Source organism: Curtobacterium sp. UNCCL17 (genome assembly GCF_000686685.1).
In the GTDB taxonomy this organism is placed as follows: Bacteria; Actinomycetota; Actinomycetes; order Actinomycetales; family Microbacteriaceae; genus Curtobacterium; species Curtobacterium flaccumfaciens.
Window position 1 is genome coordinate 111,529 of the sequence record NZ_KK366001.1, and the last position, 57,392, is coordinate 168,920.

Annotated in this window: 49 protein-coding genes (2 of these 49 only partly in view); 16 read left to right on the forward strand and 33 right to left on the reverse strand. The window is 72.7% G+C overall.

The features are described 5' to 3' along the window. Positions 1-135 carry the 5' portion of an organic hydroperoxide resistance protein gene (locus BR70_RS0110395; RefSeq protein ID WP_027466009.1) on the reverse strand. 288 nt of this gene lie to the left of the window's left edge, so only the first 135 of its 423 coding nucleotides appear in the window; its start codon is at positions 133-135; the stop codon falls past the left edge of the window. Positions 136-236: 101 nt separating this feature from the next. Next, positions 237-689: a MarR family winged helix-turn-helix transcriptional regulator gene (locus BR70_RS0110400; RefSeq protein ID WP_181440215.1), complete on the reverse strand. Its 453-nt coding sequence runs from the start codon at positions 687-689 to the stop codon at positions 237-239. A 104-nt stretch (positions 690-793) separates the two neighbouring features. Here BR70_RS0110400 and mvk point away from each other — a divergent pair, with 104 nt between their 5' ends. Genes mvk through BR70_RS0110425 form a run of 5 tightly spaced genes read left to right on the forward strand, consistent with a single transcriptional unit; the run spans position 794 to position 6,056 of the window. Next, positions 794-1,777 carry a mevalonate kinase gene (mvk, locus tag BR70_RS0110405; RefSeq protein ID WP_027466011.1) on the forward strand — a complete coding sequence of 328 codons (984 nt, stop codon included), beginning with the start codon at positions 794-796 and terminating at the stop codon, positions 1,775-1,777. Further along, positions 1,771-2,772: a diphosphomevalonate decarboxylase gene (gene mvaD / locus BR70_RS20485; protein ID WP_035808751.1), complete on the forward strand. Its 1,002-nt coding sequence runs from the start codon at positions 1,771-1,773 to the stop codon at positions 2,770-2,772. Before mvk ends, mvaD begins: the two co-directional genes overlap by 7 nt. Then, positions 2,769-3,851 carry a phosphomevalonate kinase gene (locus tag BR70_RS0110415; RefSeq protein ID WP_027466012.1) on the forward strand — a complete coding sequence of 361 codons (1,083 nt, stop codon included), beginning with the start codon at positions 2,769-2,771 and terminating at the stop codon, positions 3,849-3,851. Before mvaD ends, BR70_RS0110415 begins: the two co-directional genes overlap by 4 nt. Continuing rightward, on the forward strand, positions 3,844-4,908 hold the full coding sequence (locus BR70_RS0110420) for a hydroxymethylglutaryl-CoA reductase (RefSeq protein WP_027466013.1): 1,065 nt from the start codon (positions 3,844-3,846) through the stop codon (positions 4,906-4,908). The genes BR70_RS0110415 and BR70_RS0110420 overlap by 8 nt, the downstream gene beginning before the upstream one ends. Next, a complete protein-coding gene (locus tag BR70_RS0110425) occupies positions 4,905-6,056 on the forward strand; it encodes a hydroxymethylglutaryl-CoA synthase (RefSeq protein WP_027466014.1) in 1,152 nt (383 codons plus the stop codon). Before BR70_RS0110420 ends, BR70_RS0110425 begins: the two co-directional genes overlap by 4 nt. Positions 6,057-6,121: 65 nt before the next feature. Here BR70_RS0110425 and BR70_RS0110430 read toward each other — a convergent pair whose 3' ends face one another. Beyond that, a complete protein-coding gene (locus BR70_RS0110430; protein ID WP_027466015.1) occupies positions 6,122-7,105 on the reverse strand; it encodes an SRPBCC family protein in 984 nt (327 codons plus the stop codon). Beyond that, entirely contained in the window at positions 7,105-7,488 is a 384-nt protein-coding gene (locus BR70_RS0110435; RefSeq protein WP_027466016.1) for an ArsR/SmtB family transcription factor, read from the reverse strand. Before BR70_RS0110435 ends, BR70_RS0110430 begins: the two co-directional genes overlap by 1 nt. Before the next feature lie 79 nt (positions 7,489-7,567). Here BR70_RS0110435 and BR70_RS0110440 point away from each other — a divergent pair, with 79 nt between their 5' ends. From BR70_RS0110440 to BR70_RS0110455, 4 genes are read left to right on the forward strand one after another with little or no spacing between them, the layout of a single operon-like run. Then, on the forward strand, positions 7,568-8,035 hold the full coding sequence (locus BR70_RS0110440; protein WP_027466017.1) for a hypothetical protein: 468 nt from the start codon (positions 7,568-7,570) through the stop codon (positions 8,033-8,035). Further along, positions 8,035-8,940 (forward strand): hypothetical protein, encoded by a 906-nt coding sequence (locus tag BR70_RS0110445; protein ID WP_027466018.1) that lies wholly within the window; start codon positions 8,035-8,037, stop codon positions 8,938-8,940. The genes BR70_RS0110440 and BR70_RS0110445 overlap by 1 nt, the downstream gene beginning before the upstream one ends. Positions 8,941-8,944: 4 nt before the next feature. After that, a complete protein-coding gene (locus BR70_RS20490) occupies positions 8,945-10,165 on the forward strand; it encodes an alpha/beta hydrolase family protein (RefSeq protein WP_051596823.1) in 1,221 nt (406 codons plus the stop codon). An 8-nt stretch (positions 10,166-10,173) separates the two neighbouring features. Then, positions 10,174-10,569: a DUF7882 family protein gene (locus BR70_RS0110455; RefSeq protein ID WP_027466019.1), complete on the forward strand. Its 396-nt coding sequence runs from the start codon at positions 10,174-10,176 to the stop codon at positions 10,567-10,569. 423 nt (positions 10,570-10,992) lie between these two features. Here BR70_RS0110455 and BR70_RS0110460 read toward each other — a convergent pair whose 3' ends face one another. The 3 genes from BR70_RS0110460 to BR70_RS0110470 all read right to left on the reverse strand — a co-directional run bounded on the left by BR70_RS0110460 (position 10,993) and on the right by BR70_RS0110470 (position 19,934). Next, positions 10,993-12,783 carry a sulfite reductase subunit alpha gene (locus BR70_RS0110460; RefSeq protein WP_027466020.1) on the reverse strand — a complete coding sequence of 597 codons (1,791 nt, stop codon included), beginning with the start codon at positions 12,781-12,783 and terminating at the stop codon, positions 10,993-10,995. Continuing rightward, the gene (locus BR70_RS0110465) at positions 12,780-18,350 is read right to left on the reverse strand and encodes a glutamate synthase-related protein (protein WP_027466021.1); all 5,571 of its coding nucleotides are present in this window, start codon (positions 18,348-18,350) and stop codon (positions 12,780-12,782) included. The genes BR70_RS0110460 and BR70_RS0110465 overlap by 4 nt, the downstream gene beginning before the upstream one ends. Before the next feature lie 291 nt (positions 18,351-18,641). Next, positions 18,642-19,934 carry a bifunctional glycosyltransferase family 2/GtrA family protein gene (locus BR70_RS0110470; RefSeq protein WP_027466022.1) on the reverse strand — a complete coding sequence of 431 codons (1,293 nt, stop codon included), beginning with the start codon at positions 19,932-19,934 and terminating at the stop codon, positions 18,642-18,644. A 113-nt stretch (positions 19,935-20,047) separates the two neighbouring features. Between BR70_RS0110470 and BR70_RS0110475 the strand changes: the two genes are divergently transcribed. Continuing rightward, positions 20,048-20,866 carry a helix-turn-helix transcriptional regulator gene (locus tag BR70_RS0110475; RefSeq protein ID WP_027466023.1) on the forward strand — a complete coding sequence of 273 codons (819 nt, stop codon included), beginning with the start codon at positions 20,048-20,050 and terminating at the stop codon, positions 20,864-20,866. A 68-nt stretch (positions 20,867-20,934) separates the two neighbouring features. Here BR70_RS0110475 and BR70_RS0110480 read toward each other — a convergent pair whose 3' ends face one another. The 9 genes from BR70_RS0110480 to BR70_RS0110520 form a co-directional block, all read right to left on the reverse strand. Then, the gene (locus tag BR70_RS0110480; RefSeq protein WP_231495687.1) at positions 20,935-21,441 is read right to left on the reverse strand and encodes a hypothetical protein; all 507 of its coding nucleotides are present in this window, start codon (positions 21,439-21,441) and stop codon (positions 20,935-20,937) included. Positions 21,442-21,665: 224 nt separating this feature from the next. Beyond that, positions 21,666-21,935 carry a hypothetical protein gene (locus BR70_RS0110485; protein WP_027466025.1) on the reverse strand — a complete coding sequence of 90 codons (270 nt, stop codon included), beginning with the start codon at positions 21,933-21,935 and terminating at the stop codon, positions 21,666-21,668. 109 nt (positions 21,936-22,044) lie between these two features. Beyond that, the gene (locus BR70_RS20495; RefSeq protein WP_155896855.1) at positions 22,045-23,751 is read right to left on the reverse strand and encodes a sensor histidine kinase; all 1,707 of its coding nucleotides are present in this window, start codon (positions 23,749-23,751) and stop codon (positions 22,045-22,047) included. Next, the gene (locus tag BR70_RS0110495) at positions 23,748-24,470 is read right to left on the reverse strand and encodes a response regulator transcription factor (RefSeq protein WP_051596825.1); all 723 of its coding nucleotides are present in this window, start codon (positions 24,468-24,470) and stop codon (positions 23,748-23,750) included. The genes BR70_RS20495 and BR70_RS0110495 overlap by 4 nt, the downstream gene beginning before the upstream one ends. A gap of 35 nt (positions 24,471-24,505) precedes the next feature. Further along, positions 24,506-26,668 carry an ArnT family glycosyltransferase gene (locus BR70_RS0110500; RefSeq protein WP_231495688.1) on the reverse strand — a complete coding sequence of 721 codons (2,163 nt, stop codon included), beginning with the start codon at positions 26,666-26,668 and terminating at the stop codon, positions 24,506-24,508. 204 nt (positions 26,669-26,872) lie between these two features. Continuing rightward, positions 26,873-27,685, reverse strand: a complete 813-nt coding sequence (locus BR70_RS0110505; protein WP_051596826.1) for a fructosamine kinase family protein — start codon at positions 27,683-27,685, stop codon at positions 26,873-26,875. A gap of 116 nt (positions 27,686-27,801) precedes the next feature. Continuing rightward, on the reverse strand, positions 27,802-28,488 hold the full coding sequence (locus tag BR70_RS0110510; protein WP_027466029.1) for a response regulator transcription factor: 687 nt from the start codon (positions 28,486-28,488) through the stop codon (positions 27,802-27,804). Further along, on the reverse strand, positions 28,476-29,690 hold the full coding sequence (locus tag BR70_RS0110515; protein ID WP_027466030.1) for a sensor histidine kinase: 1,215 nt from the start codon (positions 29,688-29,690) through the stop codon (positions 28,476-28,478). Before BR70_RS0110515 ends, BR70_RS0110510 begins: the two co-directional genes overlap by 13 nt. A 94-nt stretch (positions 29,691-29,784) precedes the next feature. Next, the gene (locus tag BR70_RS0110520; protein ID WP_027466031.1) at positions 29,785-30,633 is read right to left on the reverse strand and encodes a LysR family transcriptional regulator; all 849 of its coding nucleotides are present in this window, start codon (positions 30,631-30,633) and stop codon (positions 29,785-29,787) included. Between the two features lie 71 nt (positions 30,634-30,704). Here BR70_RS0110520 and BR70_RS0110525 point away from each other — a divergent pair, with 71 nt between their 5' ends. The 3 genes from BR70_RS0110525 (at position 30,705) to BR70_RS0110535 (ending at position 34,233) form a co-directional block, all read left to right on the forward strand. Beyond that, on the forward strand, positions 30,705-31,610 hold the full coding sequence (locus BR70_RS0110525) for a DMT family transporter (protein WP_027466032.1): 906 nt from the start codon (positions 30,705-30,707) through the stop codon (positions 31,608-31,610). 124 nt (positions 31,611-31,734) lie between these two features. Beyond that, a complete protein-coding gene (locus BR70_RS0110530; protein ID WP_027466033.1) occupies positions 31,735-33,321 on the forward strand; it encodes a long-chain-fatty-acid--CoA ligase in 1,587 nt (528 codons plus the stop codon). A gap of 42 nt (positions 33,322-33,363) precedes the next feature. After that, positions 33,364-34,233 (forward strand): UbiA family prenyltransferase, encoded by an 870-nt coding sequence (locus BR70_RS0110535; RefSeq protein ID WP_051596828.1) that lies wholly within the window; start codon positions 33,364-33,366, stop codon positions 34,231-34,233. A gap of 67 nt (positions 34,234-34,300) precedes the next feature. Here the strand turns inward: BR70_RS0110535 and BR70_RS0110540 are convergent, their stop codons facing one another. The 5 genes from BR70_RS0110540 to BR70_RS0110560 form a co-directional block, all read right to left on the reverse strand. Next, on the reverse strand, positions 34,301-35,494 hold the full coding sequence (locus tag BR70_RS0110540; RefSeq protein ID WP_231495689.1) for an FAD-dependent oxidoreductase: 1,194 nt from the start codon (positions 35,492-35,494) through the stop codon (positions 34,301-34,303). An 85-nt stretch (positions 35,495-35,579) separates the two neighbouring features. Then, entirely contained in the window at positions 35,580-36,815 is a 1,236-nt protein-coding gene (locus BR70_RS20500; RefSeq protein ID WP_051596829.1) for an acyltransferase family protein, read from the reverse strand. Positions 36,816-37,238: 423 nt separating this feature from the next. After that, positions 37,239-38,537, reverse strand: coding sequence for an NAD(P)/FAD-dependent oxidoreductase (locus BR70_RS0110550; RefSeq protein WP_027466036.1), 1,299 nt, complete (start codon positions 38,535-38,537; stop codon positions 37,239-37,241). Between the two features lie 102 nt (positions 38,538-38,639). Beyond that, the gene (locus tag BR70_RS0110555; protein WP_027466037.1) at positions 38,640-39,188 is read right to left on the reverse strand and encodes a dihydrofolate reductase family protein; all 549 of its coding nucleotides are present in this window, start codon (positions 39,186-39,188) and stop codon (positions 38,640-38,642) included. A gap of 21 nt (positions 39,189-39,209) precedes the next feature. Next, positions 39,210-39,692, reverse strand: coding sequence for a hypothetical protein (locus BR70_RS0110560; protein WP_027466038.1), 483 nt, complete (start codon positions 39,690-39,692; stop codon positions 39,210-39,212). 82 nt (positions 39,693-39,774) lie between these two features. On the opposite strand from BR70_RS0110560, the gene BR70_RS20505 reads away from it, so the two are divergent. Then, entirely contained in the window at positions 39,775-40,548 is a 774-nt protein-coding gene (locus BR70_RS20505) for an alpha/beta fold hydrolase (RefSeq protein WP_155896856.1), read from the forward strand. A gap of 71 nt (positions 40,549-40,619) precedes the next feature. Beyond that, positions 40,620-41,327 (forward strand): esterase/lipase family protein, encoded by a 708-nt coding sequence (locus BR70_RS0110570; protein WP_081827347.1) that lies wholly within the window; start codon positions 40,620-40,622, stop codon positions 41,325-41,327. A gap of 76 nt (positions 41,328-41,403) precedes the next feature. Here BR70_RS0110570 and BR70_RS0110575 read toward each other — a convergent pair whose 3' ends face one another. The 5 genes from BR70_RS0110575 to BR70_RS0110600 all read right to left on the reverse strand — a co-directional run bounded on the left by BR70_RS0110575 (position 41,404) and on the right by BR70_RS0110600 (position 47,696). Then, a complete protein-coding gene (locus BR70_RS0110575; RefSeq protein ID WP_027466040.1) occupies positions 41,404-42,417 on the reverse strand; it encodes a LacI family DNA-binding transcriptional regulator in 1,014 nt (337 codons plus the stop codon). Positions 42,418-42,553: 136 nt separating this feature from the next. Next, the gene (locus tag BR70_RS0110580) at positions 42,554-44,749 is read right to left on the reverse strand and encodes an acyltransferase family protein (protein ID WP_027466041.1); all 2,196 of its coding nucleotides are present in this window, start codon (positions 44,747-44,749) and stop codon (positions 42,554-42,556) included. A gap of 209 nt (positions 44,750-44,958) precedes the next feature. Continuing rightward, a complete protein-coding gene (locus BR70_RS0110590) occupies positions 44,959-45,984 on the reverse strand; it encodes a Gfo/Idh/MocA family protein (RefSeq protein WP_027466042.1) in 1,026 nt (341 codons plus the stop codon). Then, the gene (locus BR70_RS0110595) at positions 45,981-47,003 is read right to left on the reverse strand and encodes a Gfo/Idh/MocA family protein (RefSeq protein ID WP_027466043.1); all 1,023 of its coding nucleotides are present in this window, start codon (positions 47,001-47,003) and stop codon (positions 45,981-45,983) included. The genes BR70_RS0110590 and BR70_RS0110595 overlap by 4 nt, the downstream gene beginning before the upstream one ends. Positions 47,004-47,042: 39 nt before the next feature. After that, the gene (locus BR70_RS0110600) at positions 47,043-47,696 is read right to left on the reverse strand and encodes a CatA-like O-acetyltransferase (protein ID WP_027466044.1); all 654 of its coding nucleotides are present in this window, start codon (positions 47,694-47,696) and stop codon (positions 47,043-47,045) included. A gap of 41 nt (positions 47,697-47,737) precedes the next feature. Between BR70_RS0110600 and BR70_RS0110605 the strand changes: the two genes are divergently transcribed. Next, positions 47,738-48,295 (forward strand): YbaK/EbsC family protein, encoded by a 558-nt coding sequence (locus BR70_RS0110605; RefSeq protein ID WP_027466045.1) that lies wholly within the window; start codon positions 47,738-47,740, stop codon positions 48,293-48,295. Here the strand turns inward: BR70_RS0110605 and BR70_RS0110610 are convergent. The 7 genes from BR70_RS0110610 to BR70_RS0110640 all read right to left on the reverse strand — a co-directional run. Continuing rightward, a complete protein-coding gene (locus BR70_RS0110610) occupies positions 48,276-48,644 on the reverse strand; it encodes a VOC family protein (RefSeq protein WP_027466046.1) in 369 nt (122 codons plus the stop codon). The genes BR70_RS0110605 and BR70_RS0110610 overlap by 20 nt on opposite strands. A gap of 19 nt (positions 48,645-48,663) precedes the next feature. After that, positions 48,664-52,515: an ATP-dependent RNA helicase HrpA gene (gene hrpA, locus BR70_RS0110615; protein WP_027466047.1), complete on the reverse strand. Its 3,852-nt coding sequence runs from the start codon at positions 52,513-52,515 to the stop codon at positions 48,664-48,666. Between the two features lie 39 nt (positions 52,516-52,554). Continuing rightward, positions 52,555-54,387: a thioredoxin domain-containing protein gene (locus BR70_RS0110620; RefSeq protein ID WP_027466048.1), complete on the reverse strand. Its 1,833-nt coding sequence runs from the start codon at positions 54,385-54,387 to the stop codon at positions 52,555-52,557. A 91-nt stretch (positions 54,388-54,478) separates the two neighbouring features. Beyond that, on the reverse strand, positions 54,479-55,009 hold the full coding sequence (locus tag BR70_RS0110625; protein WP_027466049.1) for a P-loop NTPase family protein: 531 nt from the start codon (positions 55,007-55,009) through the stop codon (positions 54,479-54,481). Positions 55,010-55,013: 4 nt separating this feature from the next. After that, positions 55,014-56,081, reverse strand: a complete 1,068-nt coding sequence (locus BR70_RS0110630; RefSeq protein ID WP_027466050.1) for an NAD-dependent epimerase/dehydratase family protein — start codon at positions 56,079-56,081, stop codon at positions 55,014-55,016. 60 nt (positions 56,082-56,141) lie between these two features. After that, complete coding sequence (locus BR70_RS0110635; protein WP_035808754.1) at positions 56,142-57,002, reverse strand: sulfurtransferase; 861 nt, start codon at positions 57,000-57,002, stop codon at positions 56,142-56,144. Between the two features lie 320 nt (positions 57,003-57,322). Then, positions 57,323-57,392 carry the final stretch of an MFS transporter gene (locus tag BR70_RS0110640; RefSeq protein WP_027466052.1) on the reverse strand. Its footprint extends 1,472 nt past the window's final position, so only the last 70 of its 1,542 coding nucleotides appear in the window; its start codon lies beyond the right edge, outside the window; its stop codon occupies positions 57,323-57,325.

The window sequence follows — 57,392 nt, forward strand, 5'->3', positions numbered from 1 at the left end:
GTTGGCGCCGTTGCCGGAGCCACCCATCTCCTTGGGGATGGCGAGGTCGAACTCGACCGTGCCGTCGCTCGTGGCGACGTGGCCGTTGCGGCCTTCGCCGGTGGCCAGGGCCTCGGCGGTGTAGAGGGCTTCCATGGTGTTCCTTCCTTGTGGGGCGGATCGTGAAGTTCGGGGGTGTGCGGCGTGCTCTCGCGCTCAGCGACAGTTCACGGGCGCACGGGGGCGTGAGGTGTCGCTCAGCGCGAAACGGCGCCAGCGGGGTCGGCCGCCGCGTGCATCGTCTCGGTCAGCCGGTGCAGCGTCGCGATGAGCTCGGCGGCGGCACGTTCGTCGGCCAGGCCCATGCCTGCGGCGATCCGCGCGGGGATGCCGCTCAGCTCGGACCGCAGTTCGCGGCCGCGGTCACCGACGGTCACCGTGACGACGCGCTCGTCGGTGCTGCGGCGCTCGCGGCGGACCAGGTCGCTCTGCTCCATGCGGCGGAGCAGTGGCGAGAGGGTGCCGGAGTCGAGCTGCAGGTGTTCGCCGAGGCCGGAGACGGTCTGGTCGCCCTCGACCCACAGGGTCACGAGCACCAGGTACTGCGGGTACGTCAGGCCCCAGGGTTCGAGCATCGTGCGGTACGCCTGCGTGGTGGCGCGGGACGCCGCGTAGAGGGAGAAGCACACCATCTCGTCGGTCACGGGCATGCGTCAACACTGTCACGCAACCCAGTTGTGCACAACTCGATGCAGCGGATGCCCAGCTGACGAACACGCCGACGGCCCGGACGGTTAGGCTGACGTGACCCACGATGACCAGCAGCGACCTCGACAACACCACGACCCCCGGCAACGGATCGGCGTCGTCCCACGGCAAGACGATCCTGATCGGTGAGCACGCCGTGGTCTACGGCGCACCCGCTCTCGTCCTGCCGGTCCTCGACGCGCGGGTCGTGGCGACGGTCACCCCGGTCGCCGACGACGCCGAGCAGCCCGGTCACAGCCTGCAGTCGACCGTGCACACCGGCCCCCTCGACCTCGCACCCGCGGCCGTGATGCCGACCGTCACCGCCGTCACCGCGACCCTGCGCCACTTCGGGGTCACCGACCGCCACTTCCACGTCCGGGTCGACAGCGAGGTCCCGACCGCCCGCGGCATGGGCTCGAGCGCCGCGGTCGCCGCCGCCGTGACCGCCGCCGTCGCCGATGCCCTGGGCGAGACCCTCGACGCCGAGACCCACCACGAGCTCATCCAGGAGTGCGAGCGCGTCGCCCACGGCCGACCGTCCGGCCTCGACGCCCGGGGCGTCGTCGCGTCCGCGCCGGTCTGGTTCGAGGGCGGCCGGATCGAACCCGTCACGCTCGGCGCCCGGTTCACCTTCGTCGTCGCGGACACCGGCGTCCCCGGGCACACCCGCGAGGCTGTCTCGGCCGTCCGCGCCCGCCACGACCAGGATCCGGTCGGTGTCGGCGCCGTGATCGACCGGATCGGCGCGCTCGCCCGGCGGGCACGGGGGACACTCGAGGACGGCGATGCCCAGGCTCTGGGTGCCACCATGGACGCCGCGCACGACCTGCTCAGCACACTCGACGTGTCGAGTGACGACCTGGACCGGCTCGTCGACGCCGCACGCGCTGCGGACGCCCTCGGCGCGAAGCTCACCGGCGGCGGGCGGGGCGGGTGCGTCCTCGCGCTCGCCACGGACGACGACCACGCGGACCGCATCGCGGCCGCACTCCGCGGCGCAGGGGCCGCAGCCACCTGGACCACCACGATCGGAGCCCGCGCTTGCTGACAGCCACCGCCGTCGCGCACCCCAACATCGCCCTCGTCAAGTACTGGGGGAAGGCGGACGCGCAGCTCGCGCTGCCCGCCACGGGCAGCGTCTCGATGGGGCTCGACGTGTTCCCGACGACGACCACCGTCAAGGTGGACGGCGGACGGGAGGCGCGTGACGCGTTCACGCTGAACGGTCACGTCGTCGACGACGGTGCGCTGGTGCGCGTGCAGCAGTTCCTCGACCTGGTGCGCGAACTCGCGGGGTCGTCCGAGCGGGCGTCGGTGGTGTCCGAGAACACGGTCCCGACCGGTGCCGGGCTGGCCTCGAGCGCGTCCGGCTTCGCCGCACTGGCGACCGCGGCCGCCGCGGCCTACGGCCTCGACCTGTCGCCGCGCGACCTGTCGCGTCTGGCACGTCGCGGTTCCGGCTCGGCCACGCGTTCGATCCCCGGCGGTGTCGCCGTCTGGCACGCGGGTGACGACCAGGGCTCCTTCGCCGAGCCGATCCCGGCCCCGCCGATGGCGATGGTCGTGGTCACGATCGACGCCGGCCCGAAGCCGATCGGGTCGCGTGAGGCCATGCGCCGCACCATCGCGACGTCGCCGTTCTACCCGGCCTGGGTGACCTCGACGACCGAGACCGTCGGCGACATGCTCACGGCCTGCGCGGCTGGCGACTTCACCCGCATCGGCGAGATCACCGAGAGCAACGCGCTCCGCATGCACGCGACGATCGAGGGCGCGTTCCCGCCGATCCGCTACCTCAACGCCCGCAGCGTCGCCGTGTTCGACGCCGTCGCCGAGCTGCGCGCCGGCGGCACCGAGGCCTACGCCACGGCCGACGCGGGCCCGAACGTCGTCGTGCTCACGAAGCCGCAGGACCGGGCGGCGGTCGCCGGGGCGCTCGCGTCGCTGGGGGACGTCATCGAGTCCGGCACCGGACCTGCCGCGCGGGTGCTCCGCTCCGAAGAGATCGGGAGCAATCCCGACCAGAAGGAGTCCGCGCAGTGATCGAGTTCCGTGCACACGGCAAGCTGTTCGTCGCCGGCGAGTACGCCGTCGTCGAGCCGGGCCAGCCGTCCGTCCTGATCGCCCTCGACCGCGCCATCACGGCGAAGGTGCGCGAGGGCCACGGCGCGGGCAGCGTGCACTCCGAGGAGTACGGACACCTGCCGCTCACGTGGACCCGTGCCGAGGACGGCCTGGCGCTCGACCGTGAGCACCACCCGTACGACTACGTGATGGCCACGATCGACCTGGTCGAGAAGCTCCGCGCCGAGCACGGCATCGCCCCGCGGTTCCACGAACTGCGCATCGAGAGCCAACTGGACGACGCCAGCGGCCGGAAGTTCGGGCTCGGGTCCTCGGCCGCCGTCACCGTCGCCACGGTCGGCGCCCTCGACCGCTTCTACGGCATCGGCCTGACGCAGCGTCAGCGTTTCCAGGTCGCCCTGCTCGCCACCATCCGGGTGAACCCCCGGGCCTCCGGTGGCGACCTCGCCGCGAGCACGTTCGGCGGCTGGCTGCGCTACAGCGCCCCCGACCGCGAGCGCCTCGCCGCGATGCTCGGCGACCACGCCGTGTCCGCGATCCTGACGGACGCCGACGCCTGGGACGGCTTCGACGTCCAGCGGCTGCCCGCCCCCGAGAACCTGCGGCTGCTCGTCGGCTGGACCGGCTCGCCCGCGTCCACCACGAAGCTCGTCGACGTGGTGCGTCGGCACCGCAACGGCGGGTACCAGGCGTTCCTCGACGAGAGCCGCAGCGCCGTCGACGACCTGACCACGGGCCTCCAGACCGGCGACGCCGAGCGCACGCTCGGTGCCCTCCGACGCGCCCGCGGGCTGCTGCAGCGCCTCGGTGCATCCGTCGGGTCGCAGATCGAGACCGAGCGTCTCGCGACCCTGTGCGACGTCGTCGAGGCCGCGGGCGGGGCGGCGAAGCCGTCCGGGGCCGGCGGCGGCGACTGCGGCATCGCGCTCGTCCCGGCGGACACCGACCCCGCCGGCATCCACCGCGCCTGGGAGGCGCACGACATCAGACACCTCAGCGTCGCGGTGCGAGCACCAGAAGGAGCCCTCGATGAGTGACCTGCTCACACCGATCCCCACCAAGTGGGTCGGCCCGATCCGCGTCAGCGGCAACGCCGTGCAGGGGGAGCACGAGGTCCCCCTCGCCACCTACGAGTCGCCGCTCTGGCCGTCTGTCGGCCGCGGCGCCCGCATCTCGCGCATGGTCGAGGACGGCATCGTCGCGACCGTCGTCGACGAGCGCATGACCCGGTCCGTCGTGGTCCGTGCCGACAGCGCCGCAGCAGCCCACGTCGCCGCGGGCCAGATCCTCGCGCGCCAGGACGAGCTCGCCGCGATCGTGTCCGGACAGAGCCGGTTCGCCAAGCTCATCGAGGTGCACCCGGAGATCGTCGGGGACCTGCTGTTCCTGCGCTTCGCGTTCACCACCGGCGACGCCTCCGGCCACAACATGGTCACGCAGGCGGCGGACAAGCTGCTGCCGGCGATCCTGGACTGGCAGCCGGGCCTGCGGTACGTCTCGGTGTCGGGCAACTTCTGCACCGACAAGAAGGCCACCGCGGTGAACGGCATCCGTGGCCGCGGCCGCAACACCATCGCCGAGATCGTGATCCCGGGCGAGGTCGTCGAGAAGCGCCTGCGGTCGAGCACCGCGCGCATCGTCGAGCTCAACATCGCGAAGAACCTGATCGGGTCGACGATCGCCGGGGCCATCCGCTCGGCGAACGCGCACTACGCGAACATGCTGCTCGGCTTCTACCTGGCCACCGGGCAGGACGCCGCCAACATCGTCGAGGGTTCGCAGGGCATCACGAGCGCCGAGGACCGCGACGGCGACCTGTACTTCGCGACCTCGCTGCCGCACCTGATCGTCGGTACGGTCGGCAACGGCAAGGGCGGGGACCTGCCCGTCGTCGAGGACGCCCTGGTGCGCCTCGGCTGCCGCGAGGACCGCGAGCCGGGCGGGAACGCCCGCCGCCTCGCCGCCCTGTGCGCCGCGACCGTCCTGTGCGGGGAGCTCTCGCTCCTCGCCGCACAGACCAACCCGGGTGAGCTGATGGCCGCCCACGTCGCCATGGAACGCCGCGGCGCGAAGCCCGCAGGGGGTGCGGCATGACCGGCGTCGGCATCCACGACATCGCGATCGCGACCGGGCACCACGTGCTCGAGCTCGACGACCTGGCCGAGCGGCTCGGCGTCGACCCGGCGAAGTACCACGTCGGCATCGGGCAGGACGCCTTCAGCGTGCCCGCGCCCGACGAGGACATCGTCACGATGGGCGCCGCGGCGGCGAAGGAGCTCATCGACCGGCACGGCGTCGAGGGCATCCGCACGGTGCTGTTCGCCACCGAGTCCGGCGTCGACCAGTCGAAGGCCGCCGGCGTATACGTGCACGGCCTGCTCGGGCTGCCGAAGGCCGTCCGCGTGGTCGAGCTGAAGCAGGCCTGCTACGGCGGGATGGCCGCGGTGCAGCTCGCACTCGGCATCGTCGCCCGCGCCCCGCACGAGCGGGTGCTCGTCATCGCCGCCGACGTCGCCCGGTACGACGTCGACACCCCGGCCGAGCCGACCCAGGGTGCCGGTGCCGCCGCGATCCTGGTGTCCGCCGACCCCGACCTGATCGAGATCGAGCCGGCGGCGGGCGTCTACACCGCGGACGTCGACGACTTCTGGCGGCCGAACGACCGCTCCACCGCACTGGTCGACGGTCGGCTCTCGGTGAGCGCGTACGTCAACGCCTTCGTCGGCGCCTGGGACGACCTGGCGGAACAGGGCGGCCCGGCGTACGACGACATCGCCCGGTTCGTGCACCACCAGCCCTTCACCAAGATGGCGATCAAGGCGCACCGCAAGCTCACGCAGCATGTCGGCGCACCGTTCGACGAGGCCGACCTGGCGATCGGGTTCACCTACAACCGGCAGACCGGCAACACCTACACGGCGTCGCTCTGGATCGGGCTCGCAGCGCTGCTCGACCTGGACGACGACCTGGCGGGGGAGCGGCTCGGCCTGTTCAGCTACGGCTCGGGCAGCGTCGGTGAGCTCATCACCGGCATCGTCCGGCCCGACTACCGCGAGCACCGTCGTGCGGGTCGTGTGCGGTCGCTGCTCGAGGCCCGGGTCCCGCTGACGGTCGACGCGTACCGCGCGCTGCACGCAGCGGGTGCCGCCACCAGCGAGGACGTCGAGCGTCCGCGCGTCACGACCGCGCCGTTCCGCTTCGCGGGCGTGCGCGGTGGCGCGCGGCACTACGAGGAGTCCTAGACCGGACACCGGACGGACGGGAGGCCCGTGGCGGCGCCGCCACGGGCCTCCCGTCCGTCTGCTGGTCACGCTGCGGACAGGACCTCGCGCTCCAGCCGCCGGTAGCTGGCCTCCATGCCCTCCGTCATGCCGGTCGCGAGGATCATGTCCCGCTGTTCCCGGTCCGGGTAGGTGACGAGCAGCGTCATGAGCGTGACGCCGTCGTCCTCGTCGAACTGCAGGTCGTTCGTGTTCGGCGGGAAGGGCGCCCCGGTCATGCGCTCGGTCGACACCATCCGGCGTTCGGGTTCGACGACGAGGTTCTCGCCCTCGAACCCGAAGGGCTCGCCCTCGGTGTCACCCATCGGCGCCCAGGCCTGCCGGAACGCGCCGCCCGGGGTCAGGTCGTTCTCGTACACCGTCATCTCCCACCCGTCGGGGCCGAGCAGCCACCGGCGCACCAGGTCGGGCTCGGTGTGCGCCCGCCAGAGCAGGTGCCGCGGCGCCGCGAACGCCCGGGTGATCCGGACGTGGGTGTCGTCGAGGACCTCGGTCTCGGTGCCCGCACCCAGCGCCCACTCGCGCAGGTCGGCGAGCACCCGGTCGAGCTGGCCGAACGCCTGCTGGTAGCCCTCGAGCATGCCCATCTGGAGCATCGCGTCGAGGTCGGCGGCCGAGGCGAACGAGGACACCACGGTGACCCGCGAGCCGTCGTCGGCCGGGCCGAACGACAACACGGTCTCGCCCGCGGGGAGTGACTCGTCGACGGTGCCCTGGGGGTCGGTGAACAGGTCACGGAAGACGATGCGGCGGGGCTCGTCGACCTCGGTGACCTGCCAGACGGCGTGGAACCGCTCGCCCTGCGGGGACGTCATCCGGTAGTCGGCATGGCCGCCGGGGCGCAGGTCGAACGTCGTGAACGTCGCGGGGAACCCGGGCGGTCCCCAGAACCGCTCGAGCTGGCGTGGGTCGGCGAAGGCGGCCCAGAGGCGTTCGACGGGGACGGGGAACTCGGCGACGAGGGTCATCGAGAGGGTGTCGGGATCGGTGTGGACGGACGTGGTGGGCATCATCGCTCCTGGTGTCGTCGGGTGTCGTCTGGTGCTGGGTGTCCGGACGCGTCGCCGTCGAGCAGGTCGCCCAGGCGGTCCATCCGGCTCTGCCAGAGGCGGCCGTAGGCGTCGAGGAGATCACGGACCCGGTCGAGCTGCTCCGGTTCGGCGCGCACGATGCGGGTGCGGCCGCGGGCCTCCTTGCTCACGAGTCCGGCTCCTTCGAGGACGGCGACGTGCTTCTGGACGGCGGCGAACGACATCGAGTAGGCGTCCGCGAGCTCGCTCACGGACGACGACCCGACGAGCGTGCGCCGGACGATGTCACGACGGGTCGCGTCGGCCAGTGCGTGGAACACCCGGTCGACCTCGGCGTCGGACAGTTCGATTCGTACAACCATTTGGTTGTAGGTTACGTCCGGGCGGTCTCGTCCACAAGGGGGACCTGCCGGTAGTCTTGCCGCGGAGATCGGAGGGGCGATGGCGGAGCAGCTGGGTGCGTCCGGTGCCGTCCGTGCCCTCGTCGCCACCCTGCCCCGTGCGCCGCAGCTGTCCGACGTGGTGACCGGCGTCGGTCGGATGGTCGGCAAACCCACGCGCGTCGTCGACGTCGACGGCCCGAGCTGGGGTCCGCTCACCGCGCTCGTGTCGCAGTTCGAGCACGAGAACCTGGTACTCGTGCCGGCCGACGCACCGCCGCTCTACCGCATGCACTGCGTGCTGCACGAGCTCGGGCACCTGGTGCACGGCGACGTCGGCACCCCCACCCCGTCGTCCGTGGCCGAGTTCGCCGCCGGGGGCCACGTCTGCCGTCGAGCGCTCGACGCCGACTCCGGGCTCGTGAGCATCTCCGACGACGACGAGCACTTCGCCGAACGGTTCGCCTACGAGCTCGCGACGGTCCTGCTCGCCGGGGCCACGGGCGCGGACGAGCGGGCCTACGGCTGATGGCCGTCCTGCACGCCGCGGCCTTCTGGTTCGCGGCGCTGATCTTCCTCGCCCGCACGCCGTACGTGCTGCGGAACCCCCGTGGCCGGGCGGCCTGGGGTGCCACCGGCGTCGGGGCGCTCGGGCTCCTGACCCTCGGCAGCGTCGTGCCGCAGCCGGTGCTCGACGGTGCCCTGGGCGGCTCGAACCTCATCAACCTGGTGCAGAACGTCTGCGCGACCGTCGCCTTCTGGCTGATGCTCCGCGCGAGCACGGACGACCTGCCGGAGCGCCCGGTGCTCGCCAGGCCGGTGGCGCTGCTCGTCGTGGTCGTGGCCTTCACGGTGCCGTTCCTGCTGGTCGAGGAGCGTGGCGGGACCGACTTCCACTTCATCGTGCGCGAGATCGAGCAGACCCCGATGTGGCTCTACGCGACCGCGTACATGGTGGGCGTGGGACTGATCGCCGCGACGACACTGCGCCGCGGCGTGCTGCAGAACCCGGTGGCGCTCGTGGTGTTCCGCGTCGGGCTCGCGCTGGTCGTCGTAGCGAGTCTCGACGAGGTCGCCTCGCTCACCGCCGACCACTTCGGGCTCTTCCCGGCCGGGGTGCGGGACGGCCTGCGCCTGGCCTTCGACCCGCCGTTCTACCTCGGCATCGTGCTCATCGTCGTGGCGATGGCCTCGCTGACGTTCCGGCGGTGGGGCCGTGACCTGCGCCACCGCGGGCACCACCGACGCCTGCGCCGCATCGCCCGTCGGCACGCGGTGCGGGCGGTCGAGCGGCCGGGGGACCCGCAGGCCCGGACCTACGACCTGGTCATCGCGATCCGCGACGCCGAGGTGCAGGGACGGACCCTCGACGACGCCGAACTCGCGCAGGTGCGGTCGGCGGAACGGACCCTGACCCGGAGCCTCGGAGGATGACGGCGTGACGATCGTGTGGTGGGTGCTCGGAGCGCTCGTGGTGCTGGCGGCGGTGTCCCTGGCGGTCCTGGTCGTCCTGCGGAAGGTCGTCGGCAGGATCGTGCTGCCCGGTGGCGATCGGTGGACGCCCGTGATCGAGTCCGACGCGGACTCCGTCCTGATGCCGATCACCGACGACACCGTGCGGCCGGGGGAGTACGGGCTGTGGCACGACGGCCCGGGGCACACCACCGTCGGGCCGGTGCTCGAGGTCGACGAAGCCGCCGGGTTCGTGCGCCGCGCCGTGGTGCGGACGACCGGCGCGGTGTCGTCGCGGGTGCGGTGGAGCGGACACGTGCACCCGGACCCAGCGGCGATGGACGTCGACTGGTCGGAGGTGTCGCTGCCGACGCCGGTGGGGCCGGCACCCGCGTGGGTGGTGCGTCCGGGTCCGGACGGCGCTGCGCGCCCGGACCGCGCGGCCGAACGCGGCGCGGACCCCGACCGCGCAGCTGCCCGGGGCGCCGACCCCGTGGCCGCCCGGACCTGGGCCGTCCACGTGCACGGGATCCGGACGACCCGGGTCACCGCGCTCCGGACCGTCCCCGCCGCGCTCGAACTGGGCTGGACCTCGATCGTCCCGTCGTTCCGCGGCGACGGCGAAGCACCGTGGGAAGGCCGGGCCTCGCACCTCGGCGCGCGCGAGTGGGCCGACGTCGAAGTGGCGCTCGACCACGCCGTCGCGAACGGCGCCGAACGGCTCGTCATCGTGGGGTGGTCGATGGGCGCGACGATCACGCACGAGCTCCTCGCCCGCTCGGCGCACCGTGACCGCCTGGCCGGGATCGTGCTCGTCGCCCCGGCACTGGACTGGGCCGTCACCGTCCGGTCCCAGGCCCGTCGCGCGGGGCTGCCCGGCCCTGTGGTGGGCGCTGCCCTCGGGGCGATGGCGACCCCGGTCCTCTGCCGGATGGTTGGGCTGCGCTCGCCGGTCGACGTGCGCGCGCTGTCCTGGCTGCGCGCACCCCGGCAGCTGCCACCGACCCTGCTCATCCACTCCACCGGCGACACCACGGTGCCGTTCTCGGCCAGTCAGGAGTTCGCCGACGCCCACCCCGGCACGGTGACACTGGCGGTCAGCGAGCCGGCCGAGCACGCCTGGGAGCGCAACGTCGACGCCGTCTGGTTCGACCGCACCATCACCACCTGGGCGTCCGGTCTCGCGCACACCGGAGCGCAGGAGTAGAAGGAGCCATGGGGCAGCTCATCTACGACGGAAGACCGCTCGACCTGCGGATCGACGACCGCGCGCTCACGCACCTGCAGATCGTCATCGTCAACATGCTCCGGCGTGACCACCGCTTCGCGTTCTCGTGGAAGGACGACGTCGTCCACGGCAACGGTCGCAGCACGATCTGGCTGCACCCCAACGTGAGCCTGCACTTCAAGTTCACCGGCAGCCGGGTGCCGTCGATCAACCGCAGCTGGCTCGAGGACCTCTACGCCTCGGCCACCTCGGGGTCGGGCCTCGTGCTGACGCCGGAACCGGCGGACACCAGCACGGCGGCCGACTCGGCGTGGTCGCGGGCGGTGGCAGCCGGCGACGCGGACGACGCCTCGGGGACACCGAGCGGGAGCACCGCGAGATGATCCCGGGGTGTTAGCACAGTGCGCTGATCCCGGTCAACGGGTTCCGCTCGTAATGTCCGATGTCGTACGGTTTGCGTACCGCGGTCGGCTGTCGTCCCCCGCGCCGGTCTGCCAGGGCTCCGGTGCTGACAGAGTCCGCGGCAGGAGGGGGACCCGAACAGCACCGTGACGGACTGCGAGCCCGGCACCGGCGAACCACCGGTGGCCGAGACGAGCGGTCGAGTCGAATCCGGGATCAGGGGACTCGATGCTCGGACGACCGACGCTGTGCGTCGGGAGCCGCGCGTCACGCTGCAGGGCTCACCGGTCGGTCCCATCGACCGGCGCTCCTCCGGGACCGCCCCGGCCATCGGATTCGGGTTCCGTGGCCGGGGCGGACTCATCACGTCTGGATGCGGATCCGCCGTCACGTCCGTGTGCGGCTCAGTAGACGTCGCGCACGTACCGCTTCGCGCGACGCATGTCGGCCAGGTACGCCTGCGCGTCGTCCTCGCCGCGCCCGCGTCCGGTCCGGATGACCTGGAGCAGCGCGGCCTCGACGTCCTTGGCCATGCGTGAGGCGTCGCCGCAGACGTACACGTGGCCGCCGTCCTCGAGCCAGGCGAACAGTTCCGCCGAGCGCTCGAGCATCCGCGTCTGCACGTAGACCTTCTCGGCCTGGTCGCGCGAGAACGCCAGGTCGAGACGGTCGAGCACGCCCTGTTCCTGCAGCTCGGTGAGCTCGTCCCGGTACACGAAGTCGGTGTCCCGGTGCTGGTCGCCGAAGAACAGCCAATTGCGCCCCGTCGCTCCGGACACCGCGCGCTCGTGCAGGAACCCGCGGAACGGCGCGACACCCGTGCCCGGGCCGATCATGATCATCGGGGCCGACTCGTCCGCCGGCACCCCGAACGACGCGTTCGGCTGCAGGTAGACGTCGACGGTGCCGTCCGGGTCGACCCGGTCGGCCAGGAACGTCGACGCGACACCCGCGTACATCCGGTGCGGGTCGCCGTAGCGCACCGACGCGATGGTCAGGTGGATGCGGTCCGGGTGGGCCAGCGGGCTCGAGGAGATCGAGTACTGCCGCGCCTGCAGCGGCCGCAGGTTCGGCAGCAGCTCGTCGAGTCCCGGGGCGGCCGGGCCGGCGTCGCGGAGCAGGTCGAGGACGTCGCGTCCCCAGAGCCAACGGTCCAGCTCGTGCTTGTCGCCGTGCGCCACGACGGCCGCGAGCTCGCTCGACGGCGCGCGCTGCACCAGGTCGGCGATGAGGTCCTTCGAGGGCGTCCGGATCTCACGGTCGGTCCGCAGGACCTCGGTGATCGGCCGGCCGTCGAACGCCTCGCCGCCGTTCGCGCCGACCTGCTCGAGCAGGTCCGCCACGAAGACCTCGTCGTTGACCGGCACGACCGCCAGGGCGTCGCCGGCCGCGTACTCGATGCCCGAGTCGCCGAGGTCGAACTCGTAGTGCCGGATCTCCTTCGCGCTGCGCAGCGAGGAGAGCAGCCGGTTCTCGACCAGGCGCGACGGGTACGGGTTGCGCTTGTTCCACTGCGACCCCGGCCGGGAGGCACGGCTCGCGCCCGCCCCGCCGGTCGCGCCGGCACCGTCGCCGGCACCACCGCCCGTGGTCGCGCCGGGTGCGGCCGTCGCGCCGGCCTCGGCGGCGAGGCGGTCGAGGACCGCCGCGGTCCACAGCGCGGCCGGGTCCTCGAAGTCGACGTCGCAGTCGACGCGGTCGTGGATCCTGGTCGCGCCGAGCTGCTCGAACCGGGTGTCGAGGAGCTTGCCGGCCTGGCAGAACTCGTCGTAGCTCGTGTCGCCGAGACCTAGGACGGCGTACTGCAGCCCCTCGAGCCGCGGCACGGTGCTCGCCTGGATCGCGTCCCAGAACAGCCCGGCGTTGTCGGGCATCTCGCCCTCGCCGTAGGTCGAGGTGACGACGAGCACGTGCGACATCTCGGCGAGCTGCTCGGGGGTGACGGCGTCGAGCGCACTGGCACGACCGCCGAGTCCGCGGGCCTTCGCGCCGGCGACGAGCTCGTCGGCCAGGAACTCGGCGTTGCCGGTCTGGGTGCCGAAGAGCACGTCGATCGTCGTCGTGGGCGCGCTGGCCGCGACCTTCTTGCCGGCGGCGGCGATGCCCGCGATGAACCCGGCGAGCCAGGACTCCTGGGCGGCCGAGAACGGTGCGTCGACGGGGATCAGCGACCCGGTCGGGGGGAGCAGGCTCACGCGGTCACCGCCTCGGTCGGCGCCTGCGGTGCCCGGCGGGCGATGTCCTCGAGCGCCGCGGTGGCGAGCAGCTCGTCGAAGCGGGCCTCGCGGACGCGGCCGTCGTTCTTGGCGTTCTGGTGCATGATCCACCCCGTGGTGCCCGGCGCGTCCATGCTGCGGTTGTTCCGCTGCGTGAGCGCGCGCTTGTAGTCGTCGAGCCGCTTGATCGCGATGAGCGTGGCGAGCTGGTCGTCGGCGAACCGGTCGAGCGTGCCGCGCAGGTACTTCACGACGCGCTGCTTGACGGAGAAGTCCTCGGTGAGCACGAGGTTCTTGACGGCCTCGGCGACCCGCGGGTCGGCGGCGCCGAGCGCACCCGGGATGCGCTCGAGGGCGACGTCCTGGGCGACCCCGAGCACCGTGTACGACGACAGCAGCGAGAACATGTCCTCGCCCTGGTCGCCGAGCGCCGGGGCGCGGCCGTCGAGCACCGTGCGCTGGTCGCGGTAGTCGAGCTTGAACGCGCGGAGCTTGTCGGTGGCGATCGAGGTCGCGAGCTCGTCGAGGAGCTCGGGCCGGGTCGCCGCCGCGAGGATCTCGCCGGCGTCCTGCGTGAGCAGCAGGGCACGTGGCATGCCGACGTACACGTGCGCACGGGCGGTGTCCCACTCGGCGAGCAGCCGCTCGGCCAGGGCCGAACCCGTCGCCTCGAGGTGCCACTCGAGCAGCAGGCGGGCGGCGGCCTCGTGGAACGCACCGCGCTCGGTGTCGGTGACCGGGAACACCAGGAGCGAGTCCGTGCTGGCACGCTCGGCGACCTGGCCGGAGGGGTCGTACTGGTACAGGAACCCGCCGGACATGCCGTTGCCGAGGCCCTTGCCGAACGCGCGGAGGTTGAACACGGCGCCGCCGGTCATGTACTCGCAGCCGAAGTCGCCGAGGCCCTCGACGACGGCGGTCGCGCCGGAGTTGCGGACGGCGAACCGGTCGCCGGCCTCGCCCTCGACGAAGGTGCGGCCGCCGGTGGCCCCGAACAGCGCGAAGTTGCCGACCAGCACGTTGCCGCCCTGTGCGGCGCTGCCGCCACCGGGGGCGCGGACGATGATCCGTCCGCCGCTCTGGCTCTTGCCGACACCGTCGTTCGCGGTGCCGGTGTGCTCGAGCACGACGCCGTCGTTGTTGAAGACGCCGTAGGACTGCCCGGCCGAGCCCTGCGTGCGGATCGTGACCGCGCCGTCCACCAGCCGGCGGCGTCCGCGGTCGTCCGTCGTCACGGCGGGCAGGCCCCGCACGTCCTCTGCGCGGAGCTCGTGGTTGAGCAGACGCTCGAGGTCGATGCCGAGCTGGCCACCGATCGACTTGTCGGCGTTGCCGAGCAGCACGCCGTGCACGAGCACGTGCTCCTGCGCGTGGTCGACGAGGGCGGTGCGGACGCGCTCGAGCAGGGCGTCGTCGGTGTGGAAGTCCTTCTCCAGGTACTCCGGGTCCGCGACGACCTTCTCGGGCACCTGGGCGAGCAGGGCTCGGGCGTCGAGCCGGCCGACGCTCGCCGGGTGGTCCAGGAGCTGCAGCAGGTCGGTCCGGCCGCGGGCCTCGCGCAGGGAGCGCAGGCCGAGACGGGCCAGGATCTGCCGCACGTCGTGGGCGATGTTGAGCAGGTACTGGGCGAGCGCGCGGGGGTCGCCCTCGAACGCCTCGGCGTTCGTGGTCAGGCCCGCCGGGCACTTCACGTTGCAGTTCTTCGCCATCACGCAGCCGAGCATCATGAGCGCGGTCGTGCCGAACTCGAAGCTGTCGCCGCCGAGCAGGGCGCTCGTGACGACGTCGCTGCCGGTCTGGTGCGCACCCGAGCAGCGGAGCGTGACCTTCTGGCGCAGGCCGTTCGCGACCAGGGCCTGGTGCACCTCGGCGACGCCGATCTCCGCGGAGCGGCCGGCGTACTTCAGGCTGGTGACGGCCGCGGCGCCGGTGCCGCCGGTGTTGCCCGCGACGTTGATCACGTCGGCGCCGGCCTTCGCGACGCCGACCGCGATGGTGCCGATGCCCTCGGACGAGACGAGCTTCACGATCACCCGGACGCGGGCGGCCTTGCAGTCGTGGATGAGCTGCGCGAGGTCCTCGATCGAGTACGTGTCGTGGTGCGGCGGCGGCGAGATCAGCTCGACGCCGGGCGTGCCACCCCGGGCCGCAGCGATGTCCACCGTGACCTTGGGTGCGGGCAGCTGGCCACCCTCGCCGGGCTTCGCGCCCTGGCCGATCTTGATCTCGAGCTCCTCGAGCATGGGGTCGGCGAGGTAGCCGGCCCAGATGCCGAACCGGCCCGAGGCGAACTGCTTGATGCGCGAGCCGCGGATGGTGCCGTAGCGGGAGTGGTGCTCGCCGCCCTCACCGCTGTTCGACATGCCGCCGACCATGTTCGTGCCGTGCGCGACGGCCTCGTGGGCAGTGGCGACGAGCGCGCCGTGGCTCATCGCGCCGGACGCCAGGGTCCGGGTGATCTCGTGGGCCGGCTGCACCTCGTCGAGCTCGACGCTCGCCGGGGCGCTCTGCAGCAGTGCGAGCAGGGCGACGGCCGCACCGGTGGCGCGGAGCGTCACCCCGGTGTCGTCGACGGCGTCGACGTCGATCTGTCCGGGGTGGAGCAGCGCGAGGCCGTCCGCCAGGGCCGCGTGGCGCAGTGCACCCGTGGTCCCCGTCGACGTGAGCTCCAGGCGGAACCGCTCCGTGCCTCCCGGCAGGTCCTGGTCGTCCGACGGACGCGAGCCGGAGAGCCCGCGCACGGTGACGCTGGCGTTGCCGCTCGTCGAGAAGCGGCCGAGCTCGCGCGCGAAGTCCTCGGCCGTGTCGATCCCGGTGACGTCCGCGGGCAGCGCGAGCACGTCGCGGAGCGCGGCGGGGCGACGGGACCGCTCGTCGTGGGTCGTCTGCAGGAACGTGACGTAGCCCGGCGTGATGCGGTGCGCATCGATCTCGGCGTCGCTCAGCCGGTCGTACCCGGTGTTCCGGTACGCGGCGTGGGTGATGCCGAACGAGTCGTCGAGCTGGCCGAGCGTGAGCAGGCGCAGCGCGTCGGAGTCGCCGGAGCGTTCGAAGGCCGGGCGCTCCTCGGTCATGCCGCCGAACCCGCGGACGCTCGCGACGCCGAACGAGTGGCCGGCGCCGTCGGAGCGTTCCTTGAACAGCCCGAGCAGCGGGACCTGGCCCTCGGACGCCACCGAGCGGGCACGCTCGTGCCAGTCCGTCGCCGCCTGGGCGATGCGCGCGAAGCCGACGCCGCCGACCGGTGCCTGCATGTGCGGGAAGATCCGCGCGAGCACGTCGTCGCCGGTGTCGAGGTAGTTCGGCTCGAAGAACTCGCCACCGATGTAGCTCTCGGCGGTGCACAGGCCGACGCGGCCCATGGTCTTCGCCAGGGCCTTCTCGGCGGCCTTGCGGAACTGCTTGAGCGCCAGGTCGGTCGCGGTCAGCTCGCCGGCGGGTGCGGGTGCGGCGGGGTACTTCTCCTCCGCACGCAGCCGAGCGCTCAAGCTGTACACAGCGGCGGCACCGAAGCCCAGCGCGGTCGCGACGTGGTGTGACGATGGCAGCTGACCGCTCTCCGCGACGACGGACACCCGCAGGCGCAGACCGGTCTCGATGAGCCGCTGGTTGACGGCGGCCACGGCCAGGATCACGGGGAGCGGCGCATGGGTCGACGACACCTCGCGGTCGGTCACGACCGCGATCCCGCCACCGCGCGCCGCGAACGCCTCGATCGCGTCGCACAGCGCGTCCAGCGCGCCGCGCATCGCGTCGGCGTTGGCCTGCTCGTCGGCGGGCACCGGCACGTAGAGCATGTCGAAGCGCTCGAGCGGCACGATGTCCTGCTCGCGCAGCCGCACCATGTCGAGGTGCCCGAGGATCGGCGACTGCACGACCAGCTGACGCCCCGTGGTGCCCGTGCCGTCCGGCTTCGCGCCGAGTGCCACGCGCATCGACATCCCGTCGGCCTCGCGGATCGAGTCGAGCGGCGGGTTCGTCACCTGGGCGAAGCGCTGCGAGAAGTACTTCGCCATGCCGCCCTCGGTGTCGCTCAGGGCGTTGATCGCGTTGCCGTAGCCCATCGCCGAGATGCGCTCCGACCCGTTCTGCAGCATCGGGTCGAGCATGAACCGGAAGCTCTCCTGGTTCAGCGAGTACGCCACGTACCGGCCCGCGAGCGACAGGTCGCCGTCGTAGCCCAGGGTGGACGTCGTGCGCTCGTAGTCCGGAGCGGGCACGTCGTCCAGGTTCACGCGGGCGGCGTCGAGCAGGGTGCCGTAGTCACGGCGGGCTGCGAGCATGTGCAGCACCTCGCCCGTGCGCATGCGGGTGCCGGTGCGGTGGTCGACGACGAGCATGCCGCCGGCCTCGATGCGGCCGCGGTGCACGACCTCGTCGGCGTCGAACCCGACCTGGCCGGCCTCGGACGACACCATCAGGTACTCGGCCGTCTCGACGGTGCGCAGCGGGCGCAGGCCCAAGCGGTCCAGGCGGGCGCCGACGACGTCGCCGTCGCTGAAGATCACGGCGGCGGGACCGTCGTTCTTCTCCTCGTACAGCGAGAAGTACTCGAGCATGTCCCGGACGTCCGGGGTCAGGGTGCGGTCGTTCTCCCACGCCGGCGGCATGAGCGAGACCACGGCCTCGATGATCTCGAGCCCGTCGTCGAACACGCGGCTCTGCAGGGTCTGGTCGAGTCGGCTCGAGTCCGACTGCCCGGGCGGACGCACGATGCTCCGGGTGCGGGCCCGCGCGAGCGCCTCGTCCGACAGCCGGTTCTTGCGGTCGGTGTTCAGCTCGCCGTTGTGCGCCATCAGGCGGAACGGCTGCGCCATCGTCGGGTGCGGCTCGGTGTTCGTCGAGAACCGGGTGTGGAAGTACAGCGTCCGCACCGAGTGCCGGGGGTCGCGCAGGTCGGTGAAGTAGCCGATCACCTCGCCGGAGTTCAGCCGGCCCTTCAGGATCTGGGTCCGGGCGCTGAGCGACAGCGGGTACAGGGCGGCGTGCTCGGCGCGCTCGGCGGCTGCCTGGGCGTAGGAGACCGCCTCGATGGCGAGCAGGGCGCGGTTCGCGGCGGCGTCGACCTCGGTGCGGTCCCAGTCGGACGGAGCGCGGAAGACCCACTGCACGATCGGCAGCTGGTACTGCTCGGCCTCGGGGCGCGCGACGGAGTGGTCCACCGGGACGTCACGGACCAGCAGCAGTTCGAAGCCCTCGGCCGTGATGGCGTCCGTGACGGTCTGCTCGGCGCGGGCGCGCTCGTCGGTGCCGTCGGCTCCGTCGCTGCTCGGCACGAAGCAGTTCGCGACGCCGAAGTGCCCGGCGCGCAGCTGCTCGCCGGTGATGGCGCTGAAGAACTCCACCGACAGGTCGATGCTGACGCCGGCGCCGTCACCGACACCCTCGGCGGACTTGCCGCCGCGGTGCGGGATGGAGCACAGCGCTTCGTCGCCCTTGCGGATGACGTCGTGGCTCGGCGTCCCGTCGAGACGGGTGATGAAACCGACGCCGCAATCGCTCGATTCGCGGGCAGGGTCGTAGAGACCGAAAGAGGTGGGGTTCACGTGCGGGTCCAGTGGGGCGTTGCCGGCAGCGGACGGCGCGGGCTGCATCGATGGAGCGCTCGCCGCGGGCAGACCGATGGTGGCAGTCGGGCCCTGTGGGGTGGTGGTGCGGTAGGGCGATGCTACGGCTTGGTATACCGACCGTGCAACACGGGTGGTGTGGGGCGCGGCGCGGGGGTCTCCGGCTGGTGCGAGGTCGATCACTCGGTGCGAGGTCGCAGCGCCGCACGGAGCGGACGACCTCGCACCGGATGGGCGGTGCGGCGGGCAGGTGCCGTGCTGCTCGCGGTGTCAGGCAGCGCGGTCGCCGGTGCGCTCGGGGGTCGCGATCGGTTCGGTGACCGCCGTGCTGGCGTCGGCAGCCGGGGTGGTGCCGGGGCGGATGAGCTCAGGGCGTCGGCGACCACGGAACACCCACGCCTTGAACAACACGAACCGCACGCCCGTCGCCACCAGGTTGGCCGCCGTGAGCACCGCGATCTCCGCACCGTGCGAAGCGCCCGGTACCGACGCGTGCAGCACCACCAGCGATCCCGACGTGATCGCCCAGGCGATGCCGAACACGACCAGGCCCTGCACGTGGTGCCGACCCGCTCCCGCACGGCCCCGCACCCCGAACGTGAACCGCCGGTTCAGTGCGGTGTTGCCGATCGCCGTGACCAGCAGCGCGAGGAAGTCCGCGGTCTGGGCGCCGATCGCAGGCCGGAACAGGGCGTACAGGGCAGCGAACGCCAGGGTCGAGAGCACCCCGATCGCCCCGAACCGCAGGACCTGCCCCAGGAACCCCACGCTCGGTGGGGTGAACGGCCGCCGACCGATCGCCGCGTAGACCGTGCTGATCGGCACCCGCCCGGTGGCGACGTTCCTCGACACCCGCCACATGCCCTTCAGGTCCTCGGTCGCGGTCGACGCGATGTGCACCGAGGAGTTGACGTCGTCGACCCAGTCGACGGGGATCTCGTGGATGCGGAGTCCCGCGTGCTCGGCCAGCACGAGCAGCTCGGTGTCGAAGAACCAGGCGTCGTCCTCGCACAACGGCAGCAGGTGGTCGGCGGCGGCCTTCGTGACCGCCTTGAACCCGCACTGCGCATCCGAGAACGACACCCCCATCGTCGTCCGGAGCAGCAGGTTGTACGAGCGCGAGATGAACTCCCGCTTGCTGCCGCGCACCACGCGGGACGAGCCTGCCAGCCGGGTGCCGATCGCCAGGTCCGAGTGCCCCGACAGCAGGGGCGCCACGAGGGGTTCGAGCGCGGCGAGGTCGGTGGACAGGTCCTCGTCCACGTAGACGAGCACGGTCGCCGGCGATGCCGCCCAGACCTCCTTGAGCGCGCGGCCCCGGCCCTTCTCGGGCAGGTGCACCGCGTGCACGCCGGGGAGCATCGCGGCGAGGTCGTCAGCGATCCGGGCGGTGTCGTCGGTCGAGGCGTTGTCCGCGATCGTGATCCGCCACGAGTGGTGCAACGACGTCCGGCAGAAGGTGTGGAGCCGTCGGACGTGGGCGGCGAGTGTGTCCTGCTCGTTGTAGCAGGGGACGACGATGTCGATGTCGAGGGGCTGGTTCGTCTCCGTCATGCCGCTCATGCTCGGCAGCGGGGCTACGGGGGCCGAGGCAGGGCGCTGTGGCCCGGGTAAGAACGAACACCACGTGAACGCAGCGGACACGACACCTGTTGTCCGGATACGTTCGACGCACGATGACGACCGAGCGCGACGACGCACGACGGACGGCCGTGCTGCTCCCCGGGGAGCGGCTGGGGCTGGCGCTCGACGAGCGGTGTCCGGAGTTCACGGAGCTGCTGCTCGCGCCACCGTTGCACGGCATCCGACCCGACGGGCACGACTGGCTCCGGCGTCGGTACGAGCAGATCGTCCCGCTCGTGCTCCCCGCGGCACTGCGCGCGGTCGAACGTGGGGAACCACTCGACCCGGAGTGCCTGGTCCGGCTCCGCGAGGTCGCAGCCGCCAGCGCCGACGACCCGCAGGTCGACGTCTCGGTCGTGCTCCGCGGCGCCCTGCCCGCGATCCGTGTCTTCGCCCTCGTCATGCACACGGCCACCCGCGAGCACGCGACGACGATCGACCACGCCGGCCGGACGATGCTCGCGATGAGCCGGGCATCACTCGTGGCGCACGAACTCGGCTCGTGCTGGGCGGAAGCCTGGGCACAGCACCGCGGAGGGGCGTCGGCGGACCCGACGACCGCACTCGGCACCGACGACATCGACCTGGTGGCATCGGCGCCCGGCCTGGACGAGACCGAGGAACGGATGCTGGCGCTCGCCGCCCGCGGGCTCTCGAACGACGCCATCGCCAAGGAGACCGCCTACAGCCGACAGGCCGTCGCCTGGCACCTCGGCCGGCTGATGAAGTCGTGGAACGCGCCGAACCGGACGGCGCTGGTGTCGGTCGCCTTCGTCCGGGGCTGGATCCGGTCTCGGAGGGACTTCAGGCTGGCTGCACGCAACCGGCCGTCGGCGATCGAAGCGGCGCGCGCGGACGACGACGCTCCCTGAGTCTGACAGCACACGGCGACGCCCCCGGAGACCGAGGTCCCAGGGGGCGCCGCCGACGAACGGGGGAGTCAGCCGCCGTTGACGTGGATGACGTTGTCGATGCGCTCGATGTTGCCGAACACACCCCAGTTCAGCCAGCCGCCGTCACCGTTGTTGGTGACCTTGCCGGGGCCCTTGAACCAGTAGATGACGTAGTTGCCACCCTTGATGTCGATCGACTGGGCGTCCGCGACGTCGCCCTCGACGGTGATGTCCTGGTTCTTGTTGACCACCGCGACGGTGAGGCGGTCGGGGTTGCCGGCGTTCCAGTAGCCGACGTCGAGCGCCGCCTGCACGGCACCGCCACGATCGCTCTGGTCGTTGACGGCGTCCTTGATCGCGTTGACGATCGCCACCGGGTCGAGGTTGACGTTGACGTTGCCGCCGACGGACGACGAGGTGCTGGGCGGCGCGGGCTCGGCGGCCTGCGCGGGGGCTGCGACGAACGCCCCGGCGATGACGGCGCCACCGAGGGCGGTGCCGGCGAGGAGCTTCACGGACTTGCGCTTGAACGAGTTCATGATCGTGTTTCCCATCTCTGCAGTGGTGACCCGTTCGGGTCGTCTTGCTCGGACAGGACCCAGCCTGCGTGCGCTGCGATGCGGATGCACGCGAAGCGGCTCGACGTTGGTCGATCGTCTGACGATCCGGACGATGCCCGGGTTTCGTGCTCAGCGACACCTCACGCGGTCGGCTGTGCGTGAGGTGTCGCACAGCGCGTGGGAACGCGTCCGAGCGCCCCGCCCAGTGGCGCTCCCGGTCAGCGGGGCAGCAGGATCTGCACGATCGCGACGACCACGAGCGCCGCGATCGGGACGCCCGCGATCCAGGCTCCCGCCCGCATCTGCGTCCGGCGGATCGTGGGCGGTGCGTGCGAGGACCGCGCGAACTCGGTCGCGGCCACGAGCTCCGGCGCCGCGGCGGGCGGAGCGGGTTCCGGCTGGGGGCGGTCGTCCTCGAACGCCGGGACCTCGACCACCAGGTCGGTGGGGTCCGGGCGGCCCGGGAGCTTGTCGTACGCGTTCGTCACGGGGCCTCCTCGTCCGGCGTTCTCCGACCAGTATGCGACCCGGGCGGCCCGGGCGGCACTCGGTGAGCAGGAGAAGTCGAGTGCGGTCGCGGCACCCGACGTCTTCTGCTCACGAAGCTTCCCCAGCGCCCGCAGTGACCTCCGTCGACCCGCCGTCGGCCGAGGCCGGCAGGTCCACGGTGAACGCGGTCCGCCCGGGCTCGGACGCGACCCGCACCCCGCCGCCGTGCGCCACGACCACGGCCCGCACGATCGCCAGCCCGAGTCCGCTCGTGCCGTGCTCCCGTGAGCGCGAGGCCTCGCCCCGGGTGAACCGGTCGAACAGCGTCGGCAGGGACTCGGCGGGGATCGGCGGCCCGTCGTTCGCCACGACGAAGCGGACGACGGCACCATCAGACGCAGACGCAGACGCAGACGCAGACGCAGACGCAGACGCAGACCCCGACGCAGGCGCGGACGCGGACGCCGACCCCGACCCGGGCACCGACTGCAACGACACCACGACGGCAGTCCCGGGCGGCGTGTGCGTCCGGGCGTTGGTCAACAGGTTCGTGACCACCCGTCGGAGCTGCACCTCGTCACCGGCCACGAGCACCGGCTGGTCGTCCACGATCTGCAGCGTCCACCGGTGGTACGGCGCCGTCGCGCGGGCGTCCATGGTGGCCTCGACCACGAGCGACGTCAGGTCGACCGGCTCGCGGACGACCTGCGACGCAGGCGCCCCCGACGCCAGGGCCGAGGCGTCGAGCCGTGCGAGCAGCAGCAGCTCGTCGACGAGGTCGCCCATCCGGACGGCCTCGCGTCCGATCCGGTCGACGTTGCGGTGCACGGCGTCCAGGTCGGAGGTCCGCTCCGACAGCTCGGCGTACGCCCGGACGGTGGCGATCGGGGTCCGCAGCTCGTGCGAGGCGTCGGCGACGAACGTCCGCATGCCGGCCTCGGCGTCGCGACGGACGGTGAGCGCCCGGGCGACGTGACCGAGCAGCCGGTTCAGCGCATTGCCGACCTGCGCGACCTCGCGGTTCGCGCGCAGGTCGGAGTCGGCGACGCGGACGGGGATGTCCGGGTCGCCGCGTTCCAGGTCGAGTGCGGTCACACCGGACGCGACCGCGGCGACCCGTTCGAGCGGCCGGAGCGACCGGCGGACGAGCACCGTGAGGGCCCACGCGGCGACGGCGAGCCCGAGCACCGTGACGACCCCGATGACGAGCAGCAGTCGGGCGATCGCGGCGTCGAGGTCACCGAGGGGGAGCGCGGTGACGAACACGTCGCCGTCGTCGCCGACCGACTGCACACGGTAGTCGCCGAGTGCGCCGAGTTCGACCGTCACGGGGTCACGGCCGGTCTGGACCGCTGCGAGCGTCCGCTGCTGCGCCGCGGTCAGGCGGCGCTGGTCACCGTCCCCGTCGGTGTAGCCACCGAGCACCACGTCGCCGTCACGGACGATGGCGATGACGGTGCCCGCAGACTGCCCCGGCGCACCGATGAAGGCGTTGTCGGGATCCGGTAGATCGTCCGACGAAGACGAAGACGAAGACGAAGACGAAGACGAGGACGAAGACGAGGACGAGGACGAGGACGACCCCGGCGGCGGCCCGGAAGCCCCCGGCGGCGGTTCCGCCCCGTCCCGTCCGCCGACGGTCCGCATCGCCGCCGTCGACAGCTCCGCGTCGAGCCGGTCGACCAGGTACCCCCGGAACGCGACGACGGTCACCGCCCCCACGACGACGTTCGTCGCCACGAGCAGCAGGGCCACGGCCGCCACGATCCGCCAGCGCAACGACGGCACACGCCCGGTGCGCCCGGGGCGGCTCACGTCGCCGGCCGGAGCACGTACCCCGCCCCCCGGACGGTCTGCAGCATCGGCTCACGTCCGGCGTCGAGCTTCTTCCGCAGGTACGACACGTACATGTCCACCAGGTTCGACGAGGTGCCGAAGTCCATGCCCCAGACGCTCGCCAGCAGCTGCTCGCGGGACAGCACCCGGTTGGCGTTCCGGGCCAGGTGCCGCAGCAGCTCGTACTCGGTCGGCGTGAGCTCGATCGGGTCCCCGGCACGGCTGACCGAGCGGGCGTCCTCGTCGAGCCGGAGGTCCCCGACCACGACGTCGGCGCTCGCCCCGGCCGCGGCGACCCGGGTCGAGGTGCGCGCCAGGATCCGGGCACGGACGAGCAGCTCCTCGATGCCGAAGGGCTTGGTCAGGTAGTCGTCGCCGCCGCCGGTCAGCCCGGCGAGCCGGTCCTCGGGGGCGTCGCGTGCGGTGAGGAACAGCACCCGCACGCCGTCGCGGGCGTCGCGGAGCCGTTCGAGCACCTCGAACCCGTCGATGTCCGGCAGCATCACGTCGAGCACGATCACGTCGGGCTGGAACTCCCGGGCCGCGAACAGCACGTCGCGCCCGCGGTGCACGGACCGCACGGCCCAGCCGTCGCCCTCGAACGCCAGGGCGACGGCCTCGGCCAGGGCGTGCTCGTCGTCGACGACGAGGGCGCGGACGGGGGAGCCGTCGGTGCGCTGCAGCGGGGGGCCGGGCATGTCCCGGAGCCTATCCACCGCGCCCCCGTCGCCGGTCACTTCGTACTGCTCAGGTCGTAGACGGTCTGGCCGCCGACGGTCGTCGACTCGTAGTTCGCCGCGACCCACTCCTGGATCGCCGACGCGGTCGACGAGCCGCCGCCCATGCCACCGCCGGAGCCGGACGACACGTAGTACCCGATGTCGCCGTCGGCGACGTACGCCTTGAACTGCGCGAGCGTCGGTGCCGGGTCGCTCGACCATCCCCCGATCGCCATCACGGCGGTGTCGGTGTCGAGTTCGAGCTGGGCGGCCGACTGCGATCCGTTCACCGCGGCCGCCCACTTCGCGTCGGATGCCTCGAGCAGCTCTTGCAGGGCGGACGAGGTCGACGCGCCCTCGCCACCACCCCCGGCCTGGAGGCCCGTCCCCGACCCGTCCTCGGAGGTCGCGTCGTCCGTGCCGTCCTGGCCACTGCCCGGTGCCGTGCCGGGCATCTCCGGCGCCTCGCCGGACGCGCCCTCCGGCGGGGTCCCGCCGGGACCCTGCTGGGTGTCCGACGTGCTGTCGGAGCCGCCGTCGTCGGAGCCGGAGGCCGACCCACCCGGTCCGCCCGTGCCTCCCGGGAAGCCACCGGTGCCGCCGCCGCCCGTCCCGCCGGAGCTGCTGCCCGCCGGACCGACGCTCGGGATCGAACCGGAGTGCGCGACGGTCGTCGTGGCGAGGGCGTAGGCGGTGGTGCCGGACAGCCCGAACAGGGTGCCGGCGAGGACACCGACCGTGACGAGCCTGCGCAGCGACGGCACGCTGCCGATGACGATCAGAGCCGCGGACAGCAGCCCCCCGGCGAGCATCACCCAGCGCAGCCACGGCAGCCAGGTCGGGTTCTCGTTGAGGAGGCACCAGCCCCAGAACGCCGTCACGCCGATCATCGCAGCGAGGCCGAGGCGGCCGACGAAGCGGGCTCGTGCGTGCCAGAGCAGGGCGCCACCGGTGCCGACGAGTCCGGCGATGGCCGGGGCGAGGGCGACCGTGTAGTACGGGTGGATCGTGCCGGACATGTACGAGAACACGAGGCCGGTGACCAGGAGCCAGCCGCCCCACAGGACCAGCCCGGCGCGTGCGGGATCGGCCAGGTGCCGACGCCCGACGACGAACAGCCCGACGACCAGGGCGATGAGCGCCGCGGGCAGGAGCCACGAGATCTCGAGACCCATCTCGGACGAGAACAGGCGGTTCAGGCCCGTCGAGCCGCCGAACGAGCCTCCGGCGGTGCCGCCGGTCGTGCCGCCGCCTCCGCCGCCGTTGCCCGAACCCCCGAAGATCCGGCCGAGGCCGTTGTAGCCGAACACCAGGTCGAGGACGGTGTTGTTCGTCGAGCCGCCGATGTACGGACGGGACTCGGCGGGCCAGAGCCACACGGCGACGACCCACCAGCCGGCGGCCACCACGAGGGAGCCGGCGGCGACGAGCAGACCGACCACACGCCGGCCCCATCCGGTGCGGGCGGCGAACAGGTAGACGAGGCCGAAGGCGGGCAGGACGAGCAGCCCCTGGAGCATCTTCGTCAGGAACGCGAAGCCGAGGGCGACCCCGGCGAGCGCGATCCACTTCCAGCTGCCCCTCGGCAGTGCCCGCACCGTGCAGTACGCCCCGGCGGTCATCAGCAGGACGAGCAGGGCGTCCGGGTTGTCGAAGCGGAACATCAGCGCCGCCGCCGGGGTCGCTGCGACGACGAAGCCCGCGAGCAGGGCGCCGACGTTCGCGGTGGTGGCGCCGAGTCGGGCCAGGGTGCGGCGGACCGTGCCCCAGACCAGGGCGACGGAACCGACGGCCATCAGTGCCTGGGGGAGCAGCAGGCTGAAGCTCGAGAAGCCGAACAGTCGGGCCGACAGCACCATCACCCACAGCGAGGCGGGCGGTTTGTCGACCGTGATGAAGTTCGACGAGTCGAGGGAGCCGAAGAAGAACGCCTCCCACGACTTCGTGCCGGCCTGCACGGCGGCGGCGTAGAAGCTGTTGGCGTACCCGGAGACGCTGAGGTCCCACAGGTACACCACGGCGGTCACGGCCAGGAGCGCCCAGAACGCCGGTCGGAGCCAGCGGGCGTCCTCGCGCTCGCCGAGGAACAGCCGGGCGAGGGGCGGGCGGCGCCGATCCCGCGCGGCACTGCGCGCGGGGTCGCGTCGGTCGGTCACGGGCATCGGGTACGTGGTCATGTCGATGAGCATCCGGGGCGTTCCCCGACTGCTGCACTGCGCCGGCTGTGTGCGGGCTAAGGACGCTCGGTGCGCCCCCTCGCACGGTGCGAGGGTGCGGTCTGCCGTGGTGCGAGGTTCCGCACTCGGTGCGAGGCACGCGGGGTCGCACGGAGTGTGGAACCTCGCACCGTTCGTGCGGCGCCCCTCGCACGGTGCGAGGGGTCAGGCGTACCGCTGGGCTGCTCGGAGTGCGGCCCCGGTGTACGAGCCGCCGAACAGGAACACGTGCAGCAGCAGCGGCGCGAGCTGGTGGAGCTCGACGCGCTCCTGCCAGCCGTCGGCCAGCCGTGACTCCCGGTCGTAGGCGGCGAGCACCGTCTCGAGCCGGGGCAGCCCGAACAGCCCGAGCAGTGCCAGGTCGGTCTCCGCGTGCCCGCCGTGGGCGATCGGGTCGATGAGCACGGCGCCGGTCGGTTCGGACGAGTCCGTCGGCCAGAGGACGTTGCCGGCCCACAGGTCGCCGTGCAGGCGCGCGGGTCCGTCCCCGACGAGCGCGGGCTGCGGCGACCCGAGCGTGCCGTCCTGCACGCGCGAGGCGACCCGTTCGAACACGGCGGCCTCGGCGTGGTCGAACCCGCCGGCGTCGACGATGCGGCGGACGAAGTCACGGATGCGGTACTCGGCGAAGAACTCGCCCCAGGTCGTCGGTGCCCGATCGGCCGCGACGAACGGCGTGCGCGAGCGGCCCATCCGCAGCGCCGCACCGCGGGTCCACCCGGTGGGCGGCGCGCCCCAGTGGTCGGCGCCGGCGGCGTGCGTGTGCGCGAGGGAGCGGCCGAACCGCTCGGCCTGGGCGGCGGTGGGGGAGCCGTCGGAGATCAGCTCGAGGTCGAGCACGGTCGGGCCCGGACGCCCAAGCACGCGAGCGATGCGGGTGCCTCCGGTGTCCTCGGCCTCGGCGAGCCAGGAGAGTCCGGCGGCTTCGGCTGCCGCTTCGTCCGCGGTGGTGAACGTCTTCACGTGCGTCTCGGCCATCGGTCCATCCTGCCGAGGGGGCACCGTCGACCGTTCAGCCGACGGTCACCCGGCGCCCCGGCGATCCGGCGACCCGGCGCCCCGGTCACCCGGCGCCCCGGTCACCCGGCGCCCGGTCACGCGCTCGGCTCTCCCCGCCGGGCCGCGTGCACGACGAGAGCCAGCTGCACCCGGTTCTCGACGCCGAACTTCTCGTACACGTGCCCGACGTGCGTCTTCACGGTGGCCAGGCCCACGTACAGGTCGGCGGCGATCTGCGCGTTGGACGCCCCGTTCGCCACGGCGAGCGCGACCTCCCGCTCCCGCTCGGTCAGCAGGGCGAGCAGCCGGCGCTCCTCGGCTCCGTCCGGAGCGGCGCCGGCCCGAGGCCCGGCCGCGAACGCGATGACCCGGTCGAGCACGGACGGGGACAGGATCGAGCGCCCGGCCGCGACGGTCCGCACGGCCTGCACGAGTTCGTGCGGCGGGGTGTCCTTCAGCAGGAACCCACGGGCGCCGGCCTGCAGTGCTCCGAGCACGAGGTCGTCCCCCTCGAAGGTGGTCAGCACCAGGACGGCCAGGTCGGGTCGTCGGCGCAGTTCGCGTTCGGTGGCGACGAGCCCGTCGCACCGGGGCATCCGGATGTCCATGAGCACGACGTCGGGCGCGGTCGACGCGATGACGCCCTCGGCCTCGAGCCCGTCGCCCGCTTCGCCCACCACCACCAGCCCGTCGTCGCCGCTGAGCAGCATGCGGAGCCCGACGCGCACGAGCTGGTCGTCGTCGACCAGGACGACGCGGACGGGAGCGGTCACGCGGTCCACGGCAGCACCGCCTCGACCACGTGCACGCGTCCGTCGTCGCTGCCGGCGCGGAAGCTCCCGCCGACGAGACGGGCGCGTTCGGCGAGCCCGCGCAGGCCGTGCCCGGCGGTGTGCCCGGAGGCGTCCGCGGGCGCGGGTCCGTCGGCCATCGTGTTCGACACCACCACCCGGATCGCCGGGCCGGGGACGGTCTCGACGACGACGTCGACGAGCTCTCCGGGGGCGTGCCTGCGGGCGTTCGTCAGCGACTCCTGCACGATCCGGTAGGCGTGTCGCCCCACGGCCGTCGGTACCGCCGTGCCGTCGGTGTCGACGCGCGCCCGGACGGTCGCACCGCCGGAACGCGCTTGGTCGAGCAGGCCGGGCAGGTCGACGAGCGTCGGCTGCGGAGGCGCGGTGCCGGTCACCTCGTCGCCGCCGTTCGCCGCGGGGTCGCGCAACACCCCGAGGACGTCGCGCAGGTCGGTGAGCGCGGAGTGCGCCTCGGCCCGCACGACCCCGGCCGCTGCGGCGGTCTCGTCGGGGGTGAGCCCCGGGCCGCGGTACTCGAGCGCACCGGCGTGCAGCGCGACCAGGGACAGCCGGTGGCCCAGGACGTCGTGCATCTCGCGGGCGATGTGGGCGCGCTCCTGCTCGCGGGCACGGTCCTCGCGCAGCTGCTGGTCGCGTTCGAGCAGGGCCGCGCGCTCGCGCAGGGACAGCAGGAGCGCCCGGCGCTGCCCGATCCCGATGCCGATCGCGACGAGCAGGGCGATGCCGACGAGGCCCACGAGCATGATCTGCCAGAGCGGCATGTCGTCGGCGGGCGGTGCCAGGACGACGTCGTAGAGCAGTGTGGCGCCGAGCAGCACCGCGCCGGCGACGGCGAGTTCCACGGCTCGACGCCGGGTGGCGAGTGACACGAGGGAGAGTCCGGCTGCACCGACGGCCAGCGTCGACACCGAGCTGAGAGCACCGATGACGACGGTGATCACCAGCGGTGCCCGGTGCCGGAACGGCAGGAGGACGAGGGCGACCAGACCGGCTGCCGCGTCGCCGAGGATCAGTGCGCCGACGTGCAGGTCGCTCCACCCGCGGGTGTCCATCGACGGCCACACGAGCCCCGCGGTGAGCAGCCCGGTCAGGGCCGCGACGGCGACCCGCCAGGTCTGGGACCACACACGCTGCCCGAGCGGCACGGCGGGGAGCGCGGTCGAGGTCATGCCCCGAGCCTAGGGAGCCGTCGGGACGAGCGGATCCGCCGAAGGTCGGAGCTGCCCGAGCTGCCGGAGCTGCCTGACCAGGGGACCGTCCGTCTCAGACCGCGTCCACCAGGGCCCGCGCCAACGGGTGCCACGCACGGGACGACGGCCCGCTCAGCACCAGGGTCCGTTCGAGTCGCCGGGCCATCGGGATCATCACGAGGTCGGGCGGCAGCATCCCGCGGCCCAGGGTCGGCACGATCGAGACGCCCTCGCCCCGCTGGATCATCCCGAACATCGTGCTCATCTCCCGCACCCGGTGGGCGTACCGGAACGGGCGGCCGTCGAGCTCGTGCAGCTTCTGGATCTGGTACTCGCAGCCGCCGCCGCCCGCCACCAGGCCGTCCTCGTGCAGGTCGTCGAGGGTGAGCGCGGGCAGTTCGGCGAGGGGATGGTCGCGGCGGATCACGGCGGCCATCTCGTCCCGCGCCACGACCACGCCACCCGCGGGTGCCGGCGACGGGTCGACGAGCACGGCGGCGTCGACGGTGCCGGCCTCGAGCCACTCCGGCATCTCGTCGTCGTCGCCCTCGTAGACCTGCACGTCGACGTCCGGCAGGGTCACGGCCCACAGCTCGCGGAGCCGCGGCAGCAGGCCCTGGCAGACGGTGGGGACGGCGGCGAGGCGCACGGTGCCGCGCGCCGTGGCGGGCCGGACCACCGCCTCCAGGGCTTCGACCGAGGCGAGCACGCTGCGGGCGTGGGCCAGCAGACGGTCGCCCAGCGGTGTGGCGGCGGCGACCGTGCCGCGGCGCACCACGAGGCCGCCGACCTCGCGTTCGAGCCCGGCGACGGCGTGGGACACCGCGGACTGCCCGACGCCCAGGACGGTGGCCGCCGCGGTGAAGGACCCGGCGTCGAGCGTGGCGACGAACGCGCGCAGTTGCTGGACCGAGACGGTCATGCGCCCTCCTCATGTCGGCATGAGCCCCATGCGTTTGCCGCATGTCACTCGCTGGTCCGACACTAGGCCACGTGAACGCCCTCCTCTACGCCCTCGTCGCACTGACCTGGGGCTCGAGCTTCCTCTTCGCGAAGATCGGCCTCGACGGACTCGCCCCGCAGCAGGTCGCCACCGTGCGGACCGTGCTCGGCGGGGTGACGCTCGTCGTGGTGCTCCTGGCCTCCCGCCGCCGGTGGCCCCGGGAGCCGCGGACCTGGGCGCACCTGGCGGTCGTCGCGGTGTTCCTCAACGCGGTGCCGTCGTCACTGATGGCGTGGGCCGAGCAGACGGTGCCGTCCGGGCTCGCGAGCATCTACAACGCGACGACGCCGATCATGACGCTGGCCGCGCTCGCGGTGCTCGTGCCGTCCGAACGGCTGCGCGGACGGCAGGTGCTCGGGATCGTGCTCGGCATCGTCGGGGTGCTCGTGCTGGTCGGCCCGTGGGACGTCCTGACCGACCCGGAGGTCCTGGCGAGCGTGCCGGGGCAGGTCGCGCTGCTCGGCATGACGGCGTCCTACGGCATCGGGCTCGCCTACCTGCGCCGGGTGGCCGTGGCGAGCGCGTACGACCCCGTCACGCTGGCGACGGTCCAGCTGACGCTGGCCTCCGGGATGCTCCTGCTGGTCGCGCCCGTCATCGCGACCGGTCCGGTACAGCTGGACGGGAGGATCGTGGCCGCGATGATCGCGCTCGGTTGCGTCGGCACGGGGCTGGCCTACGCCTGGAACACCCGGCTCGTGCAGGCGTGGGGCGCCGGCCGCGCCTCCACCGTCACGTACCTGACGCCGGTGGTCGGGGTGGCGCTCGGTGTGCTCGTGCTGGGGGAGCGGGTGCGGTGGAACGAGCCCGTCGGCGGACTCGTCGTCCTGCTCGGGATCGCCCTGGCGTCCGGGGTGCTCCTCCGTCGGCGGGAACCTGCGGCGTCCGCCGCCTGACCGGTCCCCGGGTCGAGCCTGCCTGACCGGTCCGCCGGGTCGAGCCTGCCTGACCGGTCCACCGGGTCGAGCCGTAGGATCGGCGGTGACGACGACGAGGTCGTCGACGAAGACGGAGACCGGCATGCACGACACCCACACCACCCGCGCGACCGCGTCCGTCGCAGCCATCCTCGCCGAGTCGGCGGCACGCTACCCGGACGACGTCGCCGTCATCGTGGGCGACGTCCGCACGACCTACGCCGAGCTGTGGGCGCAGACCCTGGCCTACGCCGGGGCGCTCCGCGCGCGGGGCGTGACCGAGGGGTCGAAGGTGGCGATGCTCGTGCCGAACGTCGCGGACTTCCCCCGCGTCTACTACGCCACCCTGGCCCTCGGCGCGGTGGCCGTGCCCGTGCACGCGCTGCTGAAGCGCCGCGAGATCGAGTACGTCCTGCGCGACAGCGGCGCGACGCTGCTCGTCTGTGCCGCCCCGCTGCTCGGCGAGGGCGCCGCCGGAGCCGAGCTCGCCGGGGTCGACGTCGTGACCGTGCTCGCACCGGCGACGACCGACGACGGGTCCGCGGCCGGCCCGGACCGGCTCGAGGCCCTGGCCGCGCAGAGCGAACCGCTCGACACCTACGTGCCGCGGCACCCGTTCGACACCGCCACGATCCTGTACACGAGCGGCACCACCGGCCAGCCCAAGGGTGCCGAAGGGTCGCACTTCTCGCTGCTCGAACAGGTCAACACCAACCTGATGACCACGTTCGACATGCACCGCGGGGACGTCCTGCTCGGCGCCCTGCCGCTGTTCCACACGTTCGGGCAGACCTGCACGATGAACACCGGGTTCCGGACCGGCGCGACGCTCGTCATGCTGCCGAAGTTCGACGGTGACACGGCGCTCGCCGCGATGGTCGAGCACGGCTGCGGCATCTTCATGGGCGTCCCGACGATGTACATGGCGCTGCTCGACGCCGCGACCCGGTCCGAGGCCCGTCCGACGCTCCGGTACGCGATCTCCGGCGGGGCCTCGCTGCCGCTCGCGGTGCTCGAGCGGTTCCAGCAGGTCTTCGACGCGCCGATCCACGAGGGGTACGGGCTGACCGAGACCTCGCCGGTCGCCACCTTCAACCACGTCGGGCAACCGCCGCGACCCGGCACCATCGGCACCGCGGTGTGGGGCATCGACGTCGAGATCGCCGACCCCGAGGTCCGCGACGCGATCGTCATGCTGCCGCACGGCGAGATCGGGGAGCTCGTGATCCGCGGCCACAACCTGATGAACGGGTACCTCGACCGGCCGGAGGACACCGCCGAGGCCATCGTCGACGGGTGGTTCCGCACCGGTGACCTCGGCACGAAGGACGAGGACGGGTACCTGACGATCGTCGACCGGACCAAGGACATGATCATCCGCAACGGCTACAACGTGTACCCGCGGCAGGTCGAGGAAGTGCTCGCCACCCACCCCGACGTCGCGATGGCCGCGGTGTTCGGCGTGCCGCACGCCGTGCACGGTCAGGAGGTCGAGGCCGCGGTGGTCCTGCACGCCGGCGCGTCCGTCGAGCCGCAGGTCCTGGTCGACTTCGTCGCCGCCGAGATCGCCGCGTACAAGTACCCGCGCGTGGTGCACGTCCTCGAGGCGTTGCCGCTCGGTCCGAGCGGCAAGGTGCTCAAGCGCGAGCTCGTCGACCGGTTCGGCGTCGAGGTGACGGCCGTCCCGTGACCCCTGCCACGACCGCGCAGGCGCGATCCGTACGCTGACCGGGTGACCGCCAGCCGTACCCCGTCGACCGCGCGTCTGCTGTTCGCGTCGTCGCACCCCGGCCCCACGGTCACCGTGACCGTCCTCGCCGCGGTGATCGCCGCAGCCGTCGGGCACCCCGTGTGGCTCGTGGTGCTGGTGGCGCTGACGGTCGTCGCCGGGCAGCTGTCCATCGGGCTCGCGAACGACTGGATCGACGCGGACCGCGACCGAGCCGTCGGGCGGAGCGACAAGCCCGTGGCCCGCGGACTCATCGCCGTCGGCACCGTCCGTGCCGCCGCGTACGCCACCGCCGGGATCGCCGTGGTGCTCTCGCTGTTCCTCGGGCCGGTCGCCGCCCTCGCGCACCTCGTGCTGGTCGCCGCCGGGTGGGCCTACGACGCCGGGCTGAAGCGTTCGGTGTGGTCGGTGGCGCCGTTCGTCGTCGCCTTCGGGCTGCTGCCCGTCGTGTCCGTCGCGGCCGGGCCCGAGGGGCAGTGGCCGGCGTGGTGGGCGATCGCCACGGGGGCCGTCTTCGGCATCGCGATCCACTGCACCAACGTGCTGCCCGACCTGGTCGACGACGCCGCCACCGGGGTACGGGGCTTCCCGCACCGGCTCGGGCTCCGTGGCGCGGGGATCGTCGCGTTCGCCTCGCTCGTCGTCGCGGCCGCGCTGGTGCTCGGCGGACAGGTGCTCGGCGACGACCCCGTCCGGGGTCTCGGCGTCGTGCTCGCGGTCCTCGGTGCCGTCGTGGTGGCCGTGCTCGCCGTCGTCGGCGTCCGGTTGGTGCTCGCGGGACGGGCATCACGCACCCTGTTCCGGCTGGTCATCGCGTCGTCCCTCGTGCTCGTGATCGAGCTCGGCTTCGCGGGCGCGCGACTCGTCGCCTGACGACGCGGAACACGCTGCGCCTCCGCGCAGACACGCGTCTGCGCGTCTGCGCGCCGGACGCAAGCCGTCAGGCCCAGCGCATCGCGTAGAGCCGGGCCAGGCCGTGCGCGGTCGGCAGGGACAGGGCGGTCCGGAGCAGCGCCTCCCGGCCGGTCGCCGTGACGGGGCCGAGCGGACGGCCCAGTGCCATGTTCACCTCGGCCTGCCGTGCCGCGCGTCGGGCGGCCGCCTGGCGGCGGGCGGCGTAGCCCGGCCACGGACCGGGGACGCCGGTGCGGACGGCACCCACCAGCAGGGGCGCCAGTTCGGCGACGTCGAGCCACCCGAGGTTCATGCCCTGCCCGCCGATCGGACTGATCTCGTGGGCGGCATCGCCCACGAGCACGACCCGGCCGACGCCCACCCGGTCGGCGGCGCGGCGGCGCACCCGGAAGCCGCTGGTCATCGAGCAGGTCGCGGGGTCCGGCACGACGCCGGTGCGCGCCGCGACGAGTGCGGCCAGGCGTGTGACGACCGCGGGGTCCGGCGTGCCCGTCCAGCTGCCCTCGGCCGAGGCGAACGCTTCGTCGTCCGGCACCAGGGCGACGTACCGGCGCCGCGCACCCGGCAGCGGGAAGGACTCGACGACGCCGTCCGGGCCGACGTCGACCAGCGCGGAGGACCGAGCCGACGGGGCCTCGGGATCGGCGAAGTCACCCATCACGTAGCGGTCCGGGTACTCGCGCCCGGTCGTGCCGATGCCGAGCAGGTCGCGGACGGCGCTCCGGGCACCGTCGGCTCCGACGACGAAGGCCGCACGGACCGTCACGGTGTCGCCGTCCGGTCCGGTCCCGGTGGCGTCGACGTGGTCGGTGTGCCGGGACAGTGCGGTCAGGGTGGTGCCGGTCCGCAGGGTGCTCGGTGCGCTGGCCCGGAGCCGGTCCCGGAGCAGGGACTCGGTGCGGTGCTGGTCGAGGGTGGCCACGTACGGGTGCGTCGGCGACGCGCGGTCGAAGCGCAGGGTGCCGAGGGTCCGGCCTCGGCTGCGGGCCACGCCGGCGTGCACCAGCGACGCCTCGGCGAGCACCGCGGTGTCCAGGCCGATCGCGGCGAACGCGTCGAGGGACGGCGGGTGGATGCCGATGGCCCGCGAACCGGTCGGCGGCTCGGCCCGGCGTTCCCACACCCGGACGTCGACGCCCCGCACCGCGAGGAGTGCCGCCAGGAACAGTCCGACGGGGCCGCCGCCGACGACGAGGACGTCGACGCGTTCGATGGGCACGTCCGCGAGCCTACGGTGACCGTTCGCCGCCGCGTTCAGTGAGCAGAAGGCGTCGGGTCAGGGGGCCGTACTCGACGTCTTCTGCTCACTCGATGCGCTGCGCGGGCGCGGGCGCGTGCGCGTGCGGCGGCGCTGCGGGCGCTGCGGCACTGCGACCCGCTCGGACCCGCGCGCGGAACCGCTCGACGGGGACCTCGACGGCGTAGGCGGCGCCGATCGACACGATCACCACCGCGCCGACCAGGCCGACCGTGCCCCAGGGGCCGATCGCGAAGGTGCCGAGCAGCGCGATCACCAGCGGGTGCCAGAGGTACGCCGAGTACGAGACCCGGCGGCCGAACCACGACACCGGCGTCCAGGCCAGGGCGGCGGACACGGGGGAGCGGACCGAGACCAGCCCGCCGATCGTCACCGCCGCGATCAGCCCGGTCAGCGGCAGCACGATGCCGAACGTCGACGCGTGCTGCGTCCAGTCGTCGTCGATCCGGAGCAGCACCCCGAGCAGCAGCACGAGACCGAGCCAGGTCGCCACGTGCCCGAGGACCCCGGCGGCCCGCACGCGCACCCGTTCGTCGTCGAGCAGCAGGGCGAGTGCGCAGCCGATCGCGAGCGGCACGACCCCGAGCACGGGCGAGAAGTAGACGTCGGGCGTGGCACCGCCGCTCGGGCTGCGGTAGCTCGCCCACGACGCCGCCGACGCTCCGACGACCAGGACCCCGAGCCCCGCCAGGAGCCAGCGACGGCGGACCCGGAGCGCGGCGAGCAGGACCAGCACCGGCGGCCAGACCAGGTAGAACTGCTCCTCCATCGACAGGCTCCACGTGTGCGCGAAGACGCCCTGCGAGGTGTCCCAGAAGGCGCGGAACAGGTTGCCCGTGTAGGTCAGCGCGATGAACGCCGCTTCGCCGGACGACAGCGAGGCGCCCTTGTAGTCACCGACCCAGTTCCAGAGCAGCAGCCCGACGACGATGAGCGCGAGCAGTGCCGGGTAGAGGCGGAGCAGCCGCTTCACCCAGAACGAGCCGAGGCGCACCCGTCCGGTGCGACGCCGTTCGCCGAGCAGCAGCGTCGTGATGAGGAAGCCCGACAGCACGAAGAACACCGTCACGCCGATGAAGCCGCCCTCGAACTGCGGCACGTGCAGGTGGTACAGGACGACGACCAGGATGGCGAGGGTCCGGAGCCCGTCGAGCGCGGGTGCGCGGTGCGTCAGCGGAGGTGGTGGAGCCTGCGGCGACCCGGCCTCGGAGTGCGCCGGGGTGGCCGTGCGGTGCTGTGGCTGCGCCTGCGTCGGCGCGTGGGTCAGCGTGGTCGTTGCCATGGTCCCTCCCCGCGCTGCTCGGTTGCGTGTCGCCGACCAGGGTCCTCCTCGCGGGTAAGAGGAGTCTCAACGAGCGGGGTGCACCAGGCTCGTCAGCGCCGACGTCGAACGACAGTGTCGACGTCGCACGACATCGACATCGTCGTTCGTTGCACGCGCGCAATGTTGCGAAGCGCGCGCAGCGACCATGTCGACGTCGTGCGACAGCGACATCGTCGTTCCGCGTCGGCCGGCCCCACGGTCCTGGCCGCGCGTCGGCGCCAGCCCCGCGTACCACGCACCGGCCGGGAGGCCCGTGTCGGCCCGCACCGCGCCTCCAGGCCGTCGCGCCCCGCGTCCACCGCACGCACACCGTGAGCAGGAACGGTCGGGTCCGACGTGCGGACCCGACCGTTCCTGCTCACCAAGTGGAAACGCGCACGGCTACTCGGCCTTCTGCAGCTGCCAGGGGTCCGGCTCGCGGTCGCCGTTCGGGCGCACCGGGCGCACGTCGCCGACGATCGGGATCGAGCGCTTCCGCATGAACCACACGTAGCGGACGAAGAAGTGCGTCAGGGTCGACATCCGGTTGCCGGCGCCGAGCAGGCTCGTGATGTGCACGAACACCCAGGCCAGCCAGGCGATCGGGCCGACCATCGTGATCCCGCCGCGCAGCTGGGCGACCGCGGCGTTCGTGCCGATCGTCGCCATGGTGCCCTTGTCGAAGTACTTGAAGCGCTCGGTGGCCTTGCCCTCGAGCAGGCGCACGATCTGCCGCGCCGAGTGTCGTCCGCCCTGCAGCGCGGGCTGGGCGAGCTGGGCGAGGGCGTCGTCCTGCGCCGCGATGTCGCCGGCGGAGAAGATCCGCTCGGCGCCCTTCACGCTCAGGTCGTCGTTCACCTGGATGCGGCCACCGTGGGTCTGCGGCAGGCCCCAGCCGGAGACCTCCTTGTGGGCGGCGACACCGGTCGCCCAGATCACCTGCGAGGCGGGGATGAACTCGCCGTCCGCGGTCATCACGCCGTCGCGCTTGACCTCGGAGACGCCGGTGTTCAGCCGCAGCACGACACCGCGCTTGCGCAGCACCTTGGCGGCGTAGCGGCGCAGGCGCGGGGCGAACGGCTTGAGCAGCTCGCCGCTGCGGTGCACGAGCGTGATCGAGATGTTGCCGCGTTCGATCTCCGGGTACGCGCCGACGAGCGCCTGGTCGCGGAGCTCGGCGAGCGCGCCGGCCATCTCGACGCCGGTCGCACCGCCACCGACGATCACGATGCGGATCTCGTCGGGGCCCTGGTTCGCCGCCGCTTCTTCCAGCCGGGTGAACAGCTCGTCGCGGATGCGGAGTGCCTGCGAGCGGGAGTACATCGAGTACGCGTACTCGTACGCACCGGGAGTGCCGAAGTAGCTCGTGTTCACGCCGTTGGCGAGGATCAGGTAGTCGTAGTGCAGGTGCTCGCCGTCGGACATCTCGGCGATGCTCTCGTCGGTGCGGATGCCGGTGAGCAGGCCGTGTCGGAACTCGGCGTTCGACTGGCGGGCCCGGAGCGAGCGCAGGAAGTACGTCACGTCGCCGGCGTTCAGGCCGCCCGTCGCCACCTGGTACATCAGGGGCTGGAACATGTTGTAGACGTGGCGGTCGACCAGGGTCACCCGGACCGGCGCATCGGCGAGCTCGCGCATGGCGGCCACACCGGCGAATCCACCGCCGACGATGACGACGTGCGGGCGGGTGTCCTGGGTCATGCTTGCTCCGGTGTTCCTCGGGTGCGGATGGTCACCATCGAGGGTACGCGCGGTTTGCCGGGGCGCATGACGGGTGGGGCCGGGAGGCCCGTGGTGCGTCCGTCAGGCGTCGAACCGACCGTAGGTGTTCAGCACGTTCCCCTTGCTCGTCACGGTGCTGTCGACCAGACGCAGGCGCGTGGGCGGATCGGTCGGTTCGAACAGTCGCCGGCCACGGCCGGCGATCGCCGGGTGGATCATGAGCTGCAGTTCGTCGAGGACCCCGGCGAACAGCAGGCTGCGGACGAGCGTGACACTGCCGCACACGGCGATGTCCGCACCATCGCGCTGCTGCAGGTCGCGCACGAACGCGGGGACGTCGCCGGGGATCCGCGTGCTGTTCTGCCAGGTCAGGTCGTCGCCGAGCGTGGTGGAGGCCACGTGCTTCTCGATCGGGTTGATCCACTGCCCGAAGGGGTCCTCCGGGTGGGCTGGCCACCACTCGGACCACTCCAGGTAGCTGTTCCGGCCGAGCAGCACGGTGTCGGTCCGGGCCATGAAGGCACCCATCGCTGCACCGAGCTCGTCGTCGAAGCTGTCGTACTGGAACTCGTAGGGGTCCTGCACGACGCCGTCGACCGACGTGAACAGACCGGCAGTGGTCTTCCGCATGGGACGGATCGTACCCGCCGGTCAGCTCCCGGTGCCGTACCCGGGGGCCTGGCCGGTGCCGTTGCCCGGGAACCGGTTCGTGCCGGGCACCTGCGTCGTCGACTGTGTCCGGTCCGCACCGATCGCGTGGCCGATGGCGAACCCGACGCCTCCGCCGACGAGCAGCGCGGCAAGCCCGACGATCGCGGCGAGGAGCGGCCAGAACCACGGGGGCTTCGGGCCTGCGCTGCGGCGGTCGGTCGGGCTCGCGGCGCCGGCTGCGGCTCCGTACCAGGGGGTGGTGCCGTTCGGGGCGGTGGAGTCCCAGGCGCCCGGGGTCGTGGCGCCGGCGTCCGCGCGGTACGGCTGCTGCTGCTGCTGCTGCTGCTGCTGCTGTTGCGGCGCGGGTGCGTCGAGCGTGGAGGTCGGGGTCGGGGCGGCGCCCCAGCCGGTCGGCGTCGTCGCCCGGTTCGCCGGGTCGGAGCCGTCCGGTTCGTGGCCGTTGGTGGGAGTGGTGTCGCTCATGCCAGGAGTGCACACGGCGCGGCTGTGTGCAGCCGATGACGAGGCTGACCCGGTGCTGCGAACCGCCGCGTAGCCTCGGCTCGTGCGCGCTGCTGTGGAGACCGTCCGGATCGACGGGTTGCCCGTGCGCCTGCACGCGATGGCGTCGCGGCAACCGGTCCGCGACGACACCGACCCCACCGTCGTGTTCGTCCACGGCATCGGGATGTCGCACCGGTCCTTCGCCCGGTCGCAGCGCGCCGTCGCCGCCGAGCACCGCACGATCAGCGTCGACCTGCCGGGGTTCGGCTGGCTGCCCGCGGCCGGTCGGCGGCTGTCGATCGAGGAGCTCGGCGACGTCGTCGTGCGGGCCGTCCGCCACCTGGTCGACGGCGACCTGGTGCTCGTCGGGCAGTCGATGGGTGCCCAGGTCGTGGTCGAGTCCGCCCGGCGCCACCCGGAGACCGTCGCGGCGATCGTGCTCGTCGGTCCGGTCATCGACTCCGGGCGGCGATCGCTCCCGCTGCAGGCGCTCGACCTGGGCCGCGACGGGTTCGTCGAGGGGGTCCGGATGAACGGCGTCCTGGTCACCGACTACCTGCGGAGCATGCGGCAGTACACGCGAGAGCTCGGACCGATGCTCCGCTACCCGACCGAGCAGAGGATCGCCGAGGTGACGCAGCCCGTCCTCGTCGTCCGCGGCACCCAGGACCCGATCGCGCGGCACGACTGGTCGGTTCGGGTCGCGGCCGCTGCGCCGAACGGCACCTTCGTGGAACTGGCCGGCCCGCACCACGTGCAGGAACGGCAGCCGGACGCCTTCGCGCGCCTCCTCGAGACGTTCCGCAACGCCGAGCGCCTGGAGGGGCTGCGATGACCCGGCCGGCCACGTCGGGGACGGAGGCGGCGCGGACGGCGCGATCCGGGCCTCCAGGCCGTGTCCCGCTGGTGCGACGCGCGTGGTGGGCCGCACTCGACTGGGGGTACGCCGCCAGGTGGCAGGTCCGGAGCCTCGGCCCGACCACCGCGGACGATTACCGGACCGGCGCCGGGCAGCCCGTCGTCGTGGTGCCCGGCGTCTACGAGACCTGGCACTTCATGCGGCCGCTGATGGACGCGCTCCACGACCGGGGGCACCCGGTGCACGTGCTGCCCGTCCTGCGGCACAACCTGCGGCCCGTGCCCGACTCCGCGCGCGAGGTGATCGCGACCCTGGAGGAACAGGACCTGCGGAACGTGCTCGTGCTCGCACACAGCAAGGGCGGGCTGATCGGCAAGTACGCGATGACGCAGCTCGACCAGCACGAGCGGATCGACCGGATGGTCGCGGTGTCGACGCCCTTCGCGGGCTCGGTCTACGCGCGGCTCGCGCCGGTGCCGCACCTGCGGGCGTTCCGGGCGGCCGACCCGGTGCTGGCGGGGCTGGCACGGGAACTCGACGCGAACGCGCGGATCACCTCGGTGTACGGGGTGTTCGACACGCTCATCCCCGAGGGCAGCGAGCTCCAGGGCGCGACGAACGTGCGGTTGCCGGTGGGTGGGCACTTCCGGATCCTCGGCGATGCGCGGACGCGGTCGGCGGTGCTGGCGGCGGCGGACCCGGGTGGGGGCGGCGGCTCCGGTTCCGGCTCCGGGTCCGGCGGTCTTTCGCGCTGAGCGACACGCCACGGGCGCACGACGGCGTGAAGTGTCGGTCAGCGCGAAACGGCGGCGACGGCGGCGGCCGTGTCGGTCAGCGCGGGCGGTCGGCGACGCTCGCGCGCTCGACGATCCGGTGCGGCACGACGACGGTCTCCGGCGCGGCACCGCGGTCAGCGATCCGACGGGTCAGCAGGTCGAGCGCAGCCGTTGCGAACGCCCGACGGTCGAACGACACCGTGCTGAGCGACGGGATCGCGTACGCGGCGCCGTCGACGTCGTCGAACCCGATGACGCTGACCTGGTCCGGCACCCGGACACCGCGGGCGGCGAGCACGTGCAGCACCCCGAACGCGATCGAGTCGGTGAACGCGAAGACGGCGTCGGGCAGGGGGTGCTCGTCGAGCCAGGCCGCGAAGGTCGTCGCCGTGGAACTCGTGGTCCACGCCGGCAGCGGGACACGGAGCGACGGGTCGGGCGTGATGCCGGCGGCGGCGATCGCGGCGGCGTACCCGCGTTCGCGGAGCTCGCTGGTCGCCGTCGCCGCACCCTCGGGCGACGCCCCGACGATCGCGATGCGCCGGTGCCCGTGGGCGATGAGGTGTTCGGTGACCTGCTCGGCCGCCGCACGGCTGTCGACGTGCACCTGGTCGACGTGCTCGGGCTCGACCTCGCCGATGACGACGGTCGGCGGCAGTCCCTCGGTCGAGGCCAGGACGCTCGCGCTGAGCGACACCGGGTTGAGGATCAGCCCGTCCACCAGGTGTGCGCGGGCACGGGAGACCAGTTCGCGTTCGCGGGCCGGGTCGTTGCCCGTCTGCTCGAGCTGCACGACCCAGCCGCGTTCGCGGGCGAGTTCCACGAAGGACTGCGCGAGTTCGGCGGAGTAGGCGCTGCCCATCTCCGGCAGTGTCAGCGCGATCGCTCCGGAGCGACCGTTCCGGAGCCCGCGGGCGGACAGGTTCGGCACGTAGTCGAGCTCGGCGACCGCGCGCTCGACGCGTTCGCGGGTCTCCGGGCGCACGACCACGCCGCCGTTGACGACGTTGGAGACGGTCTTCGGGGACACCCCGGCGAGGGCGGCCACGTCCCGCACGGTTGCGCGCATCGGGACGAGCGTAGCGCGGGCGCTGCCGGGCGCTGCCGGGCGGTACCCGGGCGGTACCCGGCGGTACCCGGCGGTACCCGGCGGTACCCGGCTGGCCGCTGAGGCCGTCGCGGCCGTCGCGGCCGTTGCGGCTAACTCAGCCGGCGACGGCGGCCTCGACCGCAGCGGTCACCTTCGGCTCCAGGAACGGCGCCATGGATCGTGCGTAGGTCTGCGTGACGTGTTGCACCTGTCGGTAGACGACGACGCCGCCGATGACCGAGGGGCAGGTGCCGTCGGCGCAGAACATCGCCGTGGAGTCGATCAGCGTGACGCCCGGCGTGGTCCGCGCGGCCTGCGCAACCGGGTCGTCGATCAGCGCGTCGGCCTCGGAGACGTCGCAGGCGGCGCCGTCGCCGTGCTGTTCGACGCAGCTCGGCACGTCGGACACGCCGCCGATGCCCGGGTCGGGGTTGTCGCGCAGGGCCACGATGCTCGACCCGGCCTGCTGCAGGCGCACCCAGGTCTTCGCGTACTGGCCTGCCGCGTCGTCGCGGACCTGGGGCGTCATCTCGTCGGCGTGCCGGATGATGCCGTGCGGCCACGGCGTGCGGGACATCGCGGCGACGAACACGACGTCGTACCGCTCCTGCTGCAGCCGCTCGAGGGTGTCGGCCTTCCAGGTGTTGCACGACGGGGTCACGAGTGCTCGGGTCATCGGGCAGCCGGAGTGCAGGTAGGTGGTGAGGCTCCAGTGCTTCGCCTTCGCGATGAGCTCGAGGGACGGCACGTAGTTGGCGGCGTGGGAGTCGCCGACGATCGCCAGCCGCACGGTGCCGTCTGGGTCGCCGACCTCGCAGCCCCGGACCGTGGTGTCGTCGCCCGCGACCTGGCACCCGGCGCCGGACTGGTCGGCGAACGCGTCGGACCCCGCCTGCACCGGGCTGGGCGTGATGTCGGCCGCGTCCACCTGCGGGCAGTCCGCCCCGGGCTGCATCGCTGCGGCACCGTGACAGGCTCGGCTGGTCAGCGTGCCGTCCGCGGTGACGGTGACCCCGGTGGCGGCGCCCGCGGTCTCCTCCCGCACCACCGACCAGTACATGCTGGCGGCGGGCACGGCGACGACGAGCATGCCGGCGATCGCGAGCACCAGGACGCCGCGGTGCCGCGGGTGCCGCGCACGCATGCGCTCGCTGGAGAACGCGATCACGGGCTGCTCGATCAACCGGCGCGAGAAGTGGGCGAGGACGAGCGCGACGACGAGCACGATGCCCTTCGCCCAGAGCGGGGTCGCTTCGCCCGTGGGGGTCCCGATCACGAAGGGCATCACGATCAGCAGCGGCCAGTGCCAGAGGTAGAGCGAGTACGACACGTCCCCGAGCCACTGCACGGGTCGCAGCCGGTACAGGAACGCCGGGCTCCACGCGGGCTCGGGCATCCCGCCCGCGATGACGAGCGAGACCCCGATGATGGGGATGAGCGCCGTCCAGCTCGGGAACGGCGTCGACGCGTCGAACCGGAGCGCGGTCGTCGCGACCAGGACGAGGCCGGTCCAGCTCATCGCTGCCGCCAGCGCCGCGGGGATCCGGACGCGCTGCAGGCCGAGCCAGAGCAGGCCGCCCGCGGCGAACTCCCACGCCCTGGTCGTGGTGAGGAAGTAGGACGCCGGGGTGTGCGCCGTCGCCCAGATCGAGTACGCCAACGACAGCACGAACACGATGCCGAGCGCGACGGCGATCGCCGGAGCGAGGGACACACCGTTCCGGCGTCGGCGCCGGTACCGCACGAAGGCACAGAACCAGAGGACGAGCGGCCAGACGGCGTAGAACTGCTCCTCGGTCGACAGCGACCAGAAGTGCTGCACGATGCTCGCGTCGGACGCCAGGGCGGAGTAGTCGACGGCGTTGCCCGCGAGCGCCCAGTTCTCGACGTAGAGCGCGCTGGCGATGATCTGCTCGGTGAAGTCCTTCCAGAGCGTCCGGGGGACGAACACCGCGGTCAGGATCACGGTCACGAAGAGCGTCGCCATCGACGCCGGCAGGAGTCGCCAGGCACGTCGAGCGTAGAAGGCCCGGAAGCTGAACCGGCCGGTGGCCAGCGGTTTCGCGATGTGCGCGGTGATGAGGAAGCCCGAGATCACGAAGAAGACGTCGACGCCGACGTAGCCACCGGGCAGCACCTCGGGGAACAGGTGGTAGAGCACCACCGCCCCGATGGCGATGGCACGGACGGCCTGGATCTCGAGTCGCAGCTTCCTGGTGTCGGCCGCACCACCCGGACGGCGAGCGTTGTGACGAGCACGGTGGCGCGCGACAGGAGCGTGTCGCGCTGCGCGCGCCGGCGCGACCGTCACGAGCTACCCCTTGCCTCACGATGCGCGGTCCCTACCGCGCGCCCCGAACATACCGCCGGGGACGGCACGACGCGAATCCGCCTCGCCTCCGAAGACGACGACGAAGACGACGACGAAGACGAAGACGCGGACGAGCACGCGGACGAGGCCGCGGCTGCGCGACGTCGACCTGGACGGTCACATCGGACTCGCGCTGCGGCGCTCCCGCATCACGCCGGGGTGACCGCCACCGTCCTGCCTGTCCGCACCGACTCCTGCGCCGCGAGCACGATGGACAGCGTCCGCAGCCCGACCCCGACGTCCGGCTGCGGCTGCTCGCCCGATGCCACGGCTGCCAGGAACGTCCGGAGCATCGGCAGGTCGTGGTCGGGTCCGTACCGGAGTTCGATCGGCCGGCCCCCGACCGCGTCGAGCCCGCGAGCGGCCGCCCCGAAGAAGTCCACCGACACCGTGCCACCGGTCCCGGCGACGTCGAGCGTCAGCCCGCCCCACACCGGTGACGTGTCCGGTCGGCTCCACGAGCAGTCGATCGCCGCGATCGTGCCGTCGTCGTACGTGATGGTCACCAGGCCCGCGGTCTCGGCGTTCGCGCGGTCGGCGTGCAGCACCCGGTTGGCGACGGCGGTGACGGACACCGGCGCCGCGCCGGTCAGCCCGTCGATCAGGTCGGCGACGTGCACGACGTGGTCGACGAGGGCGCCGCCTCCGCTCGACCGGACGTCGGTGAACCAGTCCCGGGCGAGGGGCAGCATGCCGTTGTTCGCGCCGCGCACCGAGAACACCGTGCCGAGTGCGCCCGAGTCCCGCGTCGCGCGCAGCCGGTCGAACGCCGAGGCGAAGCGCACCGGGAACGCCATCATGAGCAGCACCCCGGCGCGGTCCACCGCATCGCGGATGGCGAGGCCGTCCTGCCACGAGGTCGCGAGCGGCTTCTCGCAGAGCACGTGTGCCCCCGCTGCCGCCGCGAGCTCGACGTGCTCGCGGTGCCGGGCGTTCTCGCTCGTGACGATCACCGAGTCCGGACCCCAGGCGAGCAGCTCGTCGACGGAGTCCGCGTACCCGACGCCGAGCGCGCGTGCCAGTTCGGCCCCGCGCAGGTCGCCGAGTTCCGTCCCCGTCGAGGTGCCGTCCGGATCCGTGCCGCGCACCTCGACGTCGGGCATCGCCGCCAGGGCACCGAGGTAGCTGATGGCGTGCGTGTGGGCGAAGGAGAGCACCCCGACCCGGAGCGTCACCGCGACACCTCCACCGGCTGGCCGGACTCGATCGAGGCGATCGCCGCGTTCGCGATCCGCACCGCAGCGACGCCGTCGTCCACGGTCACCCGGGGCGGTGCACCACCGTCGAACGCGGCGAGGAAGTCGGCGAGCTCCAGCGCGTACGGGTCGTCCGCCGGGTCGACCGTCGGCAGGAAACCGTCCACGGAGGCCGGCGCCGCGAGGTCACTGCGGGTGTCCTCCTCGGCCCGGGACGAGTGCGACAGGCTGCCGAGCGTCCCCGTCACCGAGTACTCGGTCGTGAAGGCGAGGTGCTGCGGCCCCCACAGCCCGGCGACGTGGCTGATCGCACCCGACTCGTGCGTGAGCAGGACGTGCGCCGCCTCGACCGGCTCCGCCTCGGAACCCGCGCGGACGCTCACCGCCGACACCCGGGTCACCTCGCCCGCCACCCAGCGTGCGATGTCGAGGTCGTGGATCATCTGGTCCATCACGATCCCGCCCGACAGCGCGCGGTCGCCGAACCAGGGAACGTGGGTGGGGAAGGCGCCGGACCGCGAGAACCGCAACACCGCCAGGTCGCCCAGGAGGCCCGTGGTCGCGGCTTCGTGCAGGCGCGCGTACGCGGGGAACCAGCGCACCACCTGGGCCGGGTAGAGCTGCACGCCTGCGTCCGCAGCGCGCGCCGCCAGGTCCGCCGCGTCCGCGTCGGTCCGGGCCAGGGGTTTCTCGGAGACGACGTCCTTGCCGGCCGCGATCGCCGCACGGGCGACCTCGGCGTGGGCGTGCGTCGGGACCACCACGTCGACGACGTCGACCCCGGCGAGGAGCTCGTCGAGGCTGTCGGCGACGGTGAGAGTGCTGCCCTCGGCCCGGGCGGTGTCGGTGAACGCGGCAACGAGTTCGTGGGCGCCCTCGCGAGCGTGCACCACCACGTCGCCCAGGCGGAGCAGCCCGGGCAGGTGGGCGACGGAGATGCCGCCGGCGCCGACGAGCCCGATGCGTTTGCGGGCGGGGGTCTCCGACTGCGACGTCATGGGGTCAGCGTAGGAGATGCGGTGGGACGAGGGGCACGGTCAGCCGAGCCAGCCAGGGGCGGCGAAGAGCTCCTCGAGCTCACGCAGCAGTCGGGTCGCGTGGAAGCCGTCGGCAGCGGCGTGGTCGACGTGCAGCGCCAGCGGCAGCAGCGTCCGGTCACCAGTGGTCCGGTACCCGCCGAGCGTGATGATCGGCAGCAGGTGGTCCCAGCCGTCGCGCACCTGCAACGAGAAGCCGGTGAACGACGCTCCCGGCAGGGTCGAGACGTCGAAGACGTTGCCGGGCCGGTCGTCCTGCGGGAACATCCGGGTGTCGTCCCGGTACTCCGTCATCGTCGACACCGCGGCGTCGTGGAAGGTGCCGAAGTCGTCGTCGTACGGCACGACCAGGGCGGAGAACGTCTCGGTGTCCGGGTGGAACACGGTGAACATCGGGTGGACACGGTCCCACACGGCGGGGGAGCCGTCGTCGAGCAGCTGCATCCGGAACTCGTCGTGCCGGTTCACCACGGTCGCGATCGCCCAGAGCTGTGACGCGTAGGTCCGACGGCCGGTCGCTCGGACGCGCTCGACGAAGGCCGTGACGTCGAGTTCGACGGTCACCTCGTACGCGCACGGCACGCGGTGCCGGTAGTGCTCGAAGTGCTCCCGGCGGGGCCACTGGTCGACGTCGATCGCCCGGAGTTCGGTCATGGCTCCACCCTCGTGCGGGATCGCTTCCCTACGGTGGAGCCATGCCGACGCTCGAACGTGTTCCCGCCCTGGTCGCCACCGGATTCCTCGCGATCCCCGTCGCCGAAGCCCTGGTCGCGTTGCCGACCGAGGTCGTCATGAAGATCGAGGGAGCCCCGATCGACGCCGACCTGGCCGACACCGCCGCGTTCTCGGAGGCGTACGGCTACCCGCTGGCCGGCGGCGCCAACTGCATCGTCGTCGCGGGGAAGCGCGGCGACGAGGTCCGCTACGCCGCCTGCGTCGTCCTTGCATCGACCAAACTCGACGTCAACCGCGTCGTGAAGCAGCTGCTCGACGTCCGCAAGGCGAGCTTCGCCCCGATGGACGAAGCGGTCGAACTGACCGGCATGGAGTACGGCGGCATCACCCCGATCGGGCTGCCGTCCTCGTGGCCGCTCTACATCGACGCGCGCGTCCTCGGCGCCCCCGAGGTGGTCATCGGTGCCGGTCGTCGCGCCGCCAAGCTGTTCCTGCCCGGCGCCGCACTCACCGCGCTGCCGAACGTGACCGTGGTCGAGGGTCTGGCGACCGAACCGGTCAGTCCGACGGCCGGATGAGGCAGAACGGGTGCCCCGCGGGGTCGAGGTAGACGCGGAACGTCTCCGTGCCCGACCCCGTCGCCGTCGCACCGATCGCGAGCACCGCGGCCTCGCCGTCGTCCAGGTCGTCGACCTTCACGTCGAGGTGGCTCTGCTGCGGCACCGCCTGCCCGGGCCACTCCGGCGCCCGGTAGTCCTGGACCTGCTGGAACGCCAGGATCGGACGGTGGTCGGTGAACGGGAGGGCGAGCTCCGCCCAGTCCTCGTCGAAGCCGACGATCTCCCCGCCGAGCAGCTCGGCGTAGAAGCGGGCGAGGGCGCGGGTGTCCGGGCAGTCCAGGACGACGACGTCGAGTGTGCCGATCATGGCCGACACGGTAGACCCATCAGCGTGCGGCGGTCAGCGCCTTCGTGATCCGCTGCAACGAGACGGTCTCGGCGGTCCCGAGTTCCTGCGCGAACAGGCTGAGCCGGAACTCTTCGAGCATCCACCGAGCGTGCACGAGTTCCGGGTGCGCCCCGACCGCGGGCGGGAAGGTGCCGCCGGCATCGGTGTAGCGGTCGGTCGCCACGGTCACCTCGCGCATCCAGGTCGCGTCGCGTCCGGGGTTCTGCAGCAGCTTCTGCACGCGCGCCTCGATGCCCTGCAGGTACACGCGGATGCGGCGCAGTCGGCCGAGCCCCGCGACGGCGACGAACCCCGGGAACACCAGGCGCTCCATCTGCTGCCGCATGTCGCTGAGGGCGGCGAGCAGCGACATCGAGTTCGCCTGCTTCAGTGCTCGTTCGGCGGAGCGCTGTGCGGCCAGGACGGCCGCGACCTCGGACACCGCGGTGAACATCGTGTCGACGACGGAGGCCGACACGGCATCGCGGACCGACTCGAACTCGGCCTTCGTGAAGACGAGGCCGTCCGGGTGGGCCCGACGGATGCCGGCGTCGACCACGGCGGCCAGCACGTCGTCGAACAGCGCGGCGGTCGACGGGTAGGGGCTGGCGGCGAGCGCGAGCTTCTCCTGCGCGGTCAGGTGCGACTGGATGTACGACACGGGCGACGGCACCGCGTGCATCACCAGACGGCGGACCCCGGCGGGCATCCGGACGACGCGGTCGGACGGGGTGGCGAGCAGCTGCACGCCGACGGTCGCCTTCGGACCGGTGCCTTCCTCGACCAGGGACGGGTACGCGCGGATGACGCCGCCGGCCTGCTTGGTGTCGAGGGTCTGCGGCAGGTCCTGGTCGGGCCAGGCGGTGAGTCCGGACTGTTCCAGCGGGCGACCGGCGCCGGCGGAGGCGACGCGAGCCGCGCCTCCGGTCCGTCCCGCGCCCTTCGCCGTGGCGGAGGCGACGCTCTGCTGGGTCCGGTCCTTGAGCTTGGTCTGCAGGGCCGACAGGTCCTTGCCGGTCTCGACCCGGCGACCACGCTCGTCGACCACGGCCCACGTCGGCAGCAGGTGCGCGGGGACACGGGACAGGTCGAAGTCGGACTCGGAGACCGGCACGTAGGTCATGCGCTGGATCGCCTTGGCGAGGGTGGCGCGGAACGACTCCGTCGGCTCGGTCGGGGCGTCGTCGGGCAGCTCGGCGACGATCTTCTCGGCCCAGTCGGCAGCGGGCACGACGTTCTTGCGGATCTGCTTCGGCAGCGACTTGATGAGCGCGGTGACGAGTTCCTTGCGGAGGCCGCGCACCTGCCAATCGAAGCCCTCTTCACGCATCCGCGGCAGGAGCGCGAGGGGGACCTGCACGCTGACCCCGTCGTCCTGTGCGCCGGGCTCGAAGCGGTACTGGATGGCGAGACGCTGGTCGCCGCTCCGCCACTGGGTGGGGTACTCGACGTCGTCCTCGGCGGCCTCGGCCGCTGATTCGTCCAGCAGGTCGGACCGGCGCATCGTGAGCAGGTCCGGCTGCTCGCGGCGAGTGGTCCGCCACCACCCCTCGAAGTCGCGGGTCGTGGCGACGTCGGCCGGGATCCGGGCGTCGTAGAACTCGTAGACGTTCTCGTCGTCGAGCAGGATGTCCCGGCGGCGGGTGCGTTCCTCGAGCTGCTCGAGTTCCTTGCGGAGCTTCCGGTTGGCGCGGTCGAAGGCCTGCTGCGATTCCCACTCGCCCTCGACCAGGGCGTGCCGGATGAAGAGTTCACGGGAGTGTTCCGGGTCGATCCGCGAGTACTGCACGCGTCGGCGCTGCACGATCGGGACCCCGAACAGGGTCACTCGCTCGTAGGCGACGACCGCGCCCTGCTTCTTCTCCCAGTGCGGCTCGCCGTAGGTGCGCTTGAGCAGGTCACCGGCGAGCGGCTCCACCCAGGCGGGGTCGATCCGGCCGACGGTCCGGGCGAACAGCCGGCTGGTCTCGACGAGCTCGGCGGCCATCACGGCGTCGGGCTGCTTCTTCGCGAGCACGCTGCCCGGGAACACCACGAACCGGGTGTTCCGGGAGCCGAGGTAATCGCGCTTCTCGCGGTCCCGCAACCCGATCTGGCTGAGGAGTCCGGCGAGCAGCGCACGGTGCACGGCGTCGCCGTCGTCGGAGCGGGACTGCCCGACTCGGACGTCGACCTGCTTCGCGGCACGGGAGAGCTGCCGGTACAGGTCCTGCCACTCGCGGATGCGCGGGTAGTTCAGGAACTCGGCCTTGCACAGCCGGCGGAACGCGCTCGACGAGAGTTCCTCCTGCTGGTCCTCGATGTGGTTCCAGAGGTTCAGCAGGGTCAGGAAGTCGCTCGTCGGGTCGGCGAAGCGGGCGTGCAGCTGGTCGGCGTGCGCGCGCTTCTCGAGCGGGCGCTCGCGGGGGTCCTGGATGCTCAGGGCGCTGACGATCGCGATGACCTCGCGTCCGACGCCCTGCCGTCCGGCCTCGAGCACCATCCGACCGAGCCGGGGATCGATCGGCAGCCGGGTCAGCTGTCGCCCGGACTTCGTGATGCGGCCGTCCTTGTCGACGGCACGGAGCTCGCGGAGCAGGTCGAGGCCGTCCTTCACGCCCCGGCTGTCCGGCGGCTGCAGGAACGGGAACGACTCGATGTCCCCGAAGCCGAGCGAGATCATCTGCAGGATCACCGCGGCGAGGTTCGTGCGGAGGATCTCGGGGTCGGTGTACTCGGGGCGTCGGCCGAAGTCGTCCTCGGAGTAGAGCCGGATCGCGATGCCGGCACTCGTGCGGCCCGCTCGACCGGAACGCTGGCTGGCGCTGGCCTGCGAGATCGCCTCAATCGGCAGGCGCTGCACCTTGGCCCGCGGGGAGTACCGGGAGATGCGTGCCGTCCCGGTGTCGATCACGTACTTGATGCCGGGCACGGTCAGTGAGGTCTCGGCGACGTTCGTGGCGAGGACGACACGACGGCGGATGCCCGGGGTGTGCCGGCGCTCGAAGACCCGGTGCTGGTCGGCGGCGGACAGGCGGCCGTACAGCGGCAGGACCTCGGTGCCCGGGTAGCGCTTGCCCTCGATCGCGTCCTGCGCGTCGCGGATCTCGTTCTCGCCGGACAGGAAGACGAGCACGTCGCCCGGGTCCTCCTGCGCCAGCTCGTCGAGGGCGTCGGTGATGCCCTGCAGGGTGTCGCGGTCGTCGGCTGCGTTGCCGCTGTCACCGGTGCGGGAGTCCGACTCGTCGTCGGCGTCGTCGTCCTGGTCTTCGGCGACGAGGGGGCGGTACCGGATCTCGACCGGGTAGGTGCGGCCGGACACCTCGATGATGGGGGCGTCGTCGAAGTGCTTCGAGAACGACTCCGGGTCGATCGTCGCACTCGTGATGATGAGCTTCAGGTCGGGGCGACGGGGGAGCAGTCGCTTCAGGTAGCCCAGCAGGAAGTCGATCGTCAGGGACCGCTCGTGCGCCTCGTCGATGATGATCGTGTCGTACCGCTTCAGGTCGCGGTCGAAGTGGATCTCGTTCAGCAGGATGCCGTCGGTCATCAGCTTCACGCGGGTCTCGGAGCTGACCTTGTCGGTGAACCGGACCTGGTAGCCGACGAGCCCGCCGAGCTCCCCGCCGCCCAGTTCTTCCGCCACGCGCTCGGCGATGGTCCGCGCCGCGATCCGGCGGGGCTGGGTGTGCCCGATGTGCTCACGACCGAGCTCGAGGCAGATCTTCGGCAGCTGCGTGGTCTTGCCCGAACCGGTGGCCCCGGCGACGATGACCACCTGGTTGTCACGGATGGCGGCCGCGATGTCGTCCCGCCGCTGCGAGACCGGCAGTTCGGGCGGGTACGTGATGACGGGCAGCGGAGAATACATGAGCATTCCAGGATACAGGCGCGCCGAGCGGCTGGTTCGTCAGGCGATCTGCTGGGCCAGGGCGTCCGCCGACCGGGACGGCAGTTCGCACACCCGGTCGTGGCAGACGTACGCGGCAGGGTCGAGCACGTCGCGACCCTCGAACAACGAGAACCCGGCCTCGGCCCAGTCGCGTGCCTGCTCCGGCGTGGTGGTGGCGACGACCGTCCCGGGGCGCCGAGCACGGTGTGCCACGGCCCGCATCGGGTCGTCGGTGCCGCTCGTGACGACGACGATCTCTCGCGACGGCCGTTGCAGGGCGAGGGCGACACCGAGGGCGTCCGCGTGACCGAGGGGTCGCTCCGTCCCGGTGCGGGCGCGGTCGGCGACGAGTCGTGCCGCGGCGACCCGCAGCGCCCCGTCGCCCGTCAGCGCCCCGAGCGTCGCGGCGGCCGACGCCAGCGCCACGGTGCCGGACCGCATCGCGGTCTGCGGCTGTTCGCCCGTGGCCGTCCCCGCGGCGGCGAGCACCGGGTCGACGTCGAAGCGCTCGGCCAGGCCGTCGTCGACCAGCGAGCGTGCGACGGCCGCGTAGGAGACCTCGCCCGTCACCAGGGCCAGTTCGAGCAACCCTTCGGCGAGCAGTCCGACGTCCTCGACGGTGGCCGGAGCAGAGGACGCCCCGCGCGGTGTGCTCGACCGCACCGTCACGTGGCCGTCCTGCACGTGGGCGGCGAGGACCGCGTCCGCCGCTCCCCGCGCGAGCGCGACGAGTTCCGGGTCTCCGTGCCGTGCGCCGGCGATCGCGAGCCCCCGGATCGCCAGGCCGTTCCAGCCCGTGAGGACCTGGTCGTCCAGCGGTGGCGGGTCGAGCTGGGCGCGCTCGGCGACCGGTCGGCGGTACCACTCGCCCTCGACCCGCCGGCCGTCGATGGTCGACTCGCTGTCCTGCGCGGCGACGAACGCCCCGTCGGCACGGCGCAGGGTGTCCCGGAGGAAGTCGGCGATGCCGCGGGCCTGATCGGCCCCCGCGACTGCGAGCAGCCCCGCGTTGTCGTAGAGCATCCGTTCGTAGTGCGGCACGCTCCAGTCGCGTTTGGTGGCGTACCGGAAGACGCCGCCGTCGGCGTCGGTCAGCTCGGACGCGCGGATCGCGTGCAACGACCGGTCGAGCAGCCCGTCGGCCTCGGCGTCGCCGTCGGCCGCCGCGTCGGCGAGGAACTCGAGCAGCGGTGTGCTCGGGAACTTCGGCGCGCCGCCGAAACCGCCGTAGGTGGTGTCCTCTGCCTGGGACAGCTGGTCCGTGACGGCCCGGATGGCGTCGACGGACGGGAGGCCCGGGTCGGCTCCGGCACCGCCCTCGCCCGAGCGGGCGGTCGCGTCCGCCACGGCGCCCTGCCGGATCGCCGTCGCGATGGCCGAGGCGTTCGCGTCGACCTCGTGCCGACGCTCGGTCCAGGCGTCGAGCACCGCGGCCAGGATCTGCCGGAACGCCGGGACCTGCCCGACCGGAGTTGGTGGGAAGTACGTCCCCGCGAAGAAGACATGGCCGTCGGGCGTCAGGAACGTCGTCAGCGGCCAGCCGAGCTGTTGTGTGAACGCACTCGCCGAGGCCATCAGGCTCGCGTCGACGTCCGGCCGTTCTTCGCGGTCGACCTTCACCGACACGAAGTCCCGCCGGAGCAGCTCGCCGATCTCCGGGTCGGCGAAGCTCTCGCGCGCCATGACGTGGCACCAGTGGCACGTGGCGTACCCGACGGACACCAGCACCGGGACCCCGCGCTCGCGCGCTTCGGCGAACGCCTCGGGACCCCACTCGCGCCAGTCGACGGGGTTGTCGGCGTGCAGACGCAGGTACGGGCTGACCGAGGTGCCGAGGCGGTTGTCGTTCATGGCTCCAGCGTGCCCGCCCGCGACTGGGCGGACCACCGCCCGGGGACATCTGTGGACGGGACGCCCGCTCTGCACAGGCCGAGCGGGGAGATCAGCGGTCGAGCCACCCCGTGATCGACGCGAGCCGTGCGGCCACCTGGGCAGGGCTCTGGCCATCGGTGTCCACCCGGGTGACGGTGTCCGCCGTGGCCGAGTCGAGCCTCCCGGCCGTCCGCGTGCTGTGCGCGAGCTGCGCCTGCGGGACCGCACCACCCGCTCGTCGTGCGAGCCGGTCGGCGGTCGCGCCGTCGGATGCGCGGAGCAGGACGACGCGCACCAGCGGATCATCGCCCATCGCCGCAGCGAGGCGCTCGTGCTCGAGCACGGACACGGTGTTCGTGTAGACGAGCCGGTGGTGACCGATCGCCCGGTAGCCGGCCCAGATCGTGGCCAGGTTCCGTTCGGCCAGGTGCGCCTCGGGGTGTTCGACGTGCGGGGCCGGGTGGGCGAGGTCGAGCACGTCGCCCTCGATCACCGCGTGCCGGACGTCCGCCGCGACGAGCAGGTCGTGCAGTGCCTCGGCCGCCGTGGACTTGCCCACGCCGGAACGTCCGCCGATGAACAGGACCTCGGATCGGAGCACCGTGTCAGCCCAGGTTGAGGGAGAGGAGCGCGAGTGCGGCGTCCTCGGGGCCGTAGTCGAACATGTGCTCCCAGAACGGGTCGTCGGCCCACGGGACGTCGCCGTCGGCAGGGGTGGCGTGGGCGGTCTCGACGAGCCATGCCAGCTCCGGGGCGACGGCGGTCCGGAACTCCGGAGGTTCCCAACCCAGGGCTCGTGCTGCCGTGGTGTCGAGGACGAACGGCGACGGCGACGACCAGGGCGTGCCGCCCACGAAGGCGGGCGCGTCCTCGTCGAGCAGGACCTCGTCGAACCGGTGGTCCAGGTGTCCGGCGATCGTGCGGACGATCTCGAGCACGGTCGGGGCAGCGGCGTCCGCGACGTTGAGGATCCGGCGGTCCGGTGCGTCCGCCACGAGGCGGACGAGCGAACCGATGCCGCTCGCCGCCGTCGTGTGGTCGATGCCGCGGCCGTGGTCGGCGAGCAGGATGCGCTCCCGGCCGTCGAGCACACGGCGGACGACGAACCACTCCCGCGGGCGGCCGATGCCGACGCCGTACACCTTCGACGGGCGGAGCACGGTGACCGGGGCGCCGTGGTCGAGCAGGACCTGTTCGGCCGCCACCTTCGCGGCGCCGTACCCGTCACGACTCGTCGGGTCGCCGTCCCCGGCGGCGACCGTGGGCTGGATCTCGGTGACCGCGCCGCCGAACACCGGCTTGTCGAGCGAGTTCGCGTGCCGACCCTGCTCGTCGGCGTAGACGGCCTTCGACGAGACGAAGACCGTCGAGCCGACGTCGTCGAGGAACGGCAGGAGGTGCTGGGCGTCGTCGCGCGTCGCACCGACGGTGTCGACGAGCAGGTCGGCTCCGGGGCGGAGCAGGTCGCGCAGGACGGAACGGTCGCGGCGGTCGCCGGACGTGAACGTGGCGCCGGAAGCGGTCAGCGCGCCCGCTGCGGGGCCGCCTCGGCGTGCGAGGACGTCCACCTGCCAGTCGTCGCCGCCGCGGCCGGAGGCGTCGAGGAGCGCACGTGCGACGGCCGAGCCGATCCCGCCGGTGCCACCGAGGATGACCGCGCGTCTGGTGCTCATGGTGCAACGGTAGTGCGGCGGGGCCGTCGGTCCGCTGTCGTCGTTCCGCGATCGGTTCCGTCAGGAGGCGAGCTGCTCGTGCCGCCACCAGTCGGCGAGCGAACCGTCGTAGACCTTCACCCGGTCGTGCCCGAGCACCGTCAGGGCGAGGGCGTCGACGCACGCGGCGCTGCCCACCCCGCAGTACGTGACGATCTCGTCGGCACCGATCACCGCGGCGAAGGCCCGCTCGAGTTCGGCACCGCGCAGGTACGCGTTCGTCTCGGGGTCCACCAGGGTGTCCGCCGTGATCGGGGTGCTGCCCGGCACGATCGGCGGGTGGTCGTCGCCGAGGGCGGCCCAGGGCGCTGCGAACACCAGGGACGCCGGCTCTTCGCCGGAGACCGCTCGGGTGACACGGTCGTGGTCGGCCCAGAGCGCACGTTCCTCGCCGGCCAGGAACGCGCCGGCATCGGGGTCGGACGGTGCCGCGGGGGTGCGGAGTGCGCCCACGCGGACCGGGCGGCCCTCGTCGCGCCACTTCGTGAAGCCACCGTCGAGCACCGCGACCGAGTCGAAGCCGAACGATCGGAAGATCCACCACAGGCGTGCCGACCACTCACCGACGCTGTCGTCGTAGACCACGACGGTCGAGGTGTTCGTCACGCCGAGCTGCGCCGCGGCGACCTCGAAGCGCTCGGCGCCGGGGCGGGTGAACGGGACGTCGGCGTCGGCGGCGGAGAAGTCGTCGATCAGGTCGGCGAAGCGGGCACCGGGCACGTGGCCGCGCTGCTCGTGGGCGTCCCTCCCGGGGAGCCAGGTGGTGTCGAACCCGGCCCCGACCGTGTGCACCGAGGCGTCGAGCACGACGAGCTCGTCAGCACCGAGGTGGTCTGCGAGCCACTGCGTCGACACGAGTGGTGAGGTCAGGACGGGGGCCATGCCGCACACCATAAACCGCACCCCTGACGTGGGCCAGAGTCGTGGACACACGGCGCAACCGGGGATGGGGCGGGGTGCGGGCGGGGTGGCGCTGCTGACGCGGAACGACGGTGTCGTCGTCGTACGACATCGACTCCGTCGCATCCGCGCGTGTGCAACTGTCGGCGCGTGCACGGAGCGACGATGTCGTCGTCGTCGTACGACGTCGACGATGTCGTTCGGCGTCGGCACCCCCGCCCCGCCGACGCCCCCCCGGCACGCACGACGGCCCGCCCCGGCAGAACCGGAACGGGCCGAAGGTGCGGAGCGAACCGCCAGCGTCAGTGCGCCGCGGCGGGGATGCTCCCGGTCGTGGCGGACCCGGCACGTGCAAGCCGCTCGACCCGCACC

Bases quoted from the DNA above. Each gene is read 5' to 3' on its own strand.
- BR70_RS0110420 (WP_027466013.1), top strand. From the start codon at position 3,844: ATGAGTGACCTGCTCACACCGATCCCCACCAAGTGGGTCGGCCCGATC.
- BR70_RS0110555 (WP_027466037.1), bottom strand. From the start codon at position 39,188: ATGCGGAAGACCACTGCCGGTCTGTTCACGTCGGTCGACGGCGTCGTG.
- BR70_RS0110600 (WP_027466044.1), bottom strand. From the start codon at position 47,696: ATGACCGAACTCCGGGCGATCGACGTCGACCAGTGGCCCCGCCGGGAG.
- BR70_RS0110530 (WP_027466033.1), top strand. From the start codon at position 31,735: ATGCACGACACCCACACCACCCGCGCGACCGCGTCCGTCGCAGCCATC.
- BR70_RS0110430 (WP_027466015.1), bottom strand. From the start codon at position 7,105: ATGCCCACCACGTCCGTCCACACCGATCCCGACACCCTCTCGATGACC.
- BR70_RS0110440 (WP_027466017.1), top strand. From the start codon at position 7,568: ATGGCGGAGCAGCTGGGTGCGTCCGGTGCCGTCCGTGCCCTCGTCGCC.
- BR70_RS0110635 (WP_035808754.1), bottom strand. From the start codon at position 57,002: ATGGCCCCCGTCCTGACCTCACCACTCGTGTCGACGCAGTGGCTCGCA.
- BR70_RS0110480 (WP_231495687.1), bottom strand. From the start codon at position 21,441: ATGGGAAACACGATCATGAACTCGTTCAAGCGCAAGTCCGTGAAGCTC.
- BR70_RS0110500 (WP_231495688.1), bottom strand. From the start codon at position 26,668: ATGACCACGTACCCGATGCCCGTGACCGACCGACGCGACCCCGCGCGC.
- BR70_RS0110445 (WP_027466018.1), top strand. From the start codon at position 8,035: ATGGCCGTCCTGCACGCCGCGGCCTTCTGGTTCGCGGCGCTGATCTTC.
- BR70_RS0110550 (WP_027466036.1), bottom strand. From the start codon at position 38,537: ATGACCCAGGACACCCGCCCGCACGTCGTCATCGTCGGCGGTGGATTC.
- BR70_RS0110520 (WP_027466031.1), bottom strand. From the start codon at position 30,633: ATGACCGTCTCGGTCCAGCAACTGCGCGCGTTCGTCGCCACGCTCGAC.
- hrpA (WP_027466047.1), bottom strand. From the start codon at position 52,515: ATGTATTCTCCGCTGCCCGTCATCACGTACCCGCCCGAACTGCCGGTC.
- BR70_RS0110620 (WP_027466048.1), bottom strand. From the start codon at position 54,387: ATGAACGACAACCGCCTCGGCACCTCGGTCAGCCCGTACCTGCGTCTG.
- BR70_RS0110560 (WP_027466038.1), bottom strand. From the start codon at position 39,692: ATGAGCGACACCACTCCCACCAACGGCCACGAACCGGACGGCTCCGAC.
- BR70_RS0110595 (WP_027466043.1), bottom strand. From the start codon at position 47,003: ATGACGTCGCAGTCGGAGACCCCCGCCCGCAAACGCATCGGGCTCGTC.
- BR70_RS0110455 (WP_027466019.1), top strand. From the start codon at position 10,174: ATGGGGCAGCTCATCTACGACGGAAGACCGCTCGACCTGCGGATCGAC.
- BR70_RS0110425 (WP_027466014.1), top strand. From the start codon at position 4,905: ATGACCGGCGTCGGCATCCACGACATCGCGATCGCGACCGGGCACCAC.
- mvk (WP_027466011.1), top strand. From the start codon at position 794: ATGACCAGCAGCGACCTCGACAACACCACGACCCCCGGCAACGGATCG.
- BR70_RS0110515 (WP_027466030.1), bottom strand. From the start codon at position 29,690: ATGACCTCGACCGCGCTCCCCGCCGTGCCGCTCGGGCAGCGTGTGTGG.
- BR70_RS0110470 (WP_027466022.1), bottom strand. From the start codon at position 19,934: ATGAGCGGCATGACGGAGACGAACCAGCCCCTCGACATCGACATCGTC.
- BR70_RS0110630 (WP_027466050.1), bottom strand. From the start codon at position 56,081: ATGAGCACCAGACGCGCGGTCATCCTCGGTGGCACCGGCGGGATCGGC.
- BR70_RS0110605 (WP_027466045.1), top strand. From the start codon at position 47,738: ATGCCGACGCTCGAACGTGTTCCCGCCCTGGTCGCCACCGGATTCCTC.
- BR70_RS0110400 (WP_181440215.1), bottom strand. From the start codon at position 689: ATGCCCGTGACCGACGAGATGGTGTGCTTCTCCCTCTACGCGGCGTCC.
- BR70_RS0110495 (WP_051596825.1), bottom strand. From the start codon at position 24,470: ATGCCCGGCCCCCCGCTGCAGCGCACCGACGGCTCCCCCGTCCGCGCC.
- BR70_RS0110610 (WP_027466046.1), bottom strand. From the start codon at position 48,644: ATGATCGGCACACTCGACGTCGTCGTCCTGGACTGCCCGGACACCCGC.
- BR70_RS20500 (WP_051596829.1), bottom strand. From the start codon at position 36,815: ATGGCAACGACCACGCTGACCCACGCGCCGACGCAGGCGCAGCCACAG.
- BR70_RS0110505 (WP_051596826.1), bottom strand. From the start codon at position 27,685: ATGGCCGAGACGCACGTGAAGACGTTCACCACCGCGGACGAAGCGGCA.
- BR70_RS0110575 (WP_027466040.1), bottom strand. From the start codon at position 42,417: ATGCGCGCAACCGTGCGGGACGTGGCCGCCCTCGCCGGGGTGTCCCCG.
- BR70_RS0110435 (WP_027466016.1), bottom strand. From the start codon at position 7,488: ATGGTTGTACGAATCGAACTGTCCGACGCCGAGGTCGACCGGGTGTTC.
- BR70_RS0110475 (WP_027466023.1), top strand. From the start codon at position 20,048: ATGACGACCGAGCGCGACGACGCACGACGGACGGCCGTGCTGCTCCCC.